At 71.7% G+C, this 57,276-nt stretch carries 47 protein-coding genes, 1 other RNA gene and 1 pseudogene (2 of these 49 cut by a window edge); 13 read left to right on the top strand and 36 right to left on the bottom strand.

What is annotated here, in order from left to right:
* On the top strand, positions 1–1,016 hold the 3' end of the coding sequence (gene lysX, locus ACGWYJ_RS06215; protein ID WP_395104625.1) for a bifunctional lysylphosphatidylglycerol synthetase/lysine--tRNA ligase LysX. Its footprint begins 2,224 nt before the window's first position; 1,016 of the gene's 3,240 nt are visible here — the last part of the coding sequence; the start codon falls outside the window, past its left edge; the stop codon is at positions 1,014–1,016.
* 18 nt (positions 1,017–1,034) lie between these two features.
* Here lysX and ACGWYJ_RS06210 read toward each other — a convergent pair whose 3' ends face one another.
* The 5 genes from ACGWYJ_RS06210 to ACGWYJ_RS06190 all read right to left on the bottom strand — a co-directional run bounded on the left by ACGWYJ_RS06210 (position 1,035) and on the right by ACGWYJ_RS06190 (position 6,675).
* Entirely contained in the window at positions 1,035–1,538 is a 504-nt protein-coding gene (locus tag ACGWYJ_RS06210) for a hypothetical protein (RefSeq protein ID WP_395104597.1), read from the bottom strand.
* Positions 1,539–1,623: 85 nt separating this feature from the next.
* Positions 1,624–4,875: a hypothetical protein gene (locus ACGWYJ_RS06205; protein ID WP_395104596.1), complete on the bottom strand. Its 3,252-nt coding sequence runs from the start codon at positions 4,873–4,875 to the stop codon at positions 1,624–1,626.
* A gap of 99 nt (positions 4,876–4,974) precedes the next feature.
* A complete protein-coding gene (locus ACGWYJ_RS06200) occupies positions 4,975–5,178 on the bottom strand; it encodes a PspC domain-containing protein (protein ID WP_395104595.1) in 204 nt (67 codons plus the stop codon).
* Between the two features lie 136 nt (positions 5,179–5,314).
* The gene (locus ACGWYJ_RS06195) at positions 5,315–6,031 is read right to left on the bottom strand and encodes an HAD family hydrolase (protein WP_395104594.1); all 717 of its coding nucleotides are present in this window, start codon (positions 6,029–6,031) and stop codon (positions 5,315–5,317) included.
* Entirely contained in the window at positions 6,028–6,675 is a 648-nt protein-coding gene (locus tag ACGWYJ_RS06190; protein WP_395104593.1) for an MBL fold metallo-hydrolase, read from the bottom strand. The genes ACGWYJ_RS06195 and ACGWYJ_RS06190 overlap by 4 nt, the downstream gene beginning before the upstream one ends.
* Before the next feature lie 114 nt (positions 6,676–6,789).
* Here ACGWYJ_RS06190 and ACGWYJ_RS06185 point away from each other — a divergent pair, with 114 nt between their 5' ends.
* Positions 6,790–7,848, top strand: a complete 1,059-nt coding sequence (locus tag ACGWYJ_RS06185) for a phosphotransferase family protein (RefSeq protein ID WP_395104592.1) — start codon at positions 6,790–6,792, stop codon at positions 7,846–7,848.
* Between the two features lie 64 nt (positions 7,849–7,912).
* On the top strand, positions 7,913–9,019 hold the full coding sequence (locus tag ACGWYJ_RS06180) for a hypothetical protein (RefSeq protein WP_395104591.1): 1,107 nt from the start codon (positions 7,913–7,915) through the stop codon (positions 9,017–9,019).
* Between the two features lie 14 nt (positions 9,020–9,033).
* On the opposite strand, the gene ACGWYJ_RS06175 is transcribed toward ACGWYJ_RS06180, so the two are convergent.
* From ACGWYJ_RS06175 to ACGWYJ_RS06160, 4 genes are all read right to left on the bottom strand, one after another.
* Positions 9,034–9,261 carry a hypothetical protein gene (locus ACGWYJ_RS06175; protein ID WP_395104590.1) on the bottom strand — a complete coding sequence of 76 codons (228 nt, stop codon included), beginning with the start codon at positions 9,259–9,261 and terminating at the stop codon, positions 9,034–9,036.
* Between the two features lie 109 nt (positions 9,262–9,370).
* Entirely contained in the window at positions 9,371–9,673 is a 303-nt protein-coding gene (locus ACGWYJ_RS06170; protein ID WP_395104589.1) for a Fe-S cluster assembly protein HesB, read from the bottom strand.
* 200 nt (positions 9,674–9,873) lie between these two features.
* Complete coding sequence (locus ACGWYJ_RS06165) at positions 9,874–10,830, bottom strand: LLM class F420-dependent oxidoreductase (protein WP_395104588.1); 957 nt, start codon at positions 10,828–10,830, stop codon at positions 9,874–9,876.
* A 24-nt stretch (positions 10,831–10,854) separates the two neighbouring features.
* Positions 10,855–11,622 carry an SDR family oxidoreductase gene (locus ACGWYJ_RS06160; protein WP_395104587.1) on the bottom strand — a complete coding sequence of 256 codons (768 nt, stop codon included), beginning with the start codon at positions 11,620–11,622 and terminating at the stop codon, positions 10,855–10,857.
* Positions 11,623–11,807: 185 nt separating this feature from the next.
* On the opposite strand from ACGWYJ_RS06160, the gene ACGWYJ_RS06155 reads away from it, so the two are divergent.
* Both ACGWYJ_RS06155 and ACGWYJ_RS06150 read left to right on the top strand, forming a co-directional pair.
* On the top strand, positions 11,808–12,263 hold the full coding sequence (locus ACGWYJ_RS06155; protein WP_285700491.1) for a Zn-ribbon domain-containing OB-fold protein: 456 nt from the start codon (positions 11,808–11,810) through the stop codon (positions 12,261–12,263).
* Between the two features lie 22 nt (positions 12,264–12,285).
* Positions 12,286–13,476: a lipid-transfer protein gene (locus tag ACGWYJ_RS06150; protein ID WP_395104586.1), complete on the top strand. Its 1,191-nt coding sequence runs from the start codon at positions 12,286–12,288 to the stop codon at positions 13,474–13,476.
* On the opposite strand, the gene ACGWYJ_RS06145 is transcribed toward ACGWYJ_RS06150, so the two are convergent.
* From ACGWYJ_RS06145 to ACGWYJ_RS06125, 5 genes are read right to left on the bottom strand one after another with little or no spacing between them, the layout of a single operon-like run.
* The gene (locus ACGWYJ_RS06145; RefSeq protein WP_395104585.1) at positions 13,463–15,052 is read right to left on the bottom strand and encodes an acyl-CoA synthetase; all 1,590 of its coding nucleotides are present in this window, start codon (positions 15,050–15,052) and stop codon (positions 13,463–13,465) included. The two genes, ACGWYJ_RS06150 and ACGWYJ_RS06145, sit on opposite strands and share 14 nt — an antisense overlap.
* 44 nt (positions 15,053–15,096) lie before the next feature.
* A complete protein-coding gene (locus ACGWYJ_RS06140; protein WP_395104584.1) occupies positions 15,097–16,254 on the bottom strand; it encodes a thiolase domain-containing protein in 1,158 nt (385 codons plus the stop codon).
* On the bottom strand, positions 16,254–17,294 hold the full coding sequence (locus tag ACGWYJ_RS06135; RefSeq protein ID WP_395104583.1) for a thiolase domain-containing protein: 1,041 nt from the start codon (positions 17,292–17,294) through the stop codon (positions 16,254–16,256). The genes ACGWYJ_RS06140 and ACGWYJ_RS06135 overlap by 1 nt, the downstream gene beginning before the upstream one ends.
* Complete coding sequence (locus ACGWYJ_RS06130) at positions 17,294–18,226, bottom strand: Zn-ribbon domain-containing OB-fold protein (protein WP_395104582.1); 933 nt, start codon at positions 18,224–18,226, stop codon at positions 17,294–17,296. The genes ACGWYJ_RS06135 and ACGWYJ_RS06130 overlap by 1 nt, the downstream gene beginning before the upstream one ends.
* The gene (locus ACGWYJ_RS06125) at positions 18,216–19,781 is read right to left on the bottom strand and encodes an acyl-CoA synthetase (RefSeq protein ID WP_395104581.1); all 1,566 of its coding nucleotides are present in this window, start codon (positions 19,779–19,781) and stop codon (positions 18,216–18,218) included. Before ACGWYJ_RS06125 ends, ACGWYJ_RS06130 begins: the two co-directional genes overlap by 11 nt.
* 167 nt (positions 19,782–19,948) lie before the next feature.
* Between ACGWYJ_RS06125 and ACGWYJ_RS06120 the strand changes: the two genes are divergently transcribed.
* Positions 19,949–20,761 (top strand): crotonase/enoyl-CoA hydratase family protein, encoded by an 813-nt coding sequence (locus tag ACGWYJ_RS06120; protein ID WP_395104580.1) that lies wholly within the window; start codon positions 19,949–19,951, stop codon positions 20,759–20,761.
* 48 nt (positions 20,762–20,809) lie between these two features.
* On the opposite strand, the gene ACGWYJ_RS06115 is transcribed toward ACGWYJ_RS06120, so the two are convergent.
* Entirely contained in the window at positions 20,810–21,922 is a 1,113-nt protein-coding gene (locus ACGWYJ_RS06115; RefSeq protein ID WP_395104579.1) for an NAD(P)H-dependent flavin oxidoreductase, read from the bottom strand.
* A 96-nt stretch (positions 21,923–22,018) separates the two neighbouring features.
* Entirely contained in the window at positions 22,019–23,035 is a 1,017-nt protein-coding gene (locus ACGWYJ_RS06110; RefSeq protein WP_395104578.1) for a DUF3068 domain-containing protein, read from the bottom strand.
* 84 nt (positions 23,036–23,119) lie between these two features.
* Between ACGWYJ_RS06110 and ACGWYJ_RS06105 the strand changes: the two genes are divergently transcribed.
* From ACGWYJ_RS06105 to ACGWYJ_RS06095, 3 genes are all read left to right on the top strand, one after another.
* Entirely contained in the window at positions 23,120–24,670 is a 1,551-nt protein-coding gene (locus tag ACGWYJ_RS06105; protein WP_395104577.1) for an MFS transporter, read from the top strand.
* 75 nt (positions 24,671–24,745) lie between these two features.
* Positions 24,746–25,531, top strand: a complete 786-nt coding sequence (locus ACGWYJ_RS06100; RefSeq protein ID WP_395104576.1) for a methyltransferase domain-containing protein — start codon at positions 24,746–24,748, stop codon at positions 25,529–25,531.
* Entirely contained in the window at positions 25,524–26,861 is a 1,338-nt protein-coding gene (locus tag ACGWYJ_RS06095; RefSeq protein ID WP_395104575.1) for an acyltransferase family protein, read from the top strand. The genes ACGWYJ_RS06100 and ACGWYJ_RS06095 overlap by 8 nt, the downstream gene beginning before the upstream one ends.
* A gap of 2,038 nt (positions 26,862–28,899) precedes the next feature.
* Here ACGWYJ_RS06095 and ACGWYJ_RS06090 read toward each other — a convergent pair.
* The 10 genes and pseudogenes from ACGWYJ_RS06090 to ACGWYJ_RS06045 form a co-directional block, all read right to left on the bottom strand.
* Positions 28,900–30,948, bottom strand: a pseudogene (locus ACGWYJ_RS06090) (alpha-(1->3)-arabinofuranosyltransferase family protein); the annotation flags it as partial.
* Positions 30,949–30,981: 33 nt separating this feature from the next.
* On the bottom strand, positions 30,982–32,226 hold the full coding sequence (locus tag ACGWYJ_RS06085) for a glycosyltransferase family 4 protein (RefSeq protein WP_395104574.1): 1,245 nt from the start codon (positions 32,224–32,226) through the stop codon (positions 30,982–30,984).
* A 43-nt stretch (positions 32,227–32,269) separates the two neighbouring features.
* A complete protein-coding gene (locus ACGWYJ_RS06080; RefSeq protein WP_395104573.1) occupies positions 32,270–32,401 on the bottom strand; it encodes a hypothetical protein in 132 nt (43 codons plus the stop codon).
* Positions 32,401–34,104 (bottom strand): hypothetical protein, encoded by a 1,704-nt coding sequence (locus tag ACGWYJ_RS06075; protein WP_395104572.1) that lies wholly within the window; start codon positions 34,102–34,104, stop codon positions 32,401–32,403. The genes ACGWYJ_RS06080 and ACGWYJ_RS06075 overlap by 1 nt, the downstream gene beginning before the upstream one ends.
* 24 nt (positions 34,105–34,128) lie before the next feature.
* Positions 34,129–35,301 (bottom strand): hypothetical protein, encoded by a 1,173-nt coding sequence (locus ACGWYJ_RS06070; protein ID WP_395104571.1) that lies wholly within the window; start codon positions 35,299–35,301, stop codon positions 34,129–34,131.
* Between the two features lie 86 nt (positions 35,302–35,387).
* Positions 35,388–36,185 carry an EI24 domain-containing protein gene (locus tag ACGWYJ_RS06065; protein WP_395104570.1) on the bottom strand — a complete coding sequence of 266 codons (798 nt, stop codon included), beginning with the start codon at positions 36,183–36,185 and terminating at the stop codon, positions 35,388–35,390.
* Positions 36,182–37,048 carry an SDR family NAD(P)-dependent oxidoreductase gene (locus ACGWYJ_RS06060; protein ID WP_395104569.1) on the bottom strand — a complete coding sequence of 289 codons (867 nt, stop codon included), beginning with the start codon at positions 37,046–37,048 and terminating at the stop codon, positions 36,182–36,184. Before ACGWYJ_RS06060 ends, ACGWYJ_RS06065 begins: the two co-directional genes overlap by 4 nt.
* Before the next feature lie 247 nt (positions 37,049–37,295).
* A complete protein-coding gene (locus ACGWYJ_RS06055) occupies positions 37,296–37,595 on the bottom strand; it encodes a hypothetical protein (RefSeq protein ID WP_395104568.1) in 300 nt (99 codons plus the stop codon).
* 293 nt (positions 37,596–37,888) lie between these two features.
* Complete coding sequence (locus ACGWYJ_RS06050; protein WP_395104567.1) at positions 37,889–38,452, bottom strand: DUF6328 family protein; 564 nt, start codon at positions 38,450–38,452, stop codon at positions 37,889–37,891.
* A 167-nt stretch (positions 38,453–38,619) separates the two neighbouring features.
* A complete protein-coding gene (locus ACGWYJ_RS06045) occupies positions 38,620–39,354 on the bottom strand; it encodes a PepSY domain-containing protein (protein ID WP_395104566.1) in 735 nt (244 codons plus the stop codon).
* Positions 39,355–39,451: 97 nt separating this feature from the next.
* On the opposite strand from ACGWYJ_RS06045, the gene ACGWYJ_RS06040 reads away from it, so the two are divergent.
* Positions 39,452–40,159, top strand: coding sequence for a response regulator transcription factor (locus ACGWYJ_RS06040; RefSeq protein WP_395104565.1), 708 nt, complete (start codon positions 39,452–39,454; stop codon positions 40,157–40,159).
* On the top strand, positions 40,160–41,599 hold the full coding sequence (locus ACGWYJ_RS06035) for an ATP-binding protein (RefSeq protein ID WP_395104564.1): 1,440 nt from the start codon (positions 40,160–40,162) through the stop codon (positions 41,597–41,599).
* A 43-nt stretch (positions 41,600–41,642) separates the two neighbouring features.
* Here ACGWYJ_RS06035 and ACGWYJ_RS06030 read toward each other — a convergent pair whose 3' ends face one another.
* From ACGWYJ_RS06030 to ftsE, 7 genes are all read right to left on the bottom strand, one after another.
* Positions 41,643–41,864, bottom strand: a complete 222-nt coding sequence (locus tag ACGWYJ_RS06030) for a hypothetical protein (protein WP_395104563.1) — start codon at positions 41,862–41,864, stop codon at positions 41,643–41,645.
* Positions 41,865–42,208: 344 nt separating this feature from the next.
* Positions 42,209–42,580, bottom strand: a transfer-messenger RNA (tmRNA) gene (gene ssrA / locus ACGWYJ_RS06025).
* A 302-nt stretch (positions 42,581–42,882) separates the two neighbouring features.
* Positions 42,883–44,805, bottom strand: coding sequence for a penicillin-binding transpeptidase domain-containing protein (locus ACGWYJ_RS06020; RefSeq protein ID WP_395104562.1), 1,923 nt, complete (start codon positions 44,803–44,805; stop codon positions 42,883–42,885).
* A gap of 114 nt (positions 44,806–44,919) precedes the next feature.
* Entirely contained in the window at positions 44,920–45,393 is a 474-nt protein-coding gene (gene smpB, locus ACGWYJ_RS06015) for an SsrA-binding protein SmpB (protein ID WP_395104561.1), read from the bottom strand.
* Between the two features lie 16 nt (positions 45,394–45,409).
* Positions 45,410–46,639: a S41 family peptidase gene (locus ACGWYJ_RS06010; RefSeq protein WP_395104560.1), complete on the bottom strand. Its 1,230-nt coding sequence runs from the start codon at positions 46,637–46,639 to the stop codon at positions 45,410–45,412.
* 27 nt (positions 46,640–46,666) lie between these two features.
* Positions 46,667–47,572, bottom strand: a complete 906-nt coding sequence (ftsX, locus tag ACGWYJ_RS06005; RefSeq protein WP_395104559.1) for a permease-like cell division protein FtsX — start codon at positions 47,570–47,572, stop codon at positions 46,667–46,669.
* A 115-nt stretch (positions 47,573–47,687) separates the two neighbouring features.
* Positions 47,688–48,377, bottom strand: a complete 690-nt coding sequence (gene ftsE, locus ACGWYJ_RS06000) for a cell division ATP-binding protein FtsE (protein ID WP_285694346.1) — start codon at positions 48,375–48,377, stop codon at positions 47,688–47,690.
* A 453-nt stretch (positions 48,378–48,830) separates the two neighbouring features.
* Here ftsE and ACGWYJ_RS05995 point away from each other — a divergent pair, with 453 nt between their 5' ends.
* Entirely contained in the window at positions 48,831–49,013 is a 183-nt protein-coding gene (locus ACGWYJ_RS05995) for a hypothetical protein (RefSeq protein WP_395104558.1), read from the top strand.
* Positions 49,014–49,064: 51 nt separating this feature from the next.
* On the opposite strand, the gene ACGWYJ_RS05990 is transcribed toward ACGWYJ_RS05995, so the two are convergent.
* On the bottom strand, positions 49,065–50,165 hold the full coding sequence (locus tag ACGWYJ_RS05990) for a hypothetical protein (protein WP_395104557.1): 1,101 nt from the start codon (positions 50,163–50,165) through the stop codon (positions 49,065–49,067).
* Positions 50,166–50,339: 174 nt separating this feature from the next.
* Between ACGWYJ_RS05990 and prfB the strand changes: the two genes are divergently transcribed.
* Positions 50,340–51,455, top strand: a complete 1,116-nt coding sequence (prfB, locus tag ACGWYJ_RS05985) for a peptide chain release factor 2 (RefSeq protein WP_395104556.1) — start codon at positions 50,340–50,342, stop codon at positions 51,453–51,455.
* Between the two features lie 151 nt (positions 51,456–51,606).
* Here prfB and ACGWYJ_RS05980 read toward each other — a convergent pair whose 3' ends face one another.
* Positions 51,607–56,505 carry an NAD-glutamate dehydrogenase gene (locus ACGWYJ_RS05980; protein ID WP_395104555.1) on the bottom strand — a complete coding sequence of 1,633 codons (4,899 nt, stop codon included), beginning with the start codon at positions 56,503–56,505 and terminating at the stop codon, positions 51,607–51,609.
* A 109-nt stretch (positions 56,506–56,614) separates the two neighbouring features.
* A protein-coding gene (locus ACGWYJ_RS05975) for a serine/threonine-protein kinase (RefSeq protein WP_395104554.1) crosses the window boundary here: on the bottom strand, positions 56,615–57,276 show its final stretch. It continues 973 nt past the right edge of the window; the window shows 662 of its 1,635 coding nt (coding positions 974–1,635); its start codon lies off the right edge, out of view; its stop codon occupies positions 56,615–56,617.

The raw sequence follows: 57,276 nt of genomic DNA, 5'->3' as shown, positions 1-57,276 counted from the left end.
GCGTGCGGCAGCGGTACGTCGACTACATCGTCAACGACGAGGCGCGGCGGATGCTGCGGATGCGCGGCGACGCCATCGCCGCCGTCCGCGAGTGCCTGCGCGACCGCGGCTACCTTGAGGTCGAGACGCCGATGCTCCAGCCGATCCACGGCGGGGCCGCGGCGCGCCCGTTCACCACCCGCATGAACGCCTACAACCTTCAGCTCTACCTGCGGATCGCGCCGGAGCTCTACCTCAAGCGGCTGCTGGTCGGCGGCATCGGCAAGGTCTTCGAGCTGAACCGCAACTTCCGCAACGAAGGCGTCTCCCCCAAGCACAACCCCGAGTTCACGATGCTGGAGGCGTACGAGCCGTACGGCGACTACGACACCATGGCCGTCCTCACCCGCGACCTGGTGACGGCCGCGGCACGGGCGGCGCTCGGCACCACGGTGGTCGTCCGCGACGGCGTCGAGTACGACCTGGCCGAGCCGTGGCGTGAGATCACCGTGTACGGATCGGTGTCGGACGCGCTCGGCGAGGAGGTGACGCCCGCCACCGAACCCGGTGCCATCCGCGGGATGGCGGAACGCGCCGGTGTCGCCACCGACCCCGGCTGGAGCGGGGGACGCCTCATCCAGGAACTGTTCGAGGCGCTGGTCGAGGACGGCATCACGGCGCCCACGTTCGTCCGCGACTACCCGGCGGAGACCTCGCCGCTCACCCGCCCGCACCGCGCCGACCCCCGGCTGGCCGAGAAGTGGGACCTCATCGTGTTCGGTCTGGAACTGGGCACCGCGTACTCCGAGCTCATCGACCCGATCCTGCAACGGGAACGCCTCACCGAGCAGTCCCTGCAAGCGGCGGGCGGCGACCCCGAGGCCATGGAACTGGACGAGGACTTCCTGCGCGCGCTGGAGTACGCCATGCCACCCGCGGGCGGGATGGGCATGGGCATCGACCGCCTGCTCATCACGCTCACCGGCCGCGGCATCAGGGAGACCGTCCCGTTCCCCCTCGTACGCCCCGGCCAATAGGCCAACAGGAGGCAGGCGTTAGAGGAAGGGGCGCGGACCTGGCCGGTAGCCGTGCGAGGCGAGCCATTGCCGGGCCCGCCCGCGCTGCGCGTCCTCGTCCGGCTCACCCTGCCGCTCACCCTGCGGCACGAACGTCAGCCAGCGCTCCGCGTCGTATGCCTCGGATCCGGCGTCGAACTCCGGGCCTGGTTCGTCGATGTCGCCCGTCCGCAGGTCCACCACCTGAACACCCTCGGACGGGTCGGCCGCTAACCGGGCGCCCAGCACACCCAGGTCGACGGGTACCTCCACCAACCCGGTGTGCGTTCCGTCCAGGGCGGCGACCAGTTCGGCGGCCAACTCCGCGTCGCCGTCGCGCCCGCGTTTCGTCAACTCCTCGACGCACCGCCGCGCGACCGGCTCCGCCCCTGCGATCCCCTCCCCCAGCGCCGCGATCAGAACGTCCCCCGCGAGTTGCAGAACCGGCGACGCCGGGCGCTCGGCCAGCAGATCCAGCCCGGCACGTCCATCCCGCCGGTTCACGGCGACACGCAACCGCCTCAGCGCGTCCCCGTCCCAATCGACCACACGTCCTATATACAGAAGCCGACCGACACCTGTGGCGATGTCATGGAATCCCGGTGCCGCGATGCGATTCCAGTGCGTAGCGGACGCGGGCGCTGACCAGAAGGGCCTCGTCCTCGGGGCAGCCCAGGAGCCTGCTCACCACTTCGACCAGTTGGTCGTCGCTGAGGTCGGGTTCGCGTTCGGCCACCTGCCCCACCAGGGCGGCCAGTTCCTCGCGTTTGTAGGTGACGATGGAGCGCCCCTGCTGGAGGGATCCCGATGGCGAGGGCGCCTGTTCGGGTTCGGGCTCGGGTGCGGGTTCCGGCTCGGGCGGTGGAGGTTGCCTTGGCCGGGTCTCGTTGGTGAAGCGGGCCAGCAGGATCTCGAAGAGGGTGGCGGTGGGGGTGACGATACCGGCCAGGTCTCGGGGCGGGGTCGTGAACAGCTCGGTGCCGGGCGCCGGGAGCGCGGGGCCGCCGTGACCGACGAGGATGGTGCGCGGGGCGTACCAGAGCAGGAACAGCGCCTCCGCGCCCGCGCTGTGCTCCCCGTCCACGATGACCACGTCGAACGCGTCCGAAGTGGGCGGAAGAACGTCCGGGATGCGCCAGAGGGGGACGATCCACACCGGCACTATCTCGGTGGGTTCGGTGGAGGCGCGGTTGATGCGCGCCAGGCATTCGCCCCATGCCTGCGCGGCGGCCAGGCGCGCACTGGCTTCGCGCAGGCGTTCACCCGCGTTCTCCATCTCCGCGCGCAGGCGTAGTTCGGTGGCGGAGCGGGGCAGTTCGGCAAGGCCGGCCATGGCGCGCGCCCAGGCCCATGCCTCTTCCCAGCGTTCCAGGCGTGCGGGCCAGGCGGGCTCACCGGCGGTCGCCACGAGGAGGTCGGCGAGTTCGGGGTGGGCTGCGCGCAGGCGGGCCAGCAGTTGGTCGCAGCGTGCTTGGAGTGCGCGCTCGTGCCGTGCCTCGGCCAGGCCGCGCAGGGCGCGGGCGTAGGCGTCGGCGTCGCGGGCATCGATCGCGGCGAGGGCGGCGTCCAGTTCGGGTGGGGCGTCATCAGCACCGGCGACCGCGTCACGGAGAGCGGTGATGTCGGCCGTTGCGCGTCCCGCGCCGATGCCGAGCAGGGCGCTCTCCAAGGCGGTCACGTATCCGTGCCATTGGACGGGATGGGTGAGCTGGATGCCGAGCCCGGCACGGCCGAGCAGTTCGGCGGTCTCGTTGATGGCGGGCAGGACGTCCCGGATGCGGCTGAGGCGGGCGTGCGCGCGTGCGAAGCGGGCGACCCTGTCCGCCAAGGGGACGTCCGCGGGGAACGACACTCCTGCGGCTTCCCACACGTACTGCAGTTCGCGGCACGCGATCAGCACCATGAGGTGAGTGAACAGGATGTCGAGCTGCTCGGCCGTGACGGGCGGCCCGCCGTCGACGGTGATGCCCTGCAACAGGGGCTCGGTCTGGCGCTGGGTGGCGGACCGCAGCGGCCCGCGCTTCAGCGTCCCGCCGTCCGCGAGGAACCGACGGAGCTGCTGCGCGGCGCCCGCGACCTTGCGGAGGTTCGGTTCGCCCGGTGGCAGCACGACCCGGTGCCCGGCGAGCGACCGCATGGCGCGCTCGGCCCATCCGGCGCGGGACGTCATCTCCGCGACCCGCTCCCAGACGGCCGGGCGGCGCCGGGCGAGCGCGTCCCCGAACGCGCGCACGGCGTGGTCCGCCTGGTCCCAGCCGCCCGGATGCCCGTCGAGGCCGAGCTCGCGCAGCGCGGCGCCCATGGCGCCGGCGCAGCCGTCGAGGCGGGCGAGCAGGCGCGGGTCGCAGCGGCGCAACCGGCGGGAGAGGGTGGTCTCGGCGCGTTCGGCGCGGGCGTTGGCGGTCGCCTCCGCCTCGATCAGCGTCCGCAGGTACGGCGGGGTCGGCAGGGTGGCCGGGTCCACGTCCCGCTGGGCCGTGCGGGCACGGCGGGACGGTGTCGCCGTGGCCAGGAGGCGGACCAGCTCGGCGGCCTCGACACCGGAAATCGGGGGCCGTTCGGGCAGCCCGTGCCGTGGCGGCAGCCAGCCGTGGTCGGCGGCCTCGGCGCGCAGCCGCAGGTCCAGGTCGGAGCGGCCGCCTCCGTACCCGGAGCCGAGATCGTGGGAGCCGGCGCCCTCGGCGTCGCGCAGCCGGTCGGCGAGCCCGGCGGCCGTCTCCCGCGCGCGGGACTCGCGTGCCGCGAGATCGTCCACGTGCTGCGCGTGCCCGTAGGCGTCGTGGTCGGCGGCCCGCGCGAGCAGCCCGGCCACGACGCGGTCGGGGTCGCCCGCCTCGCCCGCCGGTTCGGCGTCGGTGACGGCCGCGCACAGCCCCGCGATGCCCTCCGGCAGGGTGGCGTGCAGCTCGCGCGCCGCGGCGCCGTCCGGGACGGCGACCAGCACCCGGCGGCCCCGGGCGAGCATCCCGCCGATCATGTCGGCGATCGTCGCCGGACCGCTCTCCGCGACGTGCAGGAGAGGTGAGCGCGGCCCGGGTTCGAGGAAGGCCGCGACGCCTCCCGGCGGCGGCCCGTCCCCGAGACGGGCCAGCAGGGTCTCGTAGTGGCCCGCCACGGCGGCGCGTCCCGGCGCCCGCAGCACGAGCGCGGGCGCCAGCCTCAGTTGCGGGACGGACGGCGCGGGCGCGTCCGGCGGGACCGGCGCCCAGTCCTCGCGGAAGGCGACCGTCTCGCCACGGCCGCCGAACGCGGCCGAGCACCATTTGCGCAGGACGTCCGACACGGAGGGCCGCAGTCCGATCGCCTGTCCCGACCGGACGGCGTCCCACACCCAGTCGGCGCGGTCGGCGCTGTATCCGGGCAAAGCCGCGGGCAGCGGCCGGTCCCTGGGCGCGGCGGGCCCGGCGAGCACCACGTCCACGCGGCCGGACCGTTCGTCCACCACGATCCGGACGGGGGCGGACAGCAGGTGGTCGCGGACGGGACGGCCGCCGGCGGGACGCCACGTCAGCAGGCCCGTGACCAGCGACACCTCGGCGCCGTGCGCGGCCGCCCGGCCGGCCATGCCGCGCAGCGTGCGGTACCAGTGCCGCATCGCGAGCCAGCCGTCGAACTCCTCCAGCACCGCGGGCGGCGTCAGCGGGATCACCGGGACGCTGAACAGCGCGTCGCCGGGACCCGCGTCGGTCTCCACGTAGACCTCGCCGGGCAGGTCGGCCAGCCAGTGCACCTCGTCGGCGGCGGCGCGCTCGCGGTCGGTCTCGCGGCGCGCCGCGGCCAGGTCGCGCAGGTACCCGAGGAGCGCCCGTGCCCCGTCGAGCCCTGGGGCCACCTCAGGCACAGCGGCTCCCCTCCGACGACTCACGAGAAACGCACCGGGTCACCAGCACGATCTAACACCGTGCGGACCCGCCGTCCAAGGGGCTCGGGGCGCGCGGCGTCAGCGCGAGTGCGCCGGGTGGCGTTCCTCGTTCGGAAGCATGATCCATAGGACGATGTAGACCACGAACTGCGGTCCGGGCAGCAGGCAGGAGAGCAACGCCAGCATCCGGACGGTCCAGGGCGCCATCCCGAACCGCCGGGCGAGCGCGGCGCACACGCCGGCGATGACCCGCCCCTCGCGGGGGCGGTAGATTCCGTTCATGGTGAGGTCTCCCCGATCGCGTTCCTGGATTCATCACCCACGGTAGAAACCGGAAAAACGCACCGGATCGCCCTCGGGACCGGTCTTGGTCCCCTACTCGCGGATTAGGGGAGCTCCCTTAGGGGTTCCGGCCGCCTCAGCCGCCGGCGCCCTTGTTGTGCGCGGCGATCAGGGCGGGCAGGCCCGCGAGGTCGTCCAGGACGAACGTGGCGCTCGCCGGCACCCCTTCCTCCTCCTGGATCACGCCCCAGGGACCGCGCCGCAGGAACGCCGCCTGCATGCCGAAATCGAGCGGCGCGCGCACGTCGTTGTCGATGCGGTCGCCCACGTAGAGGATCTCGCCGGGCGGGCGGCCCGCCAGTTCGGCGCAGCGGGCGAAGAACTCCGGGGAGGGCTTCTCCACGCCCCACACCTCGGAGATTCCGACCGCGTCCGCGTCCAGGTCCAGCGCGGCGAGCCGCGCCCCGGCCTCCAGCGGCTGGTTGCCCGCGATGCCGATGAACAGGCCCTGGTCGCGCAGGCCCGCCAGGCAGTCCCGGACGTCCGGGTAGAGGTCGGACGGGCCGAAGCCGTTCGGCACGCCCGCCTCGGCCCGCCGCCTCTCCTCCACCGCCAGGTCGAACCCGGGACGGAAGTACTCCAGCGCGTCCCGGTTGGTGCCGCCGCGCGCCAGGACCGCGCCCAGCTTGGCCAGGAAGGTGTGCCGGGGGACGCCCAGCCAGTCCGCCCACCGGCCGTAGATCTCACCCTCGTTGATCAGGGTCTCGCCGATGTCGAGGAAGACCGCGCGGATCGGGCCCCGCGGCGCCCCCGCGCCCTCCGTGCCCTCGGCGTTCTCCGTGCCCGCCGTCATCCGAGGTCGACCGACTCGCCGGGCGTGAGCCGGCGGAACTCCTTGCCCAGTTCCTCGCCCGCGGCCTCGACATGCTTGGTCATCACGCCCAGGCCGTTGTCGTTCAGCAGCCCGTCGTGGACCACGAACGCCCGTTCGGGACGCACCTCCCGGGTGTACTGGTACAGCTCGGGGACCTTCATCCACGGCGCGTTGCCGGGCAGGCACAGCGTCCGGACGGGCTCGGACGGCACGGTCAGCGCGTCGCCCGGGTGGAACACCTCGCCGTCGATCAGGAAGCCGGTGTTGGGGATCGGCGGCACGTCCGGGTGCAGGATCTCGTGGGACTCCCCGTAGACGTGCACGTCGAACCCGGCGACGGTGAAGGTGTCCTCGTGCCCGACCTCGTGCACCCGCCCGCCCAGGTCGGCCAGGGTCTGGGCGACGACGCGCGAGGTCCACACCTCCAGCGCCGGGTTCTCCGCCATCGCCTTGCGGATCCGGTCGGGGACGAAGTGGTCGACGTGCTCGTGCGTGATCAGGACGGCGTCCGCCCCGGCCAACGGCTCGTCCTCCTCGGGGGTGAACGCTCCGGGGTCGATGACCAGGGTCCGATCGTCCTTCTGCAGCCGCACGCAGGCGTGTCCGAGCTTGGTCAGTCGCATCCCTCGATCTTTTCACGCCGGGCATTGACCGCCACCCGGGGCATTGATAGAACACGTTCTACTTCGCTGTCCGGGGGCGGACACCCCCCGACCCGGCGGCACGAGGGAGCCGGCATGCCCGTACCCGACCAGCGCGATCCGGAGATCACCCTGCGCGGCCTGGCGGGCTGGCTGGACGGGCGGTTGCCCGGCGCTCGCATCCCCGCCCTGGAGACCCCGGCGACCAGCGGCTTCTCCAACGAGACGCTGATGTTCGAGGCGAACTGGACCGACCCGGAAGACGGCGCGGACCGCCACGGCACCTATGTCGCCAGGGTCGCCCCCGTCCGGTATCAGGTCTTCCCCGAGCCGCGCTTCGAGGAGCAGTACCGGCTGATGCGGATCCTGGATGAGCGCACCGACATCCCGGTCCCGCCCATCCTCTGGTACGAGGCGTCCTCGGAGCCGCTCGGCGCCCCGTTCTTCGTGATGGAGCATGTCGAGGGCCGCGTTCCCACGGACATGCCCCCGTACCACACCGACGGCTGGGTGACGGAGGTGCCGCCGGAGGAACGGGCCGCGATGTGGTGGTCCGCCCTGGAGATCCTCGCCCGCGTCCACAGGCTCGACCCCGTCGCCCTGGGCCTGGGTTTCCTCGACCAGCCTTCTTGGGGCCCGACCGGGCTGCCGCAGCGCCTCGCCTACTACGAGCACTTCATGCACTGGGGGTACAACGGGCCGCAGGACGTGGCGGCGCAAGCGCTCACCTGGCTCAAGGCCAACCTGCCGGAGGAACCCGATCCGCCGGTCCTGCTGTGGGGCGACTCGCGCATCGGCAACGTCATCTTCCAGGACGGCGTGCCCAAGGCGGTCCTGGACTGGGAGATGGCGGTGCTGGGCGCGCCCGAGGAGGACCTGGCCTGGTTCATGTTCCTCGACCGCCACCACAGCGAGGGCATGGGCGTGCCCAGGCTCACGGGGTTCCCCTCCTACGAGGAGACGATCGCGCGGTACGAGGAGCTGCTGGGGCGGCCGATGCGCGACCTCGCCTACTACGAGATCCTGTCCGGCTTCAAGTTCTCCGTGATCATGGCCCGGATCGGGCAGGCGATGATCGATTTCGGCTGGATCGAACCCGGCGACCCCTTCCCCCACGACAACAACTGCACCCGCCTGCTGGCCACGATCCTGTGATCGGGCACGAGCCCGGGGCGTCCGGTGCCGTCCCCGGCGACAGCACAGAAAGGGGCCTCCTCACATGACCCTCTCGCCGCTCGACGACTACCCGATCCACCAGGCCCCCGAGGTGATGCGGCACGTCACCACCTCCGACCGCAACTTCTACGATCGGTACTACTTCAACCTGCACGGCTGCTCCGACGAGCTGATGCTGATCGTCGGGCTCGGGCAGTACCCGAACCTGGGCGTGATGGACGCCTTCGCGCTGGTCCGCAGAGGTCCCGCGCACAAGGTCGTGCGGGCCTCGCGGGAGCTGGGACTGGACCGGATGGACACCAGGGTCGGGCCGTTCCGGGTGGAGGTCGTCGAGGGCCTGCGGCGGCTGCGGGTCGTCCTGGACGACAACGAGCACGGGCTGTCGTTCGACCTGGACTGGGAAGGCGCCATCCCGGCCCGGCTTGAACCGCCGCACTACCTGCGCTGGCAGGAGCGGGTGATGTTCGACTCGCGGCGGCTGGCGCAGACCGGCCGCTGGTCCGGGACGATCACGGTGGACGGCGAGCGGATCGACGTCACGCCGGACCGGTGGTGGGGGTCGCGGGACCGGTCCTGGGGCATCCGCCCGGTCGGCGAGCCCGAGCCGCCCGGCATCCAGTCCAAGAACGCGAGGACGTTCTACTGGCTCTACGCGCCCATGCAGTTCGAGGACCACGCGATCCTGTGCATCGTCCAGGAGGACGAGAAGGGCCGGAGGCTGCTCGAAGAGGCGACGCGGGTGTGGCAGGACGAGTCACGCGAGCCCGAGTACCTGGGGCGTCCCGAGTACCGCCCGGTCTATGTGGACGGCACGCGGGAGGTCAGCACGGCCACGATCGGATTCAGCCCTCCCGGCGGGCGTCCGTTCGCGGTACGGGCCACGCCGATCCTGCCCGTCCACATGATGGTGGGCACCGGGTACGGGTTGGAGCCCGACTGGAGGCACGGCATGTACCAGGGGCCCGACCTCAAGGTGCAGGGCGTCTCGTACGACACGCGCAAGGAGGAGGACGCGGCCCGCATGTGGGGGATGGTGGACGCGGTGGGACGTTACGAGTACCTGGACGGCGCCGCGCCGACGTCCCACGACACGGGCTACGGGCTGTACGAGTACTGGGCGCTGGGCCCGCATCCCTCGTTCGGGGATTGAGGGGGTGGCCCGGCTCACCGCCCGGCCATCGTGGTCACCCACAGCAGGCCGAGGCCGAACGCGACCGTGGTGAGCACCAGGAACCCCGCGATCACGGCGCAGGCCAGCCCGCGCGGCTGGTCGCGCCACGTCCCGTAGTGGTCGCGCACCTGCCGGTCCAGCTCCTCCCGCGAGGGCGGGCCGGCGGGGTCACTGGACGCGTGCGGCTCGTGCGGCTCTCCCGGCCCGGACGAGGATGTCACATGGCCCAGTCTCCCAGAGAGAAGCCGGGCCGACATGCGAAGACCGGGACACCGGCCACCTGGCCGGAGGGCCGGCGTCCCGGTCCGGTCTCGCCTGGTCCGGCGCCCGTCAGACGCCCGGAGGCCCCCCGGCGACCTCGGCGATGGTGAACGCCACGTCGCCCTGCGGATCGACCTGGGCGTCCAGGGTCTTGTCGTCGAGCATCAGGGCGACGGCCGGTGCGAGGTAGACGCGGGCCCCCTCGGACTCCACGATCTGGTCCCCCGCCTCGGGCGCCGGGGCGACCGACAGCCGCAGCGCGTCGGAACCGTCGGCCCCGGACTCGATGCGGATGCCGGTCTCGGGCGGCATCTCGGGGTTGGCCGTCACGGTGCGGATCACCTGCACGGCGCCGCTGGTCAGGGTGAGCACTATCGGCTCCTCGTTCCTAGGGTGCAGTTCCCGGACCCCTCGGGCGGAGAGCCACGTGTCCCCGCCGCCCGGTGAACCCGTTCGCCCCACCCTCCCCGGGCCCGGAGCCGGTAAACCTCGATCCACGAGAAATCATGGAACGACCCGTGAACGGCCCGTCCCGGTGTGTGACCGCACCGGGCTCGGCAAAACCGCCGTTATCAGGCGCCGGGCGCGAGCGCGCGCACCGCCTCGGCCAGGGAGAGCCCGCCGCCGCGGACGATCGCCAGCACCGGCGTGGTGAGCCCGTTGGCCACGTACTCACGGATGCGGGCACGGCACGCCTCCGGCGGGCCGTGCACGATCAGGTCGTCCACGACCTCGTCGGGGATCACCTCAAGGGCCTTCTTGCGGTCGCCGGCGGCCCACGCCTCGTTCATCGGGCGCAGCGCCTCGCCGCGGCCGAGCCACTGATGGAACGCCTGGTACACGGGCACGTTCATATACGCGGCGATCATCCACCGGCCGATCGACCTGGCCTCCTCGGCGTCCCCGGTGGGGCAGACGAACAGGCGGGCGATCAGCTCGGGCTCCTCGCCCAGCACGCCCCGTACCGTCCTGACGTCCCTGGGCGCCAGCCAGTTGGTGATCGCGCCGTCCGCCTCGCGGGCCGCCAGCCGGAGCATGCCGGGACGCAGCGCCGCCAGCACGATCGGCGGCGGCGTCCCGGGCACCCCGTCGATCTTGAAGCCGCGCACGGCGAAGGTCTCGTACTCCTCGGTGACCTTCTCCCCCGCCAGCGCCCTGCGGAGGAAGCGGAGGGTGTCGCGGGTGCGCTTGTAGGGCTCCGTGAACGGGATGCCGTTCCAGCGTTCGACGATGGTGTCGGAGGAGGTGCCGATGCCCAGCACGAACCGTCCCGGCGCGAGGTTCGCCAGGGTGGCGGCCTGCTGGGCGAGCAGTGCGGGACCGCGCGTGTAGACGGGCACGATCGCGGGGCCCAGGCGCAGCTCGGGCGCCCACTGCGAGGCCAGCGCCAGCGGTGTGAAGGCGTCGCTGCCGTTGGTCTCCGCGGACCAGGCGTCGGTGTAGCCGAGCCCCGGCAACGCTTCGATGATCTCTCGCTGTTCCGGCAGCGACACTCCGGTCAGCGGCACGGTCATTCCCCAGCGGTTCATGGGCATGCTCCTAACGCCGTGCGCTCACGCGATCGAAGGACGGATGGTCGCGCCGCCGTCCACCACCAGGGTCTGCCCGGTCATCCAGGACGCGGTCTCGCCGGCCAGGAACACCGCGGCGCCGGCGATGTCCTCCGGCTCACCCAGCCGTCCCAGCGGCATGTGCTTGCCGATCTGCTCCTCGTTGTTCTCCCACAGCGCGCGGGCCAGGGCCGTCTTGACGAGGCCGGGCGCGATGCAGTTGACCCGGACGCGGGGGGCGAGCTCCATCGCGAACTGGCGGGTCAGGTGGATGACCGCGGCCTTGGTCGTGTTGTAGTAGCCGATGCCGTGCTCGGTGATCATGCCGCCGATGGAGGCGATGTTGATGATCGAGCCGCCGCGCTCCCGCATCGACCGCTTCCAGGCGAGCTGCGTCCACAGCACCACCGCGAACTGGTTGACCTGGACGGTCTTCTCGGCCGCCGCGGGCGTGATGTCGACCATGGGCCCGAAGTGCGGGCTGGTCCCGGCGTTGTTGACCAGCACGTCCACGGCGCCGAAGGTGTCCACGGCGGCCTCCACGCAGGCCGCGGCGGCGTCCGCGTCGCCGACATGGGCGGCCTTGGCCAGCACCCCCACCCCGGGGTGGGCGGCCTCGATCTCCTTGGCCACCGCGTCGAGGCCCTCCTGCTTCCGGGAGGACAGCACGACGTTCGCGCCTTCGGCCGCCAGCGCGAACGCGATCGCCTTGCCGATGCCCCGGGAGGCCCCCGTGATGAGGGCGGTCTTGCCCTCCAGTCCAGTCCGCATGCGCACTCCTTGCCCGATGAGCACTGCCCGATGAGCAGAATCCCGCTCGGCTCACTGTACCGAAGTGACTGACGCGTCAGTTAGGTAGGGCGGAGGAATGGCGAGATGTCCGGACCTGTCTTGATTTGAACGTGCGCTTGGTTGGTATGCTGCGGACGTCGGCGGCGCGGTCCCGGAGGTGGCGATTGAGCACGATCAAGGAACGGCGGCCCGCGGTGGACGGCTGGTTCTCCACCGGGTCCGGCGGAGAGGGCGTCCGGCTCCTGGGGACACGATGCACGTCCTGCGGCACGCCGTACTTCCCCCGCAACGACCTCGCCTGCCGCAACCCCGGCTGCACGGGCCCCAAGGACGGCTCGGAACTGGAGGACTACGCCTTCTCCAACCGGGGCCGCGTCTGGTCCTACGCCGACGCCCGCTACAAGCCACCGCCCCCGTACGTCGCGGCCGAGCCGTTCCGCCCCTACGCGGTGGCGGCCGTCGAGCTCGAAACCGAACGGATGGTGGTCCTCGGCCAGGTCGTCCCGGAGGTGGGCGTCGCCGACCTTGAGGTGGGCATGGAGGTCGAGCTGACCGAGGGCACGCTCTACGAGGACGACGACGCCGAGTACACCGTCTGGATGTGGAGGCCCGTGAAATGACCCGGCGAGCGGAGCGAGCCGAATGAGCACTGACATCGCCGTCCTGGGCGCCGGGATGCATCCGTGGGGCAAGTGGGGGCGCGACTTCGTCGAGTACGGGCTCGCCGCGGCACGGGCGGCGCTGGCGGACGCCGGGCTGTCCTGGCCCGAGATCCAGTACGTGGCGGGCGCCGACACCATCCGCAACGGGTACCCGGGGTTCATCGCCGGCGCCACGTTCGCGCAGGCGCTGGGCTGGTCGGGCGCCCGGATCTCCAGCAGCTACGCGGCCTGCGCGTCCGGAGCGCAGGCGATCAACGCGGCGCGCGCGCAGATCCTCGCCGGGCTGTGCGACGTCGCCCTGGTAGTGGGCGCGGACGCGGCGCCCAAGGGCTTCTTCAAACCCGTCGGCGGCGACCGTCCCAATGACCCCGACTGGCTGCGGTTCCGCCTGCTCGGCGCCACCAACCCGATCTACTTCGCCCTGTACGCGCGGCGCCGCATGGCCATGTACGGGGCCACGCTGGACGACTTCGCGGCCGTGAAGGTCAAGAACGCCAGGCACGGCATGGCCAACCCCAACGCGCGCTACCGCAAGGAAGTGACCCTTGAGGACGTGCGCGAGTCCGCGGTCGTGGCCGACCCGCTGCGGCTCCTGGACATCTGCGCCACCAGCGACGGCGGAGCCGCGCTGGTGCTGTCGTCCATGGAGTTCGCGCGTGCCCGCGGCGTCCGGAATCCGGTCCGGGTCGCCGGACTCTCGACGGTCACCCCGACCTTCCCCAAGACCGTCCTCGACCTGCCGGATTTCGCGACCGACTCGGCCATGGCGGTGGAACCGCCCGACGTGCCGTTCCGCTCCGCCATCGCACGGGCCGCCTACGAGGAGGCGGGCCTCGGCCCCGACGACCTGTCCCTCGCCGAGGTGTACGACCTGTCCACCGCCCTCGAACTGGACTGGTACGAGGACATCGGGCTGTGCGAGCCGGGCGGCGCGGAAGACCTGCTGCGCTCCGGCGACACCGCCCTGGGCGGGCGCATCCCGGTGAACCCCTCGGGCGGGCTCGCCTCGTTCGGCGAGGCGATACCCGCCCAGGCGATCGCGCAGGTCTGCGAGCTGACCTGGCAACTCCGCGGCCAGGCCGAAGGCCGCCAAGTCGAGAACGCCCGCACCGGCATAGCCGTAAACCAGGGCCTCTTCGGCCACGGCTCCGCCATCGTCACCGTCCGGTAGAGGAGGCGGCCTCCTGGGCCACCCGCTTGGCCCAGCGGTAGTCGGCCTTGCCGGCTGGGGAGCGTTGCATTTCCTCCACGAACGCGTAGCTGCGCGGGACCTTGTAGCCGGACAGGTGCTCGCGGCAGTGGGCGTCCAGGTCCTCGGTGGACGGGATGTCGCCGTGCGGCTGGACGACGGCGGCCACGCGGTGACCGAAGCGCTCGTCGGGGATGCCCGTCACGACGGCGTCGAACACCGACGGATGGCCCTTCAGGACGGCCTCGACCTCCTCGGGGAAGACCTTCTCGCCCCCGGTGTTGATGGCCTGCGAGCCGCGCCCGTACACCGCGATGCTGCCGTCCTCGTCGACCGTGGCGATGTCGCCGGTGAGCAGCCAGCGCACCCCGTCCGCCGCCACGGGGAACGTCTTGGCCGTCTTCTCCGGGTCGTTGTAGTAGCCGCTGGCGATGTAACCCGTGCGGGCGACCTGGCCGATGACCCCCGAGCCCGGCTTGACCGGCTGCAACGCGTCGTCCAGCACGGCCACGTCCTCGACGTCGGGCGCGAAGCGCAGGCCCTTCTCCGGCGTGGACCCGGCCACGGCCTCGGCCGTGGAGCCCGACTCGGTGGAGCCGAACCGGTCCATGATGATGACGTTCGGCAGCGCCGCCGCCAGGCGGTCGCGGACCGTGCCGGTGAGGATGGCGCCGGTCGAGGCCAGCGTGATCAGCGAGGACAGGTCGTAGGAGCCGCCCCGCTCCAGCTCCTCCACCATCGGGATCGCCATCGCGTCGCCGGTGATGGTCATCGAGTTGACCTTCTCGCGTTCCACGGCGCGCCACACCTCGGCGGCGTCGAACCTGCGCACGTACACGAGGGTCGCGCCGATGAACCAGCCGATCCACGTGCCGAGCTGGGCCGCGCCGTGCATCAGCGGCGCGGCGGCCATCATCACGAGCGGACCCGAGTCGCGCGCGTTGTCCACCACGTCCTGCGGGACGCCGGGCCGAGGCAGCGCCGGGTTCCAGAAGCCGAACAGCAGGTTCTTCAGGGTCCACATCACGCCCTTGGGCATGCCGGTGGTCCCGCCGGTGTAGATGATGTAGGTGTCGTCCTCGGACCGCGGCCCGAAGCCCCGGGTGTCCGGCTGCCCCGCCAGGGCCTCCTCGTAGGTGACCGCGCCGGGGATCGACGACTCACCGCCCACCACGATGTAGTGGCGCAGGCCCGGCACCTCGGGCACGGTCTCCGCCACCCGCTCGTCGAACTCGGCGTCGTACAGCAGCGCCACGCTGTCGGAGTCGCGGTACAGGTACAGCAGCTCGCTCTTGACGTACCGGTAGTTGACGTTGATCGGCACCGCCCGGATCTTCAGCGTGGCCAGCAGCGCGATCGCGTACTCGACACAGTTGTACATCTGCATGGCGACGTGCCGGCCGGGCTCCACGCCGACCGATTCCAGGTGGTGCGCGAGCCGGTTGGCCTCCGCGTCCAGCTCGGCGTAGGTGAGCCGCCGGTCGCCGCAGACCAGCGCGACGCGGTCCCCGACCGCGTCGGCGACTCCCTCGAAGAGATCGGCGTGGTTGAACTCCATCGGAATCGCCTCCGGAGATCAGGGGTGGGTTTCGGGGTCTTCCGTCAGGGCCGGTCCGAGCCGACGATCCACATCGCGAAGAACTGGGAGCCGCCGCCGTAGGCGTGGCCGAGCGCGCGGCGCGCGCCGTCCACCTGGTGCTCCCCGGCGAGCCCGCGCACCTGGAGCGCCGCCTCGGCGAACCGGATCATCCCCGAGGCGCCGATCGGGTTGGACGACAGCACGCCGCCCGAGGCGTTCCAGGGAATGTCCCCGTCCAGCGCGGTCGCGCCCGCCTCGGTCAGTTTCCAGCCCTCGCCCTCACCGCAGAACCCCAGGTTCTCCAGCCACATCGGCTCGTACCAGGAGAACGGCACGTACACCTCGGCGCAGTCCAGCTCGCGGCGCGGATCGGTGATGCCCGCCTGCCGGTACACGTCCGCCGCGCAGTCCTGGCCCGCCCGCGGGCTGACGGTGTCGCGTCCCGCGAAGGCGATCGGCTCGGAGCGCATCGCGGTGCCGTGCACCCACGCGGGCCTGTTCGGGGCCTTGCGCGCCGCGTCCCCGGACGCCAGCACCATCGCGCAGGCGCCGTCGGAGGACGGGCACGTCTCCAGGTAGCGGATCGGCTCCCACAGCATCGGCGTCGACTCGACCATCTCGCGGGAGATACCGGGGATCTTCAGATGCGCGTACGGGTTCTTCAGCGCGTTCCGCCGGTCCTTGACGGCGACCAGCATCCCGATGTGGTCGGGGGCGCCGGAGCGGCGCATGTACGCGCGGATGTGCGGCGCGAAGTACCCGCCCGCCCCGACGACCAGGGACGTGGAGAACGGCGAGCCGACGGTCAGCGCCCAGGTGGCGTTGGACTCCGACTGCTTCTCCCACGCCACGGTCAGCACCCGGTCGTGCACCCCGCCCTGGATCAGGCTCGCCGCCACGATCGCGGTCGACCCGCCCACCGAGCCCGCCGTGTGCACCCGCATGATCGGCTTGCCGGCGGCGCCCAGCGCGTCGGCCAGGTACGCCTCGGGCATCATCACGCCCTCGAACAGGTCGGGCGCCTTCCCGATCACGACCGCGTCGATGGCGGCCCAGGTCAGACCGGCGTCGTCGAGCGCCCGTACCGCCGCCTCCCGCAGCAGCCCGGCCATCGACACGTCCAGCCGCTTGGTCTTGTAGGCGGTCTGCCCGACGCCGATGACCGCGCACGGGTTACCCATCAGTCTCCTCCCGAGAGGACGCAGACCAGGTTCTGCTGGAGGCACGGACCGCCCGAGGCGTGACCGAGCGTCCGGGTGGCCGAGCCGTCGTGGATACGGGACGCGGCCTCGCCGATGCGGACCAGCCCGGCGGCCATCACCGGGTTGGCCGACAGCGCCCCGCCGGACGGGTTGACCGTGACGTCGTCGCCGAGCCCCAGCGCCTCCCGCAGGATCAGCTCCTCGTGCGTGAACTGCGCGTGCAGCTCGGCCACCTCGATCCCGGCGGCGCCCGCCTTCTCCGCGGCGAGCCGGGCCGCCTCCGAACGGGACAGGTCGCGGGCGCCCGGCGAGTGCGGCTCGCCGCGATGGTCGATGCCGCGAATCCACGCGGGCCGTTCGCACAGCTCGCGCGCCCTGTCACCGGCCGCGAGCACCACCGCGGCGGCGCCGTCGGTGATCGGCGCGATGTCGTACGGGCGCAGCGGCGCGACGTCGTAGTCCTCGTCCGCGTCCGGTTCGGGCAGGTCGAGGGCGTACGGGTTGCCGCGTCCGGCGGCGCGGGACCTGGCCGCCACGGCGCGCAGGTCGTCCTCCTTGGCGCCCGACCGCTCCAGGTACGCGCGGGCCTGCAACGCGGCCAGCGACACCTGGTCGACGCCGAGCGGCGCCAGGTAGTACGGGTCGAGCTGCAACGTCATGATCTCGCGCAGCACGCCCTGCGAGGGCTTGCCGAACCCGTACACCAGCGCGGTGTCGACGTCGCCGTGCAGCAGCCTCACCCACGCCTCGTACAGGGCCCAGGCCCCGTCCATCTCCACGTGGCTCTCGGAGATCGGCGGCCAGGCCCCCACCGCGTCCAGTCCGGACACGAACGAAAACGGCGCCCCCGCCAGGTAGTCGTTGGAACCGGAGCAGGTGAACCCGAACCGGGTCAGGCCCGTCCGCTCCTTGATCTCGGTGATCACCGGCGCCAGCAGCTCGACCTCCGACAGCCCGGAGTCCTCGGCGGTGTGCCGGGTCTGCGCGAACGCGACGACGGCGATGTCCGTCCGGGTCATCACACGTGGTCCTTGATCTGCTCGAAGGGGACGTCGGGCTCGTCGAGGGGCTCGAACCACTTGATGTTGGCCATGGACTTCTCCCACTCCTCGCGGGGACGCCAGGCCGCCTTCACCCGCATGCCCATCCGCACCCGGTCCGCCGGGATGCCCGCGACCAGGGCGAGCATCGGCATGCCCGCGCCGTCCAGCAGGACGTAGGCGGACACGAACGGCACCTCGGGGGCGCGCGGGTCGGGCAGGTTGTTGACCGCGAAGGTGGTGACCGTGCCGGTGTCGGGCAGCTCCACCTCCTCGGTGGTCGGCACGCCGTCCTTGGAGCACATCCCCTTCATCGGCACGATCACCTGGCCGCACACGCCGCACCGGTGACCGAGGATCCTGCCCTCGGCGATGCCCTCCAGGAACCGCTCCTGCGCCCTCCCGGCGCGCAGCCGGTACTCCACCCGGACCGGCGCGTTGATCATGGTGACCTCGGGCAGGAAGCACTCGATGTCGCCGATCGCCCCCGTCCGCTCGGCCCGCCACTTGGGCCGGACCCGCAGCCCGGTCTTCAGGAAGCGGGGCGGCTTGGCGCCCTCCTCGAACACGCCGAGGTCGAGTGCGTGCAGCAGGGCGGTGTCCGCGCCGTCCGGGCGGACCAGCGCCCACGCGAACGGCCGGTCCAGCGGGTGGCCGCTCAGCGGCCGTCCGACCCACGACCAGGTCTGGACGGTGCCGGCCGGGCCGACCTCGACGAACTCCCCGGTGACCGCCTCGCCGGTGGCCGGGTCGTACTCGGTGGGCGGGACCAGCACCTTCCCGTCCCGTGTCCGCACCCCGACCAGGCGGCCGTCGCGCAGTTCGCTCAGGAACCGCCCGATCACGGGCCCCACCGAGCGGGTGTACCCGCCGGGGAACTCCAGGACGTGGGTGAGGGCGTCAGATGGCACGCTCGTGGTCCTTCCAGTACGGGTCGCGCAGCTTGCGTTTGAGGAGCTTGCCGTTGGGCTCGCGCGGCATCGCCTCGATGAAGTCGATCGACCGTGGCCACTTCATCCTCGCCAGCCGGCCCTCCAGCGACGACAGGATCTCGGCGGCCAGGTCCGGCCCAGGCTCGGCGCCCGCGGCCGGTTCCACGACGGCCTTGATCTGCTCGCCCCACTCCTCGTCGGGGATGCCGAACACGGCCACGTCCGCGACCTTGGGATGCATCACGATCTCGTTCTCGATCTCGGCCGGGTAGATGTTGGCCCCACCGGAGATGATCATGTCGGCCTTGCGGTCGGACAGGAACAGGAAGCCGTCCTCGGTCAGGTAGCCGATGTCGCCGACCGTGAAGTAGTCCTTGAGCCGGTTCCGCTCCGTCTTCTCCCGGTCGCCCTTGTACTCGAACTCGACCCCGGCCATCTTCATGTAGATCGTGCCGGGCGTCCCCGGGGGGACGGGGTCGTTGTTCTCGTCCACGATGAGCAGCTCGCTGATCGGCCACGCCTTGCCGACCGTGCCCGGATGCTCCCGCCAGTCCTGGGGGCTCGCGATCGTCCCGCCGCCCTCGGTGGCCGCGTAGTACTCCCAGATGCAGTCGCCCCACCAGTCGAGCATTTGCCACTTGAGCGGGACGGGACAGGGCGCGGCGGCGTGGATCGCCCACTTCATGGACGACACGTCGTACCGCCTGCGCGTCTCCTCAGGGAGCGACACCAGCCGTTTGAAGTGGGTCGGCACCATGTGCGTGTTGGTGATGGAGTACTTCTCGATGGCGCGGAGGCAGTCCTCGGCGTCCCACCGGTCCATGTAGACGAGGGTGTGGCCCATGTGCAGCGCCGTACCGCCGAACTGGGTGACGGCCGTGTGGTAGTTCGGCGAGGTCACGAGGTGGGCCTGCGGGGATTGCCCGGCGGGCGCCCCCGGCGGGATGCCGAACAGGGTCAGCAGGAAGCTCATCAGCTCGGCGCTGTCGTCGGGGTCGATCCCGGCCAGCGCCCGCCGCACCCCCTTGGGACGGCCGGTCGTCCCGGACGTGTAGTGCATGGTGGCGCCGTTGCCGCGGTCCTCGGGGAGGGTGTCCGGCCGGCCGTCCACCAGTTCCTCGTACGAGCGGAAGCCCTCGACCGCGCCGAACGCGAAGCGGCGGCGGGGGTCGATGCCCGACTCCTCGGCCGCCCGCGCGCCCTCCTCCGCGTACCGGTCGTGGACGAAGAACGCCTTGGCCTCGGAGTCGGCCACGATGTAGCCGATCTCGGGCCCGGTCAGATGCCAGTTGATCGGGGTGTAGTACCAGCCGGCCTGGAGCGCGGCCAGGTACAGCACCAGCCCGTCCACCCCGTTGGGGACGAGACCGCAGATCCCGTCCCCCTTCTCCACGCCCAGCGCGCGCAACCCGTGGACCAGGCGGTTGGCTCGGGAGAGCAGCGCGCCGGCGGTGTGCTCGGTCCCGTCCGGGTCGACGGCGGCGACCCACTCCGGATCGGCCTGCGCCAGCCGCCAAAAGCCCAACGACCCCATGGGTGTCTCCTCGGCGCTCGCGGTGCACCAGCAGGTGCCGGGGCCCAAAGTAGATCACGTTCTCGTTTTGCCGGGCAAGACCTGTTCGCGGCCGAGCACGATCACTAGAATCTGTTCTTGTTTTCATGCCCCCGGGGCGTCACCCGGAGGGGGCCGGAGGAGGAGCGATGGCCGAACGGCTGCCCATCAGCACCGAGCACTGCACCGTCGAGCGGGACGGGCACGTCGTCGTCGTGACGCTGAACCGTCCCGAGGCGCGCAACGCCCTCAGCACGGCGATGCTGGTCGGGATGGCGGACGCGTGGGCCTACATCTCCGCGACGCCCGAGGTGCGCGTCGGCATCCTCACCGGCGCCGGAGGCCACTTCTGCGCGGGCGCGGACCTCAAGGCCATGGGCACGCCCTCGTCCGATCCCCGGGTCCGGGAACGCGCGTCCCAGATCCCCGACTTCCACTGGAAGGGGCTGCTGCGCGACGCGCGCCCGACCAAGCCGCTGATCTCGGCGATCGAGGGCTACGCCGTGGCGGGGGGCACCGAGCTGCTCGTCGGGACCGACCTGCGCGTCGTCGCCGAGGACGCGACCCTGGGCCTGTACGAGGCCAAGCGCGGCCTGTTCCCCATGGGCGGCTCGGCCATCCGCCTCCCCCGCCAGATCGGCTACGCGAACGCCATGGACCTCCTGCTGACCGCCCGCTCGGTCACGCCGTCCGAGGCCCTGGCCATGGGCCTGATCAACACGATCGTCCCCAGCGGCCGGGCCCTGGCCGCCGCGCGCGAGCTGGCCGATCGGATCGCGGCCTGCGGCCCCCTGGCCGTGCAGGCCATCCTGCGCACCTACCGCGAGACCGAGCACCTCCCCGAGGAGGAGGCCCTCAAGGTCTCCGACGAGATCGGCTGGCCGGTGATCGGCTCCGAGGACGCCAAGGAGGGCTCCCGCGCCTTCAAGGAGAAGCGCCCCGCCGTCTTCAAGGGCGAGTAGGGCGGGAAGGCGCACGCCCGGCCGAGGCGGTGCGGCGCCCCCCGGGAGCTACTCCGCCTCGGTGATGGCGTTCAGGCGCTCGATGGCCTCGACGTACTCCTCGATGAGGTCGTAGACGACCTGGGCGGCGGGCTTGACCTGGTTCATGGAGCCCACGATCTGGCCGACCGGGAAGGTGACCAGCTCGCCGTCGCCGGAGCGCGCGATCCGCGGCAGGGCGTCGGCGACCAGCATGAACTGCATCGGCATCGGGAGGGTCCCCGGTGACCTTTCGCTCTCCCACGCCTCCGTCCACGCGGTCTTGAGGAAGCGGGCGGGCTTGCCCGTCCAGGCGCGGGACCTGACGGTGTCGCGGGACGTCGCCTTGAGCAGCTTGGGCAGCGCGCGTTCGGGGGTGTCGGCCTCGTCCACGGTCAGCCAGATGGAGCCCGTCCACACGCCGTCGGCGCCGAGCGCGAGGCCCGCGGCCATCTGGCGGCCGCGGCCGATGCCGCCGGCGGCCAGCACCATGGTGTCCTCGCCGACCGCGTCCACGACCTCGGGGACGAGGACCATCGTGGACACGTCGCCGGTGTGGCCGCCGGCCTCGGTGCCCTGCGCGACGATGATGTCCACGCCCGCCTCGACCTGCTTGCGGGCGTGGCGGGCGTTGGAGGCCAGGCCCGCGACCTTGACGCCGTGCCCGTGCGCCTGCTCGACCACGTCGGCGGGCGGCGGGCCGAGCGCGCTGGCCAGCAGCGCGATCGGGTGCTTGAGCGCGATCTCCACCTGGGGGCGGGCGGTCTGGTCGGTCCAGCCGAGCAGCGCGCGCTGCGCCGACCCCGTGGAGGGCTCGACGCCGTGCTCGGCCAGCAGCTCCTCCAGGAACCGCTTGTGCTCCTCGGGGATCATGGCGCGCAGCTTGCCGAGCATCTCCTCGGCGTCACCGAGGTCGGCGCCCTCGTACTTGGCGGGCATCACCACGTCCACGCCGTAGGGCCTGCCGCCGACATGCTCGTCGATCCACTTGAGCTCGAGCTCCAGCTCCTCGGGGGAGAAGTACAGGGCGCCGAGGACGCCCATGCCGCCGGCGCGGCTCACCGCGGCGACGACATCGCGGCAGTGACTGAACGCGAAGAGGGGGTACTCGATGCCGAATAGCTCGGTGACTCGTGTCCGCACGCCTCGACCCTAGGCCGCCGCCCGGAAAACTGCAACAGGTTCTATTCGGCTCGATGTGAGACCTCGCCGGGTCTGGATAACGGGGTAGAACACGTATCAGCCAGATCGCGAGGACGCGGCGGGCTCGCCGAACCTGCCGTCCGAGCGGCGCGGCGCCGGCGGCCCGGACCGCGCGGAACGCCGGGACCCGAGCGGTCCCGCGACCATGCCCAGCACGAGCAGCGCCACGCCGAGGACGAAGGTCCCGATCGGAACCCAGGAGCGCGCCGCCTCGATCTTCAGCGCGCCGTCGTTCGCGGTGTCCACCAGCGCACGCTCCGACTCGGGCATGGTGACCAGGTCCGCCGAGGCGATCGTCATCCCGCCCCGGCCATCGGGCGTCCGCACGGTGCTGGAGATGGCCTGCCGCTGCCGGACGGGGATCCCGGTGCGCGGGTCCACCCACATCGTGACGGTGGCCGCGGAGTACCGGTCCACCTTCTGGTCCGGCAGCCGCGGGTCCATGCCCAGCATGCGCGCGGGCAGCCTGACCCCGATCGCGCCGGTCCTGGTCTCGGGGACGCGCTGGACGAAGCGGTAGGTCCGGACGCCCCTGACCTCCTCCTCACCCGAGTACCGCATCGGGACCGGCCGCCGGGTCGTCATGTCGAAGAACGGGTAGTCGCGCTTCCGCACGTTCGCGATCGGGAACAGCAGCCCGTACCCCGACATCCGCACGCTCGTGTCGCCGTCCACGTTCGCCCCGCAGCACCGCACCAACCGGGAGGTGCGCCGGTCGAACGCGATCCGGAAACCGGAGACCTGGAGTGGCCTGTCCGGGTTCGCGATGTCGACGACGTCCGTCGTGGAGTCCCAGACCGCGATGTCGTCGTTCCCGCCGTTGGCGCGCACGTCCCCGCGCACGACGCTGGTCGCCCGCAACGTCGCGCCCGACCTGGGCTTGAGCATGGCCGTGTCGAAATAGGTGGCGTTCCTGGCCTCCAGCCGGGTCGTCTGGAACCGGTTCAGCGGCGCCTTCACCACCTGCTCGGCCACGTAGAACCTGACCAGCGGGGCGAGGGTGAGGCAGAACGCGCCCAGGCAGACCATGATCAAGCCGACCGGTCGCCGCATGTCGAAGACCTCCGCGAAGCCGCTGATTCGGCGGGTTACCCTACAGGACCGGCTTTCCGCCTATCTCACCCCGAAAGGGTTGCCGTGCCCTTTGCCGTCCGGTCCCGGCGGGCCAGCCGTCACCAGGGACGCCATCGGCGCCATCAGTGGCCGGCGCTGCTGGCGGTGCTGCTGGCGACCTTCATGGACCTGGTGGACGTGACGATCGTCGGGGTGGCGCTGCGCGAGATCCAGACCGAGCTCGGCGCCTCGTACGCCGCCGGGCAGTGGTTCACCGCCGGGTACGCCCTGGCGTTCGCGCTGCTGCTGGTGGCCGGCGGCCGGCTGGGCGACGTGCACGGGCGGCGCCGGGTCTTCATGCTCGGGGTGACCGGGTTCACCGTGGCCTCCGCCCTCGCCGCGGCGGCGCCGTCCCCGGGCCTGCTGATCGCGGCGCGGGTGGCGCAGGGCGCGTGCGGCGGCGTGATGGTGCCGCAGGTCATGTCGATCATCGCGACGGAGTTCCGCGCCGGGCCGCAGCGCACGCTGGCGCTCTCCCTGTACGGGATCGTGCTGGGCGCGGGACAGGCGGGCGGGCCGGTGCTGGGCGGGCTGCTGCTCAGCGGCGACCTGCCCCTCGGCTGGCGGCTGATCTTCCTGGTCAACCTGCCGGTGGGCGCGATCGCGCTGGCGGGCGCCTGGCGCTGGATGCGCGAGTCCCGCGCCGACCGGCCGCCGCGGCTGGACGTCCCGGGCACGCTGCTGGTCACGCTGGGCTCGCTGCTGCTGGCCTATCCCCTCGTCCAGGGACGGGAACTGGGCTGGCCCGCCTGGACGGTGGTGTCGATGGCCGCGGCGGTGCCCGTCCTGTACGCCTTCGCCCGCCTCCAGCGGCACCGGGCGCGCCGGGGGCTGGCCGTCCTGGTCCCGCCGTCGCTGTTCCGCATCCGGTCCTACACGGCCGGGCTGGCGCTGCTGTTCGTGCTGTTCTGCGGGGTGTCGGGCTACTTCATCGTGCTGACCTGGACGCTGCAGTTCGGGCTCGGCTGGTCGCCGCTGAAGGTCGCGCTGACCGGACTGGCCTGGCCCGCGGGCATCGCCTGCACCGCGCAGCTCACCAACCGGTTCGGCCCGCCGAGGGCACGCGCGCTGGTCACGCTCGGGACGCCGATCATGGCGGCGGGCACCGTCGGGCTGGCCTGGTCGTGGGACGCGAACGGCGCCGCGCTCACCCCCCGTGACCTGGTGCCGTGGATGATCGGCGCCGGGATCGGCATGGGGCTGACCATCCCCATCCTGTCCAACCTGGTGCTCGGCGAGCTGCCCGCGGCGGACGCCGGGGCGGCCTCGGGCGTGCTCAACTCGGTGATCCAGCTCGGCAACGCGATGGGCGTGGCGCTGGCGGGAGTGGTCTTCTTCGGCGGGGCGTCCGGGCTCGCGCCGCCGTCCGCGCCGGCCCCGGAGTACGCGGCCTGGGGTGCCCGCGCCCTGCTGCTCAGCGCCGGCGCCTTCGCCCTGGCCGCGCTGCTGGCGCCGCTGCTACCGCGCCGCGTCGCCCCTGCCGACCCGTGCACGCCGGCCCCGGGCCGGCACGGCAAACCGGACAGTGAACCGGGCAGCGACGAAGACTATCGACTTATAGGTACACATCGGTAATATCCGGCCCACCCATCGCGCCCGGCTCGCCCCGAGCGGAGCGCACGACGCGCGTCAGTCCCGCGAGGTATGCCCATGCCGACGGCCCTTCCCACCCTCCGCCTGGACGATCCGGCGCCGCGGCACAAGGCGACGCTGGCCCGCTCCATCACCCTGCTGAGGGCCTTCCGCAAGGAACAGACCGACCCCGTCTTCTTCTACACCCTGCTCGCGCGGGACACGGTCGAGCAACTCTCCGCCTACACCGATCTGGACGGCGCCACGGTCATCGATGTGGGCGCGGGCGCGGGCTTCCTCGCGCGGGCGTTGCAGGACGCGGGCACCCGCTGCACGCCCATCGACTGCGACCTCCGCGAGATCACCGCGCACGGCGAGCCTCCTCGCAACACCCTCGCGGCGAGCGCGCTGGCGCTGCCCTTCCGCACCTCGTCCGCCGATGTGTGCCTGTCCTCCAACGCCCTCGAACACGTACCGGACCCATGGCGCATGGCCGAGGAGATGGTGCGGGTGGTCCGGCCCGGGGGGATCGTCTACATCTCCTTCACGAACTGGCTGTCCCCTTGGGGAGGGCACGAGACCTCCCCCTGGCACTACCTGGGCGGGCATCGCGCCGCCCGCCGGTACGAGCGCAGGCACGGGCGCCCGCCGAAGAACCGCTTCGGCGACGGCCTCTACGCCGTCTCCGTGGGCGACGCGCTGGCATGGGCCAAGTCCTGCCGCGAGGTGGAGGTGCTGGACGCGATCCCGCGGTACCACCCGCGCTGGGCCGAAGGCGTCGTGCGCATCCCAGGGCTGCGGGAGATCGCCACATGGAACCTGGTCCTCGTCCTGCGCAAGCGACCGGACGCACGAGATGCGTGACCGCCTGCCCCAGATCTCCGGGCATCAGGACTCGCTCGACGGGATACGGGCCATCGCCGCCCTGTCGGTGCTCATCTACCACGTGTCCAGCGCGTCCGGGGTCCTCTACAAACCCGGCACCGCGGGGTGGCTCTTCAACGGCGGCCAGATCGGCGTCCCCGTCTTCTTCACCCTGTCCGGCCTCCTGCTGTACCGGCCGTGGGCCGCCGCCGTCCTGGACGCGCGGCGCGGCGATCCGGGCACGCGCACGTACTTCCGCAAGCGCGCGCTGCGAATCCTGCCCGCCTATTGGGCGCTGGTCATCTGCTTCATGGTCACCGGGGGGCTCAGCCACATCGCCGACCCCGGGACATGGCTGTCACTGCTCACCCTCACCCACACGTACCTGGCCGACCCGTGGTGGGGAAGCCAACTGGGCCCCAAGTACCTCGGTCAGATCTGGAGCCTCTCGGTCGAGGTCGCCTGGTACGTCACGCTGCCCGCCACGGCGTGGGCGCTGGCCTGGTACGCGCGGCGCGGCAGGCGCAGGGGGCCGGAGAGCGAGGTGGGCAAGCGCGCCCGGCGGCTGCTCATCGGCATCGCCGCCTACTCGGGCATCTCGCTCCTCTATGTGGTCTACATGTTCTTCCCCGTGGTGAACCCGCGGATCGGGCTGTGGCTGCCGCATCTCCTCGGCTGGTTCGGGATCGGGATGGCGCTGGCGGTGCTCACCATCTGGGCACGGCTGGAACCGGAGGGCCGGGTCGCGCGGCTGTGCCGGACCGTCGCCGCGTCCTGGGGCGCCTGCTGGACCGGCGCCGCGCTGGTGTACGTGATGGCCTCCACCCCGGTCACCGGCCCGCTGGACCTGGTGACGCTGGACGTGTTCTGGACCGCCCTGATGAACATCGTCCTGAACGGCCTGTGCGCGGCCTTGCTCGTCGCGCCCGTGGCCATGGCGCACGCGGGGCATGCCGAGCTGGGCGCGATCCTCGGCAACCCGGTGATGCGCTTTCTCGGCCGGATCTCCTACAGCGTGTTCCTGTGGCAGATGTTCGTCATCGTCGGCTGGTACGAGTGGACCGGCCGTTTGTTCCGGGGGAATATGCTGACCGATCTTCCTCTGATCCTCGCGGCGACCATCGCAGTCGCGACCGTGAGCCACTACGCGGTGGAGCGTCCGGCTCAGCTCCTCGGCCGTTCCCGGCGGAAGGCTGGGAAGGTACGGAAGGCGCCGGACGCGGGCGGTCCACCGGCGGCCGTGCCCAGCGCAGCTCGATCGACGCTCCCGGATCTCCCCCACCGGCCCGATGCGGACGCCACAGCGCCGCCGAGACCCGAGCCAGGATGACCACGCCGAGCAACTGGGGCACGATGTCGCCAAGGTGGCCGGAGGGCGAGAGCGGGTTGTCCAGCAGCCGCAGCTCGTAGCCGGTGGCCAGGCAGCCCGTACCGGCCACCAGCAGCACGGCGGGCACCCACGGGGAGGCCAGCGGCCGCCGCGCCCACGTCTCCCGCCTCCGGGCCCAGCCGTACACCAGCACCGTTCCCAGCGCGACGGCGAGGCCGGGCACCCCGGCGACCCAGCCGCCCAGGCCCGCCGCCAGCGGGGCCACGGCCCAGCCCGGCAAGCCCGCGGAGGTGCCGATGCCCGCCGACACGGGGGGCCGTGCCCGCGCCCGTCCCGGACGCCATGGCCGGACGGCCACGAGGAACAGCAGCAGGACCAGGCCGAGCCCGATGGCGACCGTGGCGCGCTGCGCGATGTCGGGACGGTAGGTGAGTTCAACGGTCCCGGTGGTTCCGGCCGGGACGACCCAGCCCTGCTTCCAGCCGTCCAGGCGGACCGGCCGCAGTTCCTTACCGCCGACGCGCGCCTCCCACCCGGTGTTGAAGTTCTCGTTCACCACCAGGAAGGAGCGGCGCGAGGCGTCCACCCGGAGCGCGCGCTCGCCCGCGCCCCATCGCAGCACCTGGGCGGGCCGCAGCTCGTCCGCCGCGGACACCGAGGAGAACGTGGACGGCCCCTCCAGCACGGCCGTCTCGATGCGGAAGGGGTCGAACGGCCCGGAGGACAGCCTGTTGGCGCCCGCCGCGAGGGAGACGCTGCGGCAGGCCCGGAAGGTGAGGGGACGACCCTCCAGCAGGTCGCCCATGGTTCCGGTGGCGACGGTGGGCACCATGGCCGAGCCGACGCGCACCTGGGGGCCGAAGCCGCAGTTCAGCTGGAACGGGAAGGTCCGGATGTCCGGGACCGGGCGCACACCCGGCACCTCCAGCTCGCCGACCTGGATCGGGTTCAGCCTGTTACGGGGACGGAACCGCAGCCTGAGCCGGTCGGTGACCATCGGGGCGAAGGACATCCGCCCGTCCGCGTCCGTCACCACCTCGCGCGCCTGGCCGCGGGCGCCCTCGACCAGCACCTCGACGGGACCGCCCGCGCCCGGCGGACGGGTCAGGGTGAGCCTGGAGAGCGTGACCGGCCGCCGCCACCGCACGGCCAGCGTGGGTTCGAGGTCGTCCGGCGCGGCGACCCAGACGGTGCCCTTGTCGCCGTCGAAGGCGGACCTGGCCTGGGCGGCGGGATGGGAGACGTTCGCGGAGGACGCGGCGACGCTGGTCGCCCCGCGGACCTCGGTGTAGCGCGCGATCAGCTTGGGGTCGGTCAGCACGGCCGTGCCCGACAGCTCGGCGCGGCCCGCCGTGGTGGCCGTGAAGGTGCGGTCGAAGCCGTTGTTCTCCTCGTCGCGTGTGCCGAGCGTGTCCGAGCAGACCCAGCGCTGTGCGCCCTTCATGCAGTCCGCCGCCGTGCCCGGGGCCCGGCTCATGACGTAGGAGGCGCCCGCGGTTCCGGCCTTCGGCGCGGGAAGCGTGTAGGTACGGGTCGGCTTGACGCCCCCGATCACCAGCTCCGCGATCGCGGCCCGGGAGAGCGCGCTGTCCGCGCGGGACGCGGCTACGGCGGTGATGCGGATCCGTACCCAGCGCGTCGCGCCGGCCGGGGACCGCAGCGGCTGCGGGTCGGTGACGGCCCGGACGGGCTGCTCGACGACCCCGCGTTCGGTCTCCACGGCGACACGGGTGACGGGCGGGCCGACCTTGGGCTGGGTGCCGAACTGCGCCGTGAGCCAAGGGACGAAGCGCGGACGGTCGAAGTCGACCCTGAGCCACTGTCCCGTGGGGCCGAGCCATCCACCGGTCTCCCACGCGGTGAACTCGTTGCCGTCCAATGCCGCGAAGGGCACGGCATCGGGCTTGCGGGAGTTGGGAATCGCGTCGTCTCCCCCCGCCGACGAGGACGCGACCACGTTACGGATGCCGCCGCCATAGGTCACCGTGGTGGCGTAGCGTTCCCAGCCCTCCGCGAGGATGTCGGTGGCGCGCGGACGGTCCGCCTCCGTGAGCGTCTGGGACCACAGATGCAGCTCTCCGTACGAGCGGCGCGCCAAGCGCGAGGAGTCGGTCACCACGGGTGCGCCGCCGAGTTCGGGGGCGTCGTCGTTCAGCAGGACGGGCCGTCGCGGCAGCACCCCGCCGTCGGCCATCGCCAGCAGCGACTCCGGCCCGCCGTACACCCGGACGGGGTCGTCGGCGTGCGCGAGCCCGGCGATCGGCCCCGCGCCCTCGACCTCGTACACCTCCACCGGCTGGTACTTCTGGTTCACCGCCGAGACCGCGTCGTCGACCCAGTCCCCGCCGAAGGGCTCGCCGAAGGCGGCGACCTTGCTGAGCCCGGGGGAGGAGTCCAAAGCCTGGTGGATCCGCGCGGGCCATCCTCCGCGCAGCCTCTCCCTGCGGATGTCATTGCGGACGAGGACATAGCGGACGCCCATGCGTGCCAGGAACTCGGCCAGACCAGGCGAGCTTCTCCCGGCCCTGACCTGCTGCTCGATCGCGTCCAGGGCGCGCGTGTACCCGGGCGAGCCCAGCGGGACGAGCTGCCGCACCCCCCAGCGCGCGGTCAGCATGGGCTGGACCAGGTCGTCCATGGGACGTCCCCACAGGTACTCGCCGAAGGGCGCCCCGGGGATCGCGAGCACCGCCTGCTGCCCTGCGCGGGCGTTCAGCCAGGTCGCGGCGTCCTTCCAGTAGCGGGGCACCTGGGTGAACTCGCCCGGCACCGCCAGGCCGTGCGCGACGGCGGTGACGCCGATCCCGCCGAGCGCCACCATCGCGGCCACGGGCGCGCTCAGCAGCGCCCGGACGGTCCTGGGCCATCCCAGGGCCACGCCGCGCTTGCGCGCTGCCACGGTGAGCAGGTGCGCGAGCCCCAGCGCCAGCGGCAACCGCACCAGCGCGTCGAACTTGAACAGGTTGCGGAAGGGGGCGAGCGCCCCGTCCAGCAGGTCCCGCATCTGCGGGGCCAGCGGCCCCGGCACGTCGCTGATATGGCCGGCCGAGATGATGGCCACCCCGCACAACAGCGAGAGCAGGAGGAACGTGCGTTCGGGCAGGGCCCGGTGCACCAGCCCCGCCAGGCCGATCCCCGCCACGACCGCGGTGCAGAGCATCGGGAGCGTTTCCAGCGACAGGGCGTGCCCGAGCGGCCACCACACCAGCCCGTCCACGACGAGGTAGTTGACCCAGCGCTCCGCGCCGCGCAGCACGTTGACGAGGCCCGTCGGCCCCGTGATGGTCACCGCGCGCTCGGTGTAGGCGAGCCAGTTGTACCCGTACGTGCCGGTCAGCAGGAGGGGCACGATCCACCAGGAGGTCGCCACCGCCACCGCGGCCGACCACCACGCCAGCAGCCGCGCCCGTCCCCGCGTCCCGCGCGGCCGTGTCAGCAGGTAGAGGAAGGGGACGACCAGCACCGCGACGGTCGCGCTGGCGTTGATCCCGCTACAGCAGGCGACCGCGATGCCCGACCGGGCCGCCGCCCGTATCCGGCCGTCGCCGCTCTCGACGGCCGTGACCAGAGGGACGAGCATCCACGGCAGCATCGCGACCGGCAGGTACTCCGAGGACAGCTGTCCCATCGTCGCCAGCGCGTTGGGCGCCAGCGCGTACGCCGCCGCGCCGACCAACCGGGTCTGGGGGCCGCCGACGCCCAGCCGCATCGCCAGCAGCCGGACGCCCAGGAACGCCGCGCACATCAGCAGCGCGAACCAGAACCGCTGGGTGATCCAGGCGGGCACGTCCAGCAGGTCGCCGAGCGCGTAGAACGGGCCCATCGGGAACAGGTAGCCGACCGCCTGGTTCTGCAACTGCCCGAACTGCTCGTGGTCCCAGGGATGCACGGCGCGGCCCAGGAATCCCAACGGGTTCAGCGCCATGTCAATCTTGGTGTCGGCCAGGATCGCGCCGGGACGGGTGGAGAACGCCAGCGCGCTCAGCGCCAGGCAGCACACGACCGTCCGCAGCCGGTCGCGCAGCCGCGGATCGACGTCGGCCACGGCCCCGGTCCCGGCATCGGGCTCAGCCTGTCCGACGGCCATTCTCGCGCGGGCTCCTTCCCCTGGTGGGCGGCATCAGCGGGGGACGTCGCCGTCGCGCACGGCTTCCTCCACCCTCCGCGGCCCGGCGTCACCGTATCCCGGAACGGCCACCGCGCCGTCCGGCGCCGGCGCGACCGCCGCCACCGCCGCCGTGATCAGGCGGGACCATTCCGCCGCCGTGCGCGTCCAGTCGAACAGGCCCGCCCAGTCCCGGCACGCGGACGCGATCACCCGTCGCCGTTCCGGGTCCGCCAGCTCCTTGAGGGCGCGCGCGGTGACCTCCGCCAGCTCGCCGGGGCAGTCCGGGTCGTCGGCGGCGAGCCAGCCGGTCGTGCCGTCGCGGATGGCGTCGCGCAACCCGTCCACGTTGTAGGCGACGGTCGGGACCCCCAGGGCCGCGGCCTCGATGACGCTCAGCCCCCACCCCTCGTACTGGGACGGGCTGAGGTGCAGGTCGGCGCGGGCGACCAGCGCGGCCTTGTCCTCCTCGGGCACGAAGCCGTGGAAGACGACGACGCCCCCGAGCCCGCGGCGGGCGACCTCCGCGTCCAGGGCGGGGCGCTCGGGACCGTCGCCGATCACGTTCAGCCGTAACCCGGGATGCAGGTCCAGCAGATGTTCGGCCATGCCGAGCAGGCGTTCCACCCGCTTGTGCGCCACCAGCCGGGTGACGCACACCAGTTCCGGGTCGCCGGGCGGGGTCTGGACCTGCTCCGACGGGCGGGCGACCGTCGTGCCGTTGGGGACGATGTGGGCCACCCCCGTCCGGCCCAGCCGTTCCCGGACGGCCCTGAGGGTGGATGGGGAGACGCACACCAGCGTGTGCCGCCGGTAGACCAGGCGGCTCACCGGCCCCTCCACGACCCGGCCGATCCAGGCCATCCAGCGCGGGAAGTACAGCCCGAACTGCTCGTCGTGCACATGGTGGATCAGGCAGAAGACGGCGGCACGCCTCGGAAGGGCCCAGGGCGTGAAGAAGGGGATGCCGTTCTGGCAGTCGATGACCGCGTCGAACGACCGGCGGCGCAGGACGCGGCGGCCGGCCATCCAGAGGAACACCAGCGGGTACACGGTGAAACGGCCGCCGAGCCTGACGAACTCGACGCCGTCCACGCGGTCGCGGCGGCGCTGCCCGCGCCCGCGGGACGTCACGTACGTGACCTGGGCGCCGCTCGCCGCGAGCCGCCTCGCCACCTCCCACGCGTACCGCTCCGCACCTCCCGCGGCCGGATGCCAGAGATCGCGCCAGTTCACGACCGCCAGCCGGATCCCGTTCATGCCGCGTGGGGTGCCCACGGGGGACGCGACCTCGGGTTCCAGGTCAGCGGTTGCCGTAGTTGTAGAGGGGCTCGGAGACCTGGTCCTGCTGCGCGCTGCTCGCCAGTTGGACCACGCTGAACGATGCCGCGGTGGCGAGCAGGACACCGACCAAGGCTGCGATGGCGATGCGCATCAGGGGTCCCTTCGACGGGGGATACTGCCCAGTAATGCCGACACATTAGTGGCTCGCATCACAATTGACCAGAAAATCGCGCCACTCATGACAATCCAGGCGACCGTCACGGCGGCCACAGGCGGTCCGTTGTCCGGGACCACATCCGATCTCGTGATCCGGTACAGCAGCAGATCGTCCCCCCGCAGGACCGTGCCGGCACCCGGCAGCCGCCGCGGGCCGGGGTCCGCCGCCGGGTCCCGGACGTCCACAGCCACGTACCGCACGCCCGCCTCGCGCAGGGTCGCGGTCAGTGGCGCCCCCGACCTGATCGCCCCGTCCAGTCTCCGGGCCTTGGGGTCCTCGGACGGGACGGTGGTGCCGCCCACGCGGAGCGCGTCGTTCACGATCACCCGGCGGTGCAGGTAGCGGGGCAGCGGGTCCAGGACGCGGCGGCCATGGTTCCAGGGGTAGCCGCGGTAGTAGGCCCAGGGGAGGACGAGGACATCCCCTGCGACCGGATCGGCGTCGATGATCTCCCGCGCCCGCGCCCAGTCGCCCGGGTAGTCCACGGACCGCAACTGGCCACCGGCCCCCCATGCCAGGGACGGCAACAGGACGAGGGGCGCGAGCAGGGCCCCATAGGCGACCGCCGAATGCCCGACGTCGAGCACCTTGTCCGCCGCCAGGGCCAAGCCCACCGCGACCACGACCGCCAGGGGCGCGACGAACTGCTGGCCGTCGCGGAACGCCGCGAACCCCGACCAGAGGTCGATCGCCCCTTCGAGCAGCGAGGGCACGACCGCGCCCAGGGAGGCCGCGGCGAACCCTACCGCCGCCGCGATCGCCGCCCCACGCCACCACGGCGCCATGCGTTCGCTACGCCGGCCGTAGACCCCGTACGCGAACAACGCGCTCAGCACCACCGCTCCCCAGAGTGCGGCGGTCACCGGCGTCCCGTAGCCGACGGGGACCGTCTCGCCGTTCCACACACCGCCCAGGAGGAGCAGGCTGCCCAGCGTTCCGAACGGGGTGTCCGCGCGGGCGGCGAACGCCTCGACCGCCACCCCCTCCCCGGGCACTCCCCCAGGACGCAACAGTCCGGGCACCAGCCACGGCAGGCTCAGCACGGCGAGGGCGGCGGGCACCTTGGCGACCCCCGCCCGCCGTCCCCGGGTCACCGCCACGGTCAGCGCGGCGAGGCCGGAGACGGTGAGCGCCCCGTACCCTCCGATGGCCGCCGGGATCAGGGCGCGGACCAGACGGCGGCCACCGCCGTGTTCATCCGCGCGCGACGCGGCGGCCACCACCCAGGGCAGCGCCGCGTACCCCAAAAGCAGAGCCCACTGCCCCAGGAGCAGACGCTCGGCGACGAACGGGTTCCACGCGTAGCAGACACCCGCGACCAGCCTCGGCACCAGCCGCCCGGACGGCACCAGCGACGCCGCCGCCGTACACGCCATCACGAACACCGCGAGCAGCAGCAGCCGTTGCGCGACCCACGCGGGCACCACCGTGCCCAGGGCGGTCGCGACGGCGTCGCTGGGCACCTGGCGCGGCACCGACCCGGTCAGCCCGAACGTCATCGGCGTGAACGCCGGATCGGGGACGAACACCATGTCGTAGGACAGCACGAACCCGGGCGCGAGCCCCGGCCCCAGCGCCGCCAGCCCGAGCCCCAGCCCGGCGAGGGCGGCGGCGAGGTGCCGCGTCCGGCCGTCCATCAGGCATCGAGGCCCTCGGTCGGGTCAGGAGGCGACGATGCGCAGCCTGGCGAAGAACTGGTTGATGTCGGGCCACATCGTGCGGTGGGTGTTGGGCACGGACGCGAACACCACCGCGGGCACCGGGCGTCCGTTGTCGACCACCAGCGTCGCCACCACCTCACCGGTGGCCCGGACGCCCGCCCGCTTGTAGGTCAGGTACGACGCGACCAGCCAGCCCTTGCGCCCGTCCACGGTCAGCGCCTGCGAGGCGAGCGGCGCCGACTTGTGGGGGAAGCCGTAGTACTGCGCCTCGATGTTCTTGGCCGCCAGCACCGCGACGGACTGCACGCTCTCCGGCCCGGTGTAGGAGCTCTGCAGGCCCGGGTTCAGCCTGCCGACGAGCAGCTGCCCGTACCAGAGCCCGCCGCCGGACCGCTCCGTCACCAGCACCTGCTGCCCGGACCAGCCGGACGTGCCGAGCTTGTTCGCCTTGGTCGGCAGCTGCCACGGCGCCGCCAGCCGCGGGTAGGCGAGCCCCGACATCGGGTCGGTCACCATGCCGACGAGCCTGCTGGGCCGCCCGGGGAACCGCCGCAGCGGCTTGTCCGGCGGCAGCTCGACCTGCGGCTCCTGCGGCTCGCCCGCGCTCGCGGTCTGTCCCGAGGCGCCCTGCTTCTCGCCGCCGCCGTCGCCGCCGCGCTGCTGGAGCAGGTACACCGCGCCCGCCGCCAGAAGGGCCAGCACCAGCACGCCGACCCCGGCCAGCAGGGCGACCCGGCCACGGCCGCCGCCCTCGTCGAAGGAGTCGCCCGAGGAGCGGCCGAGCTTGGCGTCCGCCGCGTGCTCGTCGGCCATCCACTCCGGCATCTGCCAGTTGCCGCTGCTCGGCTTGCCCGGCTTCGGCGGCGCCGACGGACCCGTGGGCGTCACGCCGGCGTACTGCGGGTCGCCGTCGCCGTCGAACAGCGAGTCGTCGAACTGCCGCTGCCCCGTTTCGGGCTGCCAGGGCTCGGGCCCGGGACCGGACCCCTCCGCCGCGGGGGCCTCGCCCATGGGCGCGACCTTCACGTCCTCCGCGGCCGCGGAGGCATCGGATCGTCCTCCGGACTCGGACTTCTCCACCTCGGGCACGGTCACCCGGACGCTCTCCTCGTGATCGGCGGGGTTGTCGCTCATGTCGGTCCCGCGCCCCGCACGCTCCCCCTCATCGGACATGCGGGCCACGTTACGGCAAGATCACTCATCCGGACGGCGTCGGCCATCACGGTCCGGGAACAGCTTGCCGACGGCCGCCGCCCGGCTCAACGGGCCACCTGAGTGTCCTCGTCGACCGCTGTGAGCTGCGCGGACTCGTCCCCGAGCCGTTCGCGGACGAGCAGCGTCCCGCCCGCCACCGCACCCGGCATGGCCAGCACGGCGCCCAGCGGTATGAGGAACACCACGACCGTCGCGACGCCCATTCCCAGGACGAGGGGACGGTTCCGTTTCATCAACGCGAACCTCTCCCGGCGCAGCACCCCGCGCCGCTCCAGAGCGACGGAGGTGAGCTCGCCCGCCAGGAAGTACCCCGACACGAACGCCGCGGCCACCGGGACCACGGTCTGCCCGATCAGCGGGATGAAACCGCAGACGAAGAACGTGACGGCGAAGCACAGCGCCACCAGGCCCAGCAGCACCGCGTCCGTGACGGCACGCCGGATCCCCGTCAGCAGCGGCACGTCCGGCTCCGGCGGCGCGCCGCCCCGCGACTCCTCCACCTTCACCGAGATGCTCTCGTAGAACGGGTCGCCGACCAGCAGCGTCAGCGCGGTGAACGTGAGCACCGCCAGGAAGAGCGACGCCCCGAACACCGCGACGCCCGCCACCACCCTGGTCGCCTTCCGCACGCCGTCCGACCAGTCGTCGGCGAACGGGGTCAGCCAGCCCGCGACATCGTCCAGGTGCCAGGCCAGCACGCCGAGCGCCGTCCCGTACAGCGCCAGCACGATCAGCGCGGGGATCAGCCCGAACAGCCACTGCGCGGGCCGCGCCGCGACCCAGCCGAGGCCGCGGGCGAGGTATCCGGCACCGTCGAAGAAGTCCCTGAGCGCTTGCCTCACGAGGCCAAGCTATCGCTCCCCAAGCCGACAAGAACGGCCGAACGCGCCCAGACCGCCGCGCGCACTCCCGGGTCCTTCCGTGCGCCCACCACCGGCAGCAGCCGCGCCCCCGCCATCGACGGATGGAACCGCCCCGACTCGAACCGCTCCTCGACCGCCAGCCTCACCGGCGTCCGCGCCCCCTGCGACGGGGTCCGGACGAGCGGCGTGCGCGCCATCACCCGCATCATGCGCTCCACCCCTGGGGCGTCCCGTCCCAGGCTCGTCGCCACCAGGCCGGGGCAGACCGCGTTCACGGCCACGCCCTTGACCCGCTCCGCCAATTCCTCGGCGAACAGGATGTTGAGCAGCTTGGACCGCGCGTAGACCCGCATGGAGCCCAGCGCGCCGTACGTCCCCGGCTCGGCGAACCGCTCCACGTCCAGGCGACCCGCCCTGCGGTGCATCTCGGAGGTCACGACCACCACGCGCGAGGGCGTCGCCTGCGTCAGCCGCTCCAGCAGCAGGTTGGTCAGCAGGAACGGGCCCAGATGGTTGGTCGCGATCATGCGGTCGTAGCCGTCCGCGCTCACCTTCGCCCGCAGATGGTGGACGCCCGCGTTGTTGACCAGGACGTCGATCCACTCGTACCGCTCGCGGAGCCGGTCGGCGGCCCTCCGCACGTCGGCGAGCACCGACAGGTCCGCCTCGAACGGCTCGACCTCGGCCCCCGGCGTGCTCGCCACGATGTCCTCCACCGCGGCCCGCGCCCGCACCGGATTCCTGCAGACGAGACCGAGCCGGTAGCCGCGCCGGGCCAGCTCTCGGGCGATCTCCTTCCCGATTCCCGAACTGGCCCCGGTCACGACGGCGATCTTCTGCATGCCTTCACCCTCCCGCGCGCACCCCACGTTACGGAAGACCTCGGGCCGAAGGCACACGGCCCACCCCGGCGCGCACCACCTCGACCCGGGCTTGCCGCGGTCGACGGGATTCGGGCCCGTCAGGTCCCCCCTTTGGCGGCCCGGACGCTGACCGAGTCGATCGCGCACCGCGAGAGTCCGGCGCTTAAGCGCCCAGAGGAAAGGGCCGGCGCGCCGGGCGCCGGCCCTTCTCATCGGGTCAGGAGCGTCAGCCGGCCCCGATCTCGGGCTCGTCGCCCTCGTTCTCCTGAACGGGACGGTGGACGCAGTTGATGGTGTTGTTGGTGTCGTCGACCCGCGAGTCGATGATCACCGGGGCCCAGACCCCGATGCAGTACTGCTTCGACACGTTCGTGAACTTGTCGTTGTCGTACTTCTTGTTGGCCTTGATGGTCTGGTTCGGAGGCTTCGGGTGCCCCTCGGCGGCCATCGCGGGCGCGGCGCCGAGCAGAACGCCTCCGACCGCCATGGTGAGCGCGCTCGCGGCGGCGAATCGCTGGAATTGCATTGGTTCCCCCTCGTGTGGTCGTGACGCCGATACCGGCAACCGCCGTTGACGCATGCCGGTGGATCGACATTGTCGACGGCGCGTTCCATACCCGGATCTCGGCGCCGATGCGTCATGAGAATGTTTCTTGGCAAGGGAATCGACCGCGGCCGAAGAACCCGCGGGTGCGCATTTGGGCCCCGTGCGATTCCTGACCATCTGTTGGTCATCGTGGTCCCGTTTACGCGTACAGGCCACAACGCCCCACAGAATGGGCTTATGGGTGACTTGTCATTTTCGCCGGAATTATCTGATCAGTAGTGCCGGCTCGACTCCTCTGTCGGCGTGCCGAGGGCCTGGGGTGGCGCCGCCACCCGTTCGACCTCGTCGGGGTAGGCGGTCCGCCGTCCGCGGATCCGGATGACCAGCGGTTTGCAGAACCAGAGCCAGCCCGCGAGGAGGGCCAGGCCGATGGCGGTGACCATCGCCAGCCGCCCGGCGAACATGAAGTCGACCACCACCATGATCCCGGTGGTCATCGACACGGCCAGCGCGAGCGATCCGACGATGCCGTACAGGTTCGACTGCCGGACCAGCGCCTCCTTTCTGCCCTGGCGGAACAGGATCCGATGCTGGGCCACGGGGGCGATGAAGAGGACGGACGCCACCGCGGCCCCGACCAGGGCGAGGTAGAACAGCCAACGATCCTTGGCGGGAAGCCGGTCGTATCCGTGGGCGAAGGGAACGGTCAGGAGAAAGGCGAAGAGCACCTGGACTCCGGTCGCCGCGACCCGCAACCCCTGCAAGAGCTCGATGAAGTTGCGCACCGAGCGCTCGGCGGGGCTTTCATCTATGGGACTTCTGTGCAGCTTCGTCATATCAGGTATAACCGCAGCGAATTCACCGTGCCCGGGCCAGGTCCGATCATCGCCAGGAACTCGGAGATGTTTCCTCCCCCCTTGATCTCGCCGGCTTTCTCTTGCCTCCATCCTGATCCCCTGAGGATCATTCCATGAAACAACGATCCCCGGACTTTGCCTGTTGTTCACATTCGCTCGAGCCGAACGGTTCCAATCGGGGAATTCGGAGATATTCGGCCGTCCCCGTCCATTGGTAAAAGGCCGGTGAATCGCGGCGACGGGGACGGTTCAGCCGTCGTCCTCCTCCTTGACACCCCGCGAGACGATCTCGCCCGAGGCCGCGTCCACCAGCAGCGTGTGCGCCATGCCGTCGCCGTCGGTGATGTCGACCTCCCAGAACGGCCCCGTCGGCCGGTACTCGCGAAGTCCACCGAGGTCACGGTGCCGGGCTGGACTTCGGAGGCGATCCGCCCCGCCTGGACGGCGCTGATCCGCGCGGCGCGCAGCGCCGCCGCCTGGTCCGACGGTCCCGGCGTCAGGTCACCGTCCCCCGCGCAGTCGCCGTCCTCGCCCGCCTCCGGGGGATCGAGGCGGTTGGCCAGTACGCGGCGCTCGTTGGAGTCGATGTGCAGTTCCCGCATGGCGCCGTCCGCGGCCACGACGTCGACCTCCCACATCAGCACGCGCCCGTTGTAGTCCAGCTCCAGGCCCTCGATGTGGCCGCCGGGGACCGCCTCCAGCGCGGTCTCGGCGGCGTGCGCGATGCTGAGCCTGGCGGTGACCTGCCCCTCGCCATGGTCCGTCCCGACGACCGAGGTGGCGACCGAGGTGCCGGCGACCCCGGCCAGCGCGCCCGCCGCGACCGCCGCCGCCAGCATCGGCCCTCGTCGCGACAACGCCTTCCCCATGGCGAGTTTCATGCGGTCCTTCTCCCGTTGATCTGCATTCCACGGGGATTACACTAGGTATCTGAATCACTACTCAACGCAAGGACGGCGCAAAGGACCGGGGCAGGGCATGCGGCTGCTGATCGTTGAGGACGAGAGACGCCTGGGAAGGTCGCTGGCGTGGGGCCTGGCCGCCGAGGGCTTCGCCGTGGACCTGGCCGGCGACGGGACCACCGGCCTGAACCGGGCGTTCGAGAACGACTACGACCTGATCGTCCTGGACATCATGCTGCCCGGCATGAACGGCTACCGGGTCTGCTCGGCCCTGCGCGCGGCGGGCAACGACACCCCGATCCTCATGCTGACCGCCAAGGACGGCGAGTACGACGAGGCCGAGGGGCTCGACACCGGCGCCGACGACTACATCACCAAGCCGTTCTCCTACGTGGTGCTGCTGGCCCGGATCCGTGCCATGCTGCGCCGCCGCACCCGCGGCGGCGGCGACCCCGTCATCGTCCTCGGCGACCTGGCCGTCGACCCCGCCGCCCGGCTGGTGCGGCGCGCGAACGTCGAGGTGGACCTGACCGCCAAGGAGTTCGCCGTCCTGGAACACCTGGCGGCCAACGCCGGCCGGGTGGTGTCGAAGACGCAGATCATCGAGCATGTGTGGAACGGGGCGTACGAGGGCGACCCCAACATCGTCGAGGTCTACGTCAGCGCGCTGCGCCGCAAGCTGGACGCCCCGTTCGGGCGCAGATCGATCACGACGGTGCGCGGCGCCGGTTACCGCCTGGCCGCCGACGGCGGCGCCCCGCGCCCGCGGGACGGGGACGACTAGATGGCCGGCCTGTTCGACTCGGTCCGGGCGCGCGCCACCGTGGGCGCGACCGCCGTCGTCAGCGCGGCCCTGGTCATCACGGGACTGGCCGTGGTGTCCCTGCTCCGGGTGAACCTCGCCGAGCACGCCGACCTGCAAGCGGAGATCACCGCCCGTGAGACCGCCGCCAAACTCGCCACCGGCACCCCGTACGACCGCCTCGACCTGGACGACGCCGACGAACAGCCCGTCCAGGTCGTCGACCTGGCGGGACGCGTCCGCGCGCGAAGCGTGCAGTTGCAGGCCGTCAGCGGCACGGGCCACCGCGTGGTCAGGCCCGGCGCGGCGGTGGCCACCACACCTCCCGGCGAGGACGACGACGACATCGATGACGAGGATCCGCGGCGCGGCCAGGTCTTGGAGGAGGTCCGCCACATCACGGGCCGCGCCACCGTGGACGGCCGCACCTCCGACTATCGGTTCGCGGAGGTGGAGGTCACCACGCCCGCCGGGGAGACCGTCACCGTGTACGCGGGCGCGAGCCTCGCCATGACACGGGAGGCCGTCGCCACGGTGACCAGGACGATGCTCGCCGGCCTTCCCCCGCTGCTGGCCCTGGTGGCGGCCGTGACGTGGCTGGTCACCCGGCGGGCGCTCCGTCCCGTGGCGGCCATCCGCCACGAGCTGGAGGAGATCACCTCCTCCGGCGACCTGGCCCGGCGCGTCCCCGTGCCGAGGTCGCGCGACGAGGTGGCCGAACTCGCCGGCACGACGAACCAGACCCTCGCCGCCCTGGAACGCTCGGTGGACCGGCAGCGCGCCTTCGTCGCCGACGCGGCCCACGAGCTGCGCAGCCCCATCGCCTCGCTGCGCACGCAACTGGAGGTGGCCACCGCCCACCCGGGGCTGCTGGAGCTGCCGGAACTGATCGACGATGTCGTACGGCTCCAGCACCTCACCGCGGACCTGCTGCTGCTCGCCCGCATCGACGCCGGAGACCACCCCGTCTCACCGGAGCCGGTGGACCTCGCCGAACTCGTCCGGGAGGAACTGGAGCACCGTCCCGCCTCCGGTGACCTGGTCATCAAGGCCGAGATGGCGGAGGCACCCAAGGTCCAGGGCAGCCGCGGCAGGCTCGCCCGCGTCCTGTCCAACCTGCTCGACAACGCCGAACGGCACGCGGCCAGCAGCGTCCGCGTGTCCCTGGGCGGCCCGGACGGCGCGGTGGTACTGCGGGTCGCCGACGACGGGACGGGCGTGCCGCCCGCCGACCGCGAGCGGATCTTCGAACGGTTCGTCCGCCTGGACGAGGCCCGCAGCCGCGACGACGGCGGCGCCGGACTCGGACTGGCCATCGCCCGCGACCTGGTCCGGGCACTCGGCGGGGACCTCACCGTCGGCGAGGCCCCCGAAGGCGGAGCCCTCTTCGAGGTCCTGATCCCCGCCCGCGCTCACATGTAGTAGTGGTAACGGCGGTGCCACTCCTTCCGCACCGCCCGCCCCATCAGTGGGCCACCGGCCCCGTCGCGTGCGCCTTCACCAGCAGCCCGAGACACCCCGGGCAGATCGGATCGGCCCACGGCGGCTGCGCGGGCACCCCGCTCAGCCACCACACGGTCGCGTCGCCGTGGTACCGCGCCTGGTACAGGTCCTCCCACACGCGCAGGCAGCGCAGGCATTGGAAGCGCCATTTCTCGGTGACTGTCTGAGCCTCGCGTACGCGCATGAGAAGACCTCGCGAACCAGATGAACAGCTGACGGATCTTCGAGCCCAGGAGGCCGCCAGGGCCCCCCTCGACGAGGCTGGACTTCATCGGCTTTCCCCTCCCGACCTCGATGACGACGGTCCTACGAACGGCCTTCACCGTGACCGACGTACCTGAGGCCGACCTGAAGCACCCTGAAGCCCCCTTCAGGCCACAACAAACCCCACCAAACCCCCCAGCCCCGCCTCACAAGACACAAAAAACGGCCGCAACACCACCCCTAGGGGCGGCATCACGGCCGTTGACGAGACCTCGGCGTTGCCTCAACCGCTGCCGGTTGGCGGATGTTCGAGCAAGGCCGGTCGGGTGGAGGTGGCGGGAATCGAACCCGCGTCCTTCGGTGATGAGTCAGGGCTTCTCCGGGTGCAGCCTGCTAATCGCTTTCTCAGCCCCGGCGCTCACGCAGGCAAGTCGCCGGCGGGCTCAGTCGCTGTGAGGTGTCCCTGCACGCCCCGCGACCGGGCGGGCAGGTGAGTCTCCTGATGATGCCAGATCCCGGGGCGGAGACTCACCCGGGCTGACAGAGTTCGCGCTCGCCTCAGGCGGCGAGGGCGAACTCGGACTGCTTCTTGTTGGCAGTTATTGGTGTGCCGTCACGGGATTATCGAGGTCGCGACAGCAACCCTCGACCCGCTTCCCCTGGCTCCAACGACCGAAGTCGAAGCCGGTCACCCCCATGTTCAGTTGTCAACGCGGACGTCCTGGGACGCCCGCAGGAGACGCTACAAGGTTAACGCTCCGGGTGCCAAGCGCATTCCCGGACAGAGTGACGCCCCGGTGAGCGGCTGTGTCAGCGCTCACCGGGGCCGACCGGCAGGGTCGGGCCGGTCCGGACGGCAGGGCCTCCCCCGAGACGAGGCCCTGGTCTCATCACGGCGACTGGGTCCGCAACCCCCCAAGCGGATCCTCAGTCACCTGTAAAGACGCTCGTAGGGCCGTGGGTGGTTGCTCGACGGTCGTAAAAGGATCACAAAGGGGTCAGCGGGCGGCCCTGGGGGGCCCGGTGAGGAAGTAGGAGGCGACCGCGGCGGCGTTGACCCTGCCCTCCACGGCGATGGCGAAGGCCAGGTCGCCACGGGAGCCGACGAACCAGGAGACGGGTTTGCCGTCCTGATCGGCGATGGCGGCGACGCCGGAGACCCGGGCGCCCCCGGCGACGTTCGCGGACCTGGCGGTGCCCTGGGCGACCGAGCGGCGCATGAGCAGCTTCATGTCCGAGGTCGTGACGGGGTTGAGCGGCTGCGCCGCCACCTGCTGGGGGTCGCGGGGGTCGTTCAGCAGGTACGGGGGACGCCAGGTGCCGTTCTCGGTGGCTCCCGCGACCAGGGCCATGGCCAGCGGGCTGACCCGCACCTTGCCCTGGCCGAGCATCAGGGCGGCCTTCTCGGCGTCGTTGGCGGGCCTGGGGACCGTGCCGGAGAACGCCGGGACGGACAGGCCCCAGTTCTTGCCGAGCCCCAGCCGTCCCGCCTCGGCCACCAGCGCGTCGGGGGTCAGGCGGTTACTCAGGGACACCAGGGTCGTGGCGCAGGAGTACGCGAAGTTCCATTGGAGGGTGGCCCGCCCCCGTGACCCGCCGCCGGGGTTGGTGAAGGTCCGGCCCCCCACGGACGCGGACGGGGGGCAGTCGGTCCGCGCGTTCTGGGCCATGCCGCTGTTCAGCAGCGCCTGGGCCGAGACGATGCTGAACGCCATGCCGGGCGCGTACTGGGCCTCCATGGCCCGGTTCTCGCCCTTGGTGAGGTGGTTGGCGACCGCCAGGATCTCCCCGGTGCTGGGACGTACCGCGACCATGGACGCGGGGACGCGCAGGGCGGAGAGGGCCGTCTCGGCCCGCGGCTGGATCTTGCGGTCCAGGGTGGTGCGCACGGGCTGCGGGTCCTGGCCCGGCCAGGACCGCAGTTCCTGCCGCTCCCTGCCGTCGGGGTCCTGGGCGACCACCCGGACGGTGGGGATGCCCGCCAGCCGCCGCTGCTGGAGCAGTTGCAGGCCGGTGACGCCGATCGTGTCGCCGATCTGGTACGGGGCGCCGACCTGCTGGAGGCGGTCGGCGGTGGCGGGGCCGAGCCTGCCGACCAGCTCCGGCGCGAGCAGCGGGGCGATCGGTGCCCGGTCCTGCCGGAACTGGAGGCCCTGGATCTGGCGAAGCCGGAGGATCAGGGCGTTGTTGGCGGGGAGCTGAAGGGTGAGCAGCGGCAGGAACGCGTTGGGCGGCGCCGACCTGATCCGGCCGAGCAGCCGCTCGGAGTCCAGCTGGCCCTCGTCCAGCCTGGTGGCCCGGACCATCTGCCTCACCGTCTGGTCCGGCTCGCGCAGCTGGCCCGGGTAGACGCCGACGATCACGGCCGGCACCTCGCGCAGCACCGACCGGGCCGCGGAGTCCTGGATGGGGGCGCGAGGGGGCACCTCGGTCACCACGGCGAGCCGCTGCCCCGGCTTGAGGCTGGGATGGATGATCGACGGGTCCCACACGACCTTCCAGACGCCGTTGATGCGCTTGAGACGCATGTGGCCCTTGTAGGTCCAGGGCTGCCCGTTCTCACCGAGGTCCACCTTGACCGCGAAGTCGGCCTCGGCGGTGTCGCCCTTGCGCACGATGGCCTGGCTCTCGGAGCGTTCCGCGCCCTCCTGGACGGGGGTGCCCAGGGCCAGCTTCAGCGAGGCGGCGTCGAGCTGGCCGCTCACGTCGTCCAGCGCCCTGGCGACGGCGGCCCGGTCGGCGCCGGTGGTCTTGGAGGCCGCGGCCTGGACGTTGCCGACCTGCCAGGCGATCAGGAAGTCGCGCATCGTCGGCAGCGCGGACGGCTCGGCGAAGCAGGCGGTCGCCCCGGCGATCACGAGGCCGGCACAGGACGCCATCGCGATCACCCGGCGGGCCCTGACGCGGACGCGCTCGCTCATCGGCCCCCTCACCGTGCCTTGGAACGCGGCCGGATACGCCCGTGGTGGGTCATCTCGGGTTCTCACCGTCCCTTGGAACGTGGCCGGGCACGCCCGTCGCGGGTCATTCGGCTCTCACCGTCCCTTGAAGCGGGCGGCCGTGGCGCGCCGCATCTCGCGGTCGGCCTCGCGTTTGGCGATGGCCTGGCGCTTGTCGTAGGTCTTCTTACCACGGGCCAGGCCGATCTCGACCTTGGCCTTACCGTCCTTGAAGTACAGGGAGAGCGGCACCAGCGTCCACCCCGGCTCGGACGTCTTGGCGGTGATCCGCTGGATCTCCCGCTTGTGCAGCAGCAGCTTGCGGCGCCTGCGCGGGGCGTGGTTGGTCCAGGTGCCCTGGGTGTACTCGGGGATGTGGACGTTCTCCAGCCACACCTCGCCGTCCATGACGTGGGCGTAGCCGTCGGTCAGGGAGGCCCGCCCGGCGCGCAGCGCCTTGACCTCCGTGCCCATCAGCACCATGCCCGCTTCCCACGTGTCATCGATGTGGTAGTCGTAGCGGGCGCGTTTGTTCTGCGCGATGAGCTTGCGCCCTGTGTCCCGTGCCACTCGTCATCCGCCTCGATCAGCTTCGATCCGCCCCGCCAGCCCCGTCGTGTGTCCTCAGCGTGGCCAGCAGGCCGCGCAGCACCGACCGGCCGCGCCGCTCCACCACGCCGGGCGGGCGATCGGCGGGCACCGTCACGTCGGGGTCGATCCCCGCCCCTTCGAGGTTACGGCCGGACGGGGTCCGGTAGCGACCGACGGTGACCTCCACGGCGGAGCCGTCCGGCAGCTCGACCGGCTCCTGCACCGCCCCCTTACCGAAGGTACGCGATCCGACGATCACCGCGCGGTCGCGGTCGCGCAGGGATCCGGCGACGACCTCGGCGGCGCTGGCGGTGCCGCCGTCCACGAGCACCACCAGCGGGGTGAGCGGGTCCCCCGGGCGCGTCACGGTCAGGGTACGGGGGGACGCCCCGTCCCGCTCGTAGGTGACGACGGGGCCGGTGGACAGGAACACCGAGGCGGTCTCCACCGCCTCCTCCAGCAGCCCTCCGGGGTTGCCGCGCAGGTCGAGCAGGATGCCGCCGGTCCCGTGACCGCGGCCGGCCACGGCGTCGCGCACCTGGCGCCCCACGCCGCGGCTGAACGCGTCCACCCGGATGGTGCGGGTGCGGTCGTCCGCGGAGGTCACGCTGACGTCGCCGGTCCGGACGGCTTCGCGGACGAGCTGGAAGCGCCGCTCCTCGCCGTCACGCGCGACGGTGAGCTCGACCCGGGTGCCGGGACGCCCGCGCAGCGCCATCGCGACCTCGGACGGGTCCCAGCCCGCCACCGGGCGGCCTCCCACGGCCACGATCGCGTCGCCGCCGCGCACCCCGGCGCGCTCGGCCGCCGAGCTGGGCCGCACGCCCGCCACCAGCACCGCGTGCGCCTTGGCGTGCGCCAACCTGGTCCCTTCGCGGGTCGTGCCCTCTTGGACGTCCTCGCCGGCGAGCCACAGGCCGACGCCGCTGTAGCGGCCGTCGAGGCGTCCCCGGAACTCCTCGTACTCGCGGGGGGAGTAGTAGCGCGCCCACTTGTCGCCCAGGCGGCGCAGCATGGACTCGATCGCCGCGGGGCTCGGGGCGTTCCGGCCCGGTGAGGCCGCGAGGAACGCCTCCAGGCGCGCCGCGGTCCCCTCCTTGGGGAGGGGACGTGCCGCGTTGGCGGACCGCCGTTCACCGGCCGAGATCGCACCCACCGCGTACGCGCAGACCAGGGCGATCACGATCGCCCCCGCACGCGGTCCCCGACCGCTCAACCGGAACATGCGGTCAGTTTAGGGTGAGCCGCCCCGCTAGATCCGCAGATACCGCCGCAAGGTGAGGAACGAGGCGACCGCGCACAGCAGCACGCCGAAGCAGATCGAGACGATGATGACCCACACCACCGTGCCCCAGCCCAGCTTGCTGGCGAAGTCGACGTTGCCGGCCAGCCGGTCGATCAGCATCAGCTTGCTGAACACCAGCAGGACCGAGGAGAACATCCCGCCGATCAGCCCGGCGATCGCGCCCTCCAGGATGAACGGCATCTGGATATAGGTGTTGGACGCGCCCACCAGCCGCATGATCCCGGTCTCCCGGCGCCGGTTGAACGCCGACAGCCGGACGGTGTTGCCCACGAGCAGCACCGACGCGATCACCTGGACCAGCGCTATGAACAGCGCGGCCCATTGCAGGCCGTTGAGGATGTTGAAGAACTTCTTCAGGATCTCCTGCTCGTTGATCACCTGGTCCACGCCGGGACGCCCCAGCACGGCCTGCGAGACGGCCTTGTACTGCTCGGGGTTCTTCAGGCGGATCCGGTAGGAGTCGGGGATGTCCCCCTCCTTGGCGCTCTCCACGAAGCCGGGGGTGCTGGCGAAGCGATCCTTGAAGCGCGCGTACGCCTGCTGCTTGCTCTCGTACTCCACGTTGGCGACCTGCGGCAGCCGCTCCAGCTCCGCCTTGAGCTGGTCCTTCTGCTGCTGGGTCGCGTCCGCCTTCTGGCAGCTGGGGTTGGAGCTGGTCTTGGCGCACAGGAAGATCGAGACCTCGACCTTGTCGTACCAGTAGGTCTTGGAGGAGTTGACCTGCTGCCGGATGAGAAGGCCGGTGCCGAAGAGCGCCATGGCGATGGCGACCGTGATGACGAGGGAGACCGTCATCGTCAGGTTCCGGCGGAGACCGATCCAGATCTCCTGGACTACGAACTGTACGCGCATGCCTCGCTGTCCTTGTTCGCCTTAGCCCCGCGGGGAGGGTGGGTCCGGTGCAGGCTATGTCATACGTCGCGATGTCATACGCCCGTTCACGGACCTTCGGTTCAGATGCGTGATCTCAGTAGGCCTGGCCGTAGACGCCGCGGGACTGGTCCCGCACCACGCGGCCGTCCTCCAGCTCGACGACCCGCTTGCGGAACGCGTCGACGATGGCTGCGTCGTGGGTGGCCATGACCACGGTGGTGCCGGTCCGGTTGATACGGTCCAGCACCTTCATGATGCCGATCGAGGTCGCCGGGTCGATGTTCCCGGTGGGCTCGTCGGCCAGCAGGATCATGGGGCGGTTGACGAACGCGCGGGCGATCGCCACCCGCTGCTGCTCGCCGCCGGAGAGCTCGTCGGGCATCCGGTGCGCCTTGCCCTCCAGGCCGACCAGGTCGATGACCTCGGGAACCACCTTGGAGATGAAGCGCCGCGGCTTGCCGATCACCTCGAGGGCGAACGCGACGTTCTCGAACACGTTCTTGTTGGGGAGCAGGCGGAAGTCCTGGAACACGCAGCCGATCCTGCGGCGCAGGTGCGGCACCTTCCAGTTGCTGAGCCGGCTCAGGTCCTTGCCCGCCACGTGGACGTGCCCCTGGGAAGGACGCTCCTCCTTGAGGATCAGCCGGAGGAAGGTCGACTTCCCCGAACCGGACGGGCCCACCAGGAACAGGAACTCGCCCTTCTCGATGGCGACGTTCACGTGCATCAGGGCGGGCCGGTTCTGGGTCGGGTAGACCTTGGTGACGTTGTCGAAATGGATCATGGCTGCATCACGGTGGTTCAGCACCATTCTTGCGAAGGACCCGCGCGGTCTTGAACGGGAGGATCGCGGCTCTATCTGTTGTCGTCCCGAAACTGCGGACTGTAGTGTATTCGTGGCTTCCGGTGAGGCGACTGCTCTGGCGTCTCTGGTGACACTGACCTTCCGCTCGGCGACACTTGCCTGGTGACACGCGTCCGGTGACATCCGGGCGGCACCGCCTGGGGCGGCATCATACAGCTCATCGGACGGTGTGCCCCGGCCCATGGGACGGCCCGTACTGTGACGCCGAGCAGTGTAGAGGCCCTGTGCAGTGTAAAGGCGGGGGACGACCGCCTCGACCCGGCCCGGGCCTCGGCCTGCTCCAGGACTTTACAGCCAGGACATGCGGAATGCCGTCGATTCACGCTTAAAGTTCTCAGTGACAGGAACTTCCGGATGGAGAGAGACGGCCATATGAGCTGCGAACATCTGATCTGCGCCCGGTGCTCGGGTCCGGTGGTGGAGGGCCGCTGCGCCACCTGCCGGAACGCCCGGGACGAGATGCACCGGCACGGGCCGTCCGTTCCGCCCGCCGTCGTTCTCGCCGTCCTCGTCGCCCTCTTCTTCGCCGCCCTGGTGGTCCAGCGCGTCTATTGAGCCGCCGCCCCGCCGCCGCTTTCCGCCCGCCTCTCCGCCCGCTTCAGCGGTTCAGTTGGGCGTCTTCTTCTCCTCAGGCGTGTCGGCCTTGTGGACGCCGCCCGCCTCGGCGATCACCTCCGCCTTGGGCCGCGCCGGAGCGCCGCCCCGGCCGCCCCGGCCCTCCTTGGGACGGGCGGGGTCGAACGCCGCGAACTGCAGCGTCTCGAAGACATGGACCTCGTCGCCCTCGATCGTCCCGTCCAGCAGATGCTCGGCCTCGGGCGGGATCGGGGGCCTGGCGGTCTCGTCCTCCTCGTCCTCGACCCCGGTGACGGTGCTGCGGAACAGGGAGTACAGCACCAGCCCCCCGCCGTTCTCGGTGCGCAACTGGAAGATCGGGTACTGGGTCGCGGTGATCACGGTGGTGCGCGTCAGCCCCTTGGCCTTGGCCCGCCGCCTCTCCTTGCGGGCCTTGGCGTAGTAGCCGGTGGTGAGGGGACCGGACTTCATGACCCGCGCGGCCACGCTGTCGGGGCCCTCGGAGGCCACGGTCGCCTGGATCCCGGGGACCTCGCGGGGCCGGATCAGCACGCTGGTGTCGGCCGTGTTCATCGGCTCGGCGTACCCGTAGGCGTCGACGACGACCTTGGGCTCCTTGGCCTTGGGCGCCAGCACGGTCCGCAGGCTCAGCGTCCAGCGCTCCCCGGGTGCCCGCAGGATGAACGCCATGAGGACGGTGCGCCTGCTCTTGGAGTCGCCCCTCTCCTGGCGCGGAACCGACGCCACGAACCACTGCGGGTACACGTCGGGCTCCAGCTTCGGCACGTACAGCTTGGGGGTCCCGTAGTCGTACCGCTTCACGGGGTCGCCGTCGAACGCGGCCCTGCGGTACTCGGCGGCGGTCAGGGCGGACTCGCCGTCCGAGACCCAGGTCAGCGCCAGCCGCTCGTCGCCGGCCGCCCGCGCCACGTCGTCGTTGGCCAGGAACGCCCGGTACTCGCGCCGCGCCACCTCCAGCGTCAGCGGCAGCGGCTCCGGCTTGGTGGTGGTCACCAGGGTGGTGGGACGCACCTCGGGCGCGCTGCCCCCGCACGCGGAGGCGGCGACCGGGACGACCGCCAACGCGGCGACCAGCACCCAGGCCCGCCGAACCGTACCAGTGACCCTCATGGCCCCGTCTGAACCAACCTCTCCCCCGGCCCTGCACGGACGGATCGCACGCGCTGGACCCGTTCCGCCGTGGTGATCCGTGATTCTGCCATCGAAAGCGTATTGGTTCGGGTCTTCCGGCGGACCCGGCACCAGCGCGCTCGGGCAGTGCCAGGACAGCGATAGGCTCGAAGCGTGGCAGCCATGGATCCCGAAGAGCAGCTCAAGGAGCTCGGCGCGACGCTCTCCGGCATCGAGCAGGTGCTGGATCTGGACGGCATGCGGCGCGAGATCGCCGAGTTGCGCGAGCAGTCCGCCGACCCCGAGCTGTGGAGCGACCAGGAGCACGCGCAGGCCGTGACGCGCCGCCTGTCGTACCTGGAGAGCGAGCTGAACCGGGTCGAGGGGCTGCGCCAGCGCCTGGAGGACGCCGCCACCCTCTACGAGCTCGCCGGGGAGATGGACGACGAGGACACCCGCAAGGAGGCCGACGAGGAGCTGGTCGCGCTGCACAAGGCGATCCAGCAGCTCGAGGTCCGCACGCTGATGTCCGGCGAGTACGACGAGCGCGAGGCGCTGGTCACCATCAACGCCCAGGCCGGCGGGGTGGACGCCGCCGACTGGGCCGAGCAGTTGCAGCGCATGTACCTGCGGTGGGCCGAGCGCCACAACTACCCCACCGAGATCTACGAGACCTCCTACGCCGAAGAGGCCGGGATCAAGTCCACCACCTTCGCGGTGAAGGCCCCCTACGCCTACGGGACGCTGCGCGGCGAGCACGGCACCCACCGGCTGGTCCGCATCTCCCCGTTCGACAACCAGGGCCGCCGCCAGACCTCCTTCGCCGGCCTGGACGTGGTGCCGGTCGTCGAGCAGAGCGACCACGTCGACATCGACGAGAACGACCTGCGCATCGACGTGTACCGCTCGTCCGGGCCCGGCGGCCAGGGCGTCAACACCACCGACTCGGCGGTGCGCATCACCCACCTCCCCACCGGGATCGTGGTCTCCTGCCAGAACGAGCGCAGCCAGTTGCAGAACCGCGCGACCGCGATGAGCGTCCTGCAGGCCAAGCTGCTGGAGCGCAAGCGGCAGGAGGAGGCGGAGAAGATGTCGCAGCTGCGCGGTGAGGGCACCAGCAGCTGGGGCACGCAGATCCGCAACTACGTGCTGCACCCGTACCAGATCGTCAAGGACCTGCGCACCGGCGTCGAGGTCGGCAATCCCGCCGCCGTCCTGGACGGCGAGATCGACGAGTTCATCGAGGCCGAGATCCGCTGGATGCGCCAGCGGGAGACGCAGGCCGGCTGAGCCGGATCCCGACGGGTGCCGGACGGTCCCGCCGCAGCGGTCGACAGTAACGGGACCGTCCGGCACCCGATCGCGGATCATCCTCGCAGGGTGACCGAGTGGTCACCCTGCGAAAGACCTATTGTGGCGAATGTCGGCCATGGCGGCGGGTCTAGAGCCCGCTGGCCGTCACCAGGGTGCGGATGGCGCCCAGGGCGACCGAGAGGGTGGCCAGGTCGAAGCTGTCGCTCTCCCAGATCTCCGAAAGGGTCTGCTGCGCGCGGTTGACCGCGGTGCGGTTCTTGTCCGCCCAGAGGACCAGGCGGTCCTCCGGCCTGGCCCCCGGCTCGCTGGTGACCAGCACGTCGCGGGTGAGGGCCGCGTGCGCCGCGTACAGGTCGTCCCGTAGCGCCGAGCGCGCCATGGAGCGCCAGCGGTCGTCGCGCGGCAGGGCGATGATGCGCTCGCGGAGCCGGGACAGTTGCAGGCGCTCGGCCAGGACGAAGTAGACCTCGGCGACCTCCTCGACGGGACGGCCGATCTCGTGGGCGATCGCCACCAGGTCGAAGGTGGAGAACGCGGGCACCAGCATCGCGACCTGCTCGGCCAGCTCCCGCGGGACGCCGCGCTCGGCGAACTCGTCCCGGCGCTGCTCGAAGGCGGTCAGGTCGAGTCCCGTCAGCAGCTCGGGCAGCCGCCCGCCGAGGGTCACGGCGCCTTCGGCGAAGAAGTCGATGTTCTCCCGGATGTCGAACGGGGGCCGCCGGTTGTACAGCAGCCAGCGGGCGCCGCGCTCGGTCAGCTTGCGGGCCTCCAGCAGCATCCTGATCTGGGTGGACTCGTCCACCTGGTGGGCCAGGCCCTCCACGGACCGCCAGAACCGCGGCATGTCGAAGACCTCGCGGGCCACCAGGTAGGCGCGGGCGATGTCCGGGGCGGACGCCCCGGTCTCCTCGCTGATCCGGAAGCCGAAGGTGATCCCGCTGTTGTTGATCACGTCGTTCACCACCGCGGTGGTGATGATCTCGCGGCGCAGCGGGTGCCGGTCCATGTACGAGCGGAACCGTTCGCGCAGCGGGGACGGGAAGTAGTCCACCAGCCACGACTCCAGGTACGGGTCGTCGGGCAGGTTGGAGGCGATCAGCTGGGCGTCCAGGGTGAGCTTGCCGTAGGCCAGCAGGACGGAGAACTCCGGCCCGGTGAGGCCCAGGCCGGCCTGGCGGCGCTCGGCCAGCGCCTTGTCGTCGGGCAGGAACTCCAGGCGCCGGTTGATGTCGCCGTCCCGCTCCAGCTTGCGCAGGTAGCGGGCGTGGACGTGCAGCATGGACGCGGCCTGCGCGCGGGCGGCGGCCAGCACGACGTTCTGCGCGTAGTTGTCGCGCAGCACCAGGTCGGCGACCTCGTCGGTCATCTCGTAGAGCAGGGTGTCGCGCTGCTTGCCGGTCAGCTCCCCGTCCCGGACGGCCTGGTCCAGCAGGATCTTGATGTTGACCTCGTGGTCGGAGGTGTCGACCCCGGCGGAGTTGTCGATGAAGTCGGTGTTGACCAGCCCGCCGCCGCGCGCGAACTCGATCCGGGCGAGCTGGGTGAGGCCGAGGTTGCCGCCTTCGCCGATCACCTTGCAGCGCAGGTCGGAGGCGTTGGCGCGCACCGGGTCGTTGGCCTTGTCGCCCACGTCGGCGTTGTTCTCGGTGGACGCCTTGACGTAGGTGCCGATGCCGCCGTTCCAGAGCAGGTCCACCGGGGCGCACAGGGCGGCGCGGATCAGCTCGTAGGGGGTCATCGCCGTGACGTCGCCGCCGATCCCCAGCGCCGCCCGCATCTCCGGGGTGAGCCGGATGGACTTGGCGCTGCGCGGGAACACCCCGCCGCCCTTGGAGATCAGCGAGGCGTCGTAGTCCTCCCAGGAGCTGCGGGGCAGCTTGAAGAGGCGTTCCCGTTCGGCGAAGGAGCGGGCCGGGTCGGGATCGGGGTCGATGAACACGTGCCGGTGGTCGAACGCGGCGACCAGCTTGATGTGCTTGGACAGCAGCATCCCGTTGCCGAAGACGTCGCCGGACATGTCGCCGATGCCGACCACCGTGAAGTCCTCGTTCTGGACGTCCTTGCCCAGCGAGCGGAACAGGTACTTGACCGACTCCCAGGCGCCGCGGGCGGTGATCCCCATCGCCTTGTGGTCGTAGCCGACCGAGCCGCCGGAGGCGAACGCGTCGCCCAGCCAGAACCCGTAGGACGCGGCGACCTCGTTGGCGATGTCGGAGAAGCTGGCGGTGCCCTTGTCGGCGGCGACCACCAGGTAGGTGTCGTCGCCGTCGTGCCTGACGACGTCGGGCGGCGGCACCACCTTGCCGTCCACCATGTTGTCGGTGATGTCCAGCAGGCCGGAGATGAAGTCCTTGTAGCAGGCGATGCCCGCCCGCATGAACGCCTCGCGGTCGGCGGACGGGTCGGGCAGCTGCTTGCCGACGAACCCGCCCTTGGCCCCGGCGGGGACGATCACGGTGTTCTTCACCGCCTGGGCCTTGACCAGCCCGAGGATCTCGGTGCGGAAGTCCTCGCGCCGGTCGGACCAGCGCAGCCCGCCGCGGGCCACCGATCCGAACCGCAGGTGGACGCCCTCCACCCGGGGCGAGTACACGAAGACCTCGTACTTGGGCCGGGGCTCGGGCAGGTCCGGGATCAGCGACGGGTCGAACTTCAGCGACAGGTACGGCTTGCGCTGGTAGTAGTTGGTGCGCAGGGTCGCGTTGATCATCGACCGGTAGGCGCGCAGGATGCGGTCCTCGTCGAGGCTGGCGACGTCCTCCAGCCTGCCGTCCAGCTCCTCGGCGATCCCCGCGCTGCGCTCGGCCTCGCCATCGGCCAGCGCCGGGTCGAGGCGGCTCTCCCACAGCCTGACCAGCAGCCGGGTGATGGCGGGGTTGCGCAGCAGCACCTGCTCGAAGTAGCGCTTGGAGAACGCGTTGCCGGTCTGCCGCAGGTAGAGCGCGTAGGCGCGCAGGATCATCGCCTGCCGCCAGGTGAGCCCCACATGCAGGACGAGCGCGTTGAACCCGTCGTTCTCGATCTGGCCCTGCCACAGCGCGGTGAACGCGTCCTGGAACAGTTCCTTGGCGGTCTCGTCCGGGATGCCCTCCGGCGGCCGGTAGCGCAGCCCGAGGTCGTAGATCCACGCCCGTTCCCGTTCGAGCGCCTGGGAGGACGACCCCGCCGACCCGGTGGAGGCCGACTCGCCGCTCCTCGCTTCGATGCGGGGGGCGCGCGGGATGATCTCGTACGGCCGCTCGTCGATCACCTCGACGCCCATGTTCTGCAGCAGCGGCAGGATCTGGGACAGCGAGATCGGCTCGCCCAGCCGGTAGATCTTCAGCCGCCGCTCGCCCGGCGCCGCGCCGTACGGCTCGTAGAGGTTGATCGAGGTGTCGTGGTCGGCGCCGAGCCCGTCCAGCCGCTTGAGGTCGGCGACGGCGGTACGGGCGGGGAAGTCGGCCTTGTAGCCCTCGGGGAACGCCTCCGCGTACCGGCGGGTGAGCAGCCCGGCCTGCTCCTCGCCGCACTGCTCGACGATGGCGTCGGCCAGGTCGTCGGCCCAGGAGCGGGTCGCCGCGGCCAGCCGGGTCTCCAGCTCGTCGGCGTCCACGTCCGGCAGCGGCCGGCCGCGCTCGCCGCGCACCACCACGTGCAGCCTGGCCAGGACCGACTCGGTCACGTTGGCGCTGTAGTCGACGCTGACGCCGGCGAACGCGCTGCGCAGGATCTCCTGGATGCGCAGCCGGACCTGGGTGGTGTAGCGGTCGCGCGGGAGGTAGACCATGCAGGACATGAACCGCCCGTACAGGTCCTTGCGCAGGAACAGCTTGAGCCGGCGGCGGTCGCGCAGCCGCAGCACGCCGATCGCGATGGGCAGCAGGTCGTCCACCGAGATCTGGAACAGCTCGTCGCGCGGGTAGCTCTCCAGTATCTCGATCAGGTCCTGGCCGTCGTAGCTGTCGGCGGTGAACTCCGCGCGCTCCAGCACCTCGGCCAGCTTCTTCTTCAGCACCGGGACGTTGGCGATCGACTCGCTGTAGGCGACGTGCGTGAACAGGCCCAGGAAGCGGCGCTCGCCCACCACCTCGCCCTTGGCGTCGAACTTCTTGACGCCGATGTAGTCCAGGTAGGTGGGACGGTGCACGGTCGACCGCGAGTTGGCCTTGGTCAGCACCAGCAGCCGCTTCTCCGTGGCCCTGGCCCTGACCTCGGGGGGCAGCGCGGCGAAGCTGTCGGACTCGCGCTTGTCGCTGCGCAGCAGGCCCAGGCCGGTGCCCGGCTCCGGCTTCAGCGCCGCGCCGTCGTCGCTGAGGGTGTAGTCGCGGTAGCCGAGGAAGGTGAAGTGGCCGTCGGCCAGCCAGTCCAGCAGCTCGACGCCCTCGGCGAGCTCGGCCTCCGGCAGCGGCGGCGGCTCCTCCTGGATGCGCAGCGCGATCTCACCGGCCCGCGACCGCATCTTCTGCTCGTCCTCGACCGCGACCCGCACGTCGTTCAGCACGCGCAGCAGGTCGCGCTCCAGCTCGTCCAGGCGCGCCCGGTCGCTGGTACGGTCCACCTCGATGTGGATCCACGACTCGTCGAGGTCGTGGTCGCTGGCCATCTTGTGCCGGAACGCCTTGAGCCTGCCGGTCACGTCCCGGTCCACCCCGAGCAGCGGGTGGACGATCAGGTGGGTGGTGAGCTGGTGCCGGTTCAGCTCCATGGTCACCGAGTCGACCAGGAACGGCATGTCGTCGGTGACCACCTGCACGACGGTGTGCCCGGGGTCCCAGCCGTGCTCCTCCAGCGTCGGCGTGAAGATCCGCACCTTGGCGCGGCCCTGCGGCCGCTCCTCGCCGAGGAGCCGGTGCGCCATCGCGGGCCCGCCGACGTCGGCCGGGTCGCGCGAGAGCAGGTCCTCCGGCGCCACGTTGCGGTAGTAGAGCCGTAGGTACTCGACCGCCTCCGGCACCTCGCCGCGCCGCCCTCCCCGGCGCTGCGCGCATGTCTCCGCCGCCCGCCGGAGCAGGTCGTCCTTCGCCTGATCGAGCTTGCCGACCATCAACAACTCCCCTTGAAGCCCCTCGCCACCCCGTTGTGGCGCCGCTCACTGCGCAAGCGTAGCCATGAACCGACCCAAAGCCGACCGGGAGGCATCGACCCGCGGGGGGTCAACATCCTTCCTGCGGGGGCGGCTCGGGGCATTCGTCCGGAGGTGTCGGAGTCGTCTGCGTCGGCGTCACGCTCGGCTCCGGATCGGGGCTGGACGGCTCGTCGCTCGGCGTCGGGGTCGCCGAGACGGACGGCGAGGGCGTCGGCGTCTCGGACGGCGGCCGGTAGGTCGGCATGGGCTGCCGCACCGGCGTCTCCTCGACGGGCAGGGACGGCTCGACGCTGGGGGACACGCTGGCGGACGGGGGCGGCTGCCAGTCGTTGACCGGATGCCCGGTCTTGCCGTCCTCGCCGCCGTTCAGGGCGATCACCATCGAGACGACCGCGATGGTGACGACCGACGCGGCCGCGCCGGCGACCGCGGCGGCGCGGCGCGGGCTCGACACCGCCTGGCGGAGCCTGCTCCCGCCGCCACCGGCGACCTCGCGGGGCTGCGTGTTCTGCACGGCCCATTCCGCCGAGGACGACGGGTGGGGGCCGACCGCGTGCTCACCGGTGTCGCGGGACCGGACCGGCGGGTCGGGCCAGTCGTCGAACTCGGTGGCCTCGATCACATCGGCGACCTCGCGCGAGTCCCAGGGATCGTCGCCGCCGTCCCGCGGCCCGGTCTCGTACTCGCCGGACCCCGCGGTCTCGTCGAACTCCAGCCGGTGGCCGGTGC

This window comes from Actinomadura sp. SCN-SB, assembly GCF_043906805.1.
GTDB lineage: Bacteria > Actinomycetota > Actinomycetes > Streptosporangiales > Streptosporangiaceae > Spirillospora.
This window is presented reverse-complemented; position numbering and strand designations above follow the sequence as displayed.

What these genes read in the sequence shown, in the direction of transcription:
- ACGWYJ_RS06200 (WP_395104595.1), bottom strand. Translation starts at nt 5,178, where the DNA reads ATGAACGGAATCTACCGCCCCCGCGAGGGGCGGGTCATCGCCGGCGTG.
- ACGWYJ_RS06195 (WP_395104594.1), bottom strand. Translation starts at nt 6,031, where the DNA reads ATGACGGCGGGCACGGAGAACGCCGAGGGCACGGAGGGCGCGGGGGCG.
- ACGWYJ_RS06190 (WP_395104593.1), bottom strand. Translation starts at nt 6,675, where the DNA reads ATGCGACTGACCAAGCTCGGACACGCCTGCGTGCGGCTGCAGAAGGAC.
- ACGWYJ_RS06185 (WP_395104592.1), top strand. Translation starts at nt 6,790, where the DNA reads ATGCCCGTACCCGACCAGCGCGATCCGGAGATCACCCTGCGCGGCCTG.
- ACGWYJ_RS06180 (WP_395104591.1), top strand. Translation starts at nt 7,913, where the DNA reads ATGACCCTCTCGCCGCTCGACGACTACCCGATCCACCAGGCCCCCGAG.
- ACGWYJ_RS06165 (WP_395104588.1), bottom strand. Translation starts at nt 10,830, where the DNA reads ATGAACCGCTGGGGAATGACCGTGCCGCTGACCGGAGTGTCGCTGCCG.
- ACGWYJ_RS06160 (WP_395104587.1), bottom strand. Translation starts at nt 11,622, where the DNA reads ATGCGGACTGGACTGGAGGGCAAGACCGCCCTCATCACGGGGGCCTCC.
- ACGWYJ_RS06150 (WP_395104586.1), top strand. Translation starts at nt 12,286, where the DNA reads ATGAGCACTGACATCGCCGTCCTGGGCGCCGGGATGCATCCGTGGGGC.
- ACGWYJ_RS06145 (WP_395104585.1), bottom strand. Translation starts at nt 15,052, where the DNA reads ATGGAGTTCAACCACGCCGATCTCTTCGAGGGAGTCGCCGACGCGGTC.
- ACGWYJ_RS06140 (WP_395104584.1), bottom strand. Translation starts at nt 16,254, where the DNA reads ATGGGTAACCCGTGCGCGGTCATCGGCGTCGGGCAGACCGCCTACAAG.
- ACGWYJ_RS06135 (WP_395104583.1), bottom strand. Translation starts at nt 17,294, where the DNA reads ATGACCCGGACGGACATCGCCGTCGTCGCGTTCGCGCAGACCCGGCAC.
- ACGWYJ_RS06125 (WP_395104581.1), bottom strand. Translation starts at nt 19,781, where the DNA reads ATGGGGTCGTTGGGCTTTTGGCGGCTGGCGCAGGCCGATCCGGAGTGG.
- ACGWYJ_RS06120 (WP_395104580.1), top strand. Translation starts at nt 19,949, where the DNA reads ATGGCCGAACGGCTGCCCATCAGCACCGAGCACTGCACCGTCGAGCGG.
- ACGWYJ_RS06110 (WP_395104578.1), bottom strand. Translation starts at nt 23,035, where the DNA reads ATGCGGCGACCGGTCGGCTTGATCATGGTCTGCCTGGGCGCGTTCTGC.
- ACGWYJ_RS06100 (WP_395104576.1), top strand. Translation starts at nt 24,746, where the DNA reads ATGCCGACGGCCCTTCCCACCCTCCGCCTGGACGATCCGGCGCCGCGG.
- ACGWYJ_RS06095 (WP_395104575.1), top strand. Translation starts at nt 25,524, where the DNA reads ATGCGTGACCGCCTGCCCCAGATCTCCGGGCATCAGGACTCGCTCGAC.
- ACGWYJ_RS06085 (WP_395104574.1), bottom strand. Translation starts at nt 32,226, where the DNA reads ATGAACGGGATCCGGCTGGCGGTCGTGAACTGGCGCGATCTCTGGCAT.
- ACGWYJ_RS06080 (WP_395104573.1), bottom strand. Translation starts at nt 32,401, where the DNA reads ATGCGCATCGCCATCGCAGCCTTGGTCGGTGTCCTGCTCGCCACCGCG.
- ACGWYJ_RS06075 (WP_395104572.1), bottom strand. Translation starts at nt 34,104, where the DNA reads ATGGACGGCCGGACGCGGCACCTCGCCGCCGCCCTCGCCGGGCTGGGG.
- ACGWYJ_RS06070 (WP_395104571.1), bottom strand. Translation starts at nt 35,301, where the DNA reads ATGTCCGATGAGGGGGAGCGTGCGGGGCGCGGGACCGACATGAGCGAC.
- ACGWYJ_RS06060 (WP_395104569.1), bottom strand. Translation starts at nt 37,048, where the DNA reads ATGCAGAAGATCGCCGTCGTGACCGGGGCCAGTTCGGGAATCGGGAAG.
- ACGWYJ_RS06055 (WP_395104568.1), bottom strand. Translation starts at nt 37,595, where the DNA reads ATGCAATTCCAGCGATTCGCCGCCGCGAGCGCGCTCACCATGGCGGTC.
- ACGWYJ_RS06050 (WP_395104567.1), bottom strand. Translation starts at nt 38,452, where the DNA reads ATGACGAAGCTGCACAGAAGTCCCATAGATGAAAGCCCCGCCGAGCGC.
- ACGWYJ_RS06045 (WP_395104566.1), bottom strand. Translation starts at nt 39,354, where the DNA reads ATGAAACTCGCCATGGGGAAGGCGTTGTCGCGACGAGGGCCGATGCTG.
- ACGWYJ_RS06040 (WP_395104565.1), top strand. Translation starts at nt 39,452, where the DNA reads ATGCGGCTGCTGATCGTTGAGGACGAGAGACGCCTGGGAAGGTCGCTG.
- ACGWYJ_RS06035 (WP_395104564.1), top strand. Translation starts at nt 40,160, where the DNA reads ATGGCCGGCCTGTTCGACTCGGTCCGGGCGCGCGCCACCGTGGGCGCG.
- ACGWYJ_RS06030 (WP_395104563.1), bottom strand. Translation starts at nt 41,864, where the DNA reads ATGCGCGTACGCGAGGCTCAGACAGTCACCGAGAAATGGCGCTTCCAA.
- ACGWYJ_RS06020 (WP_395104562.1), bottom strand. Translation starts at nt 44,805, where the DNA reads ATGAGCGAGCGCGTCCGCGTCAGGGCCCGCCGGGTGATCGCGATGGCG.
- ACGWYJ_RS06010 (WP_395104560.1), bottom strand. Translation starts at nt 46,639, where the DNA reads ATGTTCCGGTTGAGCGGTCGGGGACCGCGTGCGGGGGCGATCGTGATC.
- ftsX (WP_395104559.1), bottom strand. Translation starts at nt 47,572, where the DNA reads ATGCGCGTACAGTTCGTAGTCCAGGAGATCTGGATCGGTCTCCGCCGG.
- ftsE (WP_285694346.1), bottom strand. Translation starts at nt 48,377, where the DNA reads ATGATCCATTTCGACAACGTCACCAAGGTCTACCCGACCCAGAACCGG.
- ACGWYJ_RS05995 (WP_395104558.1), top strand. Translation starts at nt 48,831, where the DNA reads ATGAGCTGCGAACATCTGATCTGCGCCCGGTGCTCGGGTCCGGTGGTG.
- ACGWYJ_RS05990 (WP_395104557.1), bottom strand. Translation starts at nt 50,165, where the DNA reads ATGAGGGTCACTGGTACGGTTCGGCGGGCCTGGGTGCTGGTCGCCGCG.
- ACGWYJ_RS05980 (WP_395104555.1), bottom strand. Translation starts at nt 56,505, where the DNA reads ATGGTCGGCAAGCTCGATCAGGCGAAGGACGACCTGCTCCGGCGGGCG.